Source organism: Cupriavidus sp. GW822-FHT03E04 (genome assembly GCF_058801495.1).
On the sequence record NZ_JBXANI010000027.1, the window covers coordinates 57,672 to 114,863 of the forward strand.

General features: G+C 57.5%; 44 protein-coding genes and 2 pseudogenes (1 of these 46 cut by a window edge). 26 read left to right on the forward strand and 20 right to left on the reverse strand.

Going from position 1 to position 57,192, the window contains the following annotated elements; all coding sequences use genetic code 11:
* The 3 genes in view from AC1RQC_RS31915 to AC1RQC_RS31925 are tightly spaced (at most 15 nt apart) and all read right to left on the reverse strand, a layout consistent with a single transcriptional unit that may run on beyond the window.
* Positions 1 to 631, reverse strand: partial view of a heme-dependent oxidative N-demethylase family protein gene (locus AC1RQC_RS31915; RefSeq protein ID WP_492808765.1) — the 5' portion only. Its footprint begins 392 nt before the window's first position; only the first 631 of its 1,023 coding nucleotides appear in the window; it begins with the start codon at positions 629 to 631; the stop codon falls past the left edge of the window.
* A 15-nt stretch (positions 632 to 646) separates the two neighbouring features.
* Positions 647 to 1,591 carry a PDR/VanB family oxidoreductase gene (locus AC1RQC_RS31920; protein WP_492808767.1) on the reverse strand — a complete coding sequence of 315 codons (945 nt, stop codon included), beginning with the start codon at positions 1,589 to 1,591 and terminating at the stop codon, positions 647 to 649.
* Complete coding sequence (locus AC1RQC_RS31925) at positions 1,588 to 2,070, reverse strand: dimethylamine monooxygenase subunit DmmA family protein (protein WP_492808769.1); 483 nt, start codon at positions 2,068 to 2,070, stop codon at positions 1,588 to 1,590. Before AC1RQC_RS31925 ends, AC1RQC_RS31920 begins: the two co-directional genes overlap by 4 nt.
* Before the next feature lie 200 nt (positions 2,071 to 2,270).
* Between AC1RQC_RS31925 and AC1RQC_RS31930 the strand changes: the two genes are divergently transcribed.
* From AC1RQC_RS31930 to AC1RQC_RS31960, 7 genes are all read left to right on the forward strand, one after another.
* Positions 2,271 to 3,104, forward strand: a complete 834-nt coding sequence (locus tag AC1RQC_RS31930) for a sensor histidine kinase (protein ID WP_492808771.1) — start codon at positions 2,271 to 2,273, stop codon at positions 3,102 to 3,104.
* Between the two features lie 2 nt (positions 3,105 to 3,106).
* On the forward strand, positions 3,107 to 3,799 hold the full coding sequence (locus tag AC1RQC_RS31935; RefSeq protein ID WP_492808773.1) for a response regulator: 693 nt from the start codon (positions 3,107 to 3,109) through the stop codon (positions 3,797 to 3,799).
* Positions 3,765 to 4,577: a PAS domain-containing protein gene (locus AC1RQC_RS31940; protein ID WP_492808775.1), complete on the forward strand. Its 813-nt coding sequence runs from the start codon at positions 3,765 to 3,767 to the stop codon at positions 4,575 to 4,577. Before AC1RQC_RS31935 ends, AC1RQC_RS31940 begins: the two co-directional genes overlap by 35 nt.
* A 531-nt stretch (positions 4,578 to 5,108) precedes the next feature.
* Positions 5,109 to 5,618 (forward strand): flavin reductase family protein, encoded by a 510-nt coding sequence (locus AC1RQC_RS31945; protein ID WP_492808777.1) that lies wholly within the window; start codon positions 5,109 to 5,111, stop codon positions 5,616 to 5,618.
* A 680-nt stretch (positions 5,619 to 6,298) separates the two neighbouring features.
* Complete coding sequence (locus tag AC1RQC_RS31950) at positions 6,299 to 7,297, forward strand: helix-turn-helix domain-containing protein (protein WP_492808779.1); 999 nt, start codon at positions 6,299 to 6,301, stop codon at positions 7,295 to 7,297.
* Positions 7,298 to 8,168: 871 nt separating this feature from the next.
* The gene (gene tynA / locus AC1RQC_RS31955) at positions 8,169 to 10,484 is read left to right on the forward strand and encodes a primary-amine oxidase (protein ID WP_492808781.1); all 2,316 of its coding nucleotides are present in this window, start codon (positions 8,169 to 8,171) and stop codon (positions 10,482 to 10,484) included.
* Positions 10,485 to 10,607: 123 nt separating this feature from the next.
* Positions 10,608 to 12,038 carry an aldehyde dehydrogenase family protein gene (locus AC1RQC_RS31960; protein ID WP_492808783.1) on the forward strand — a complete coding sequence of 477 codons (1,431 nt, stop codon included), beginning with the start codon at positions 10,608 to 10,610 and terminating at the stop codon, positions 12,036 to 12,038.
* Between the two features lie 608 nt (positions 12,039 to 12,646).
* Here the strand turns inward: AC1RQC_RS31960 and AC1RQC_RS31965 are convergent.
* A complete protein-coding gene (locus tag AC1RQC_RS31965) occupies positions 12,647 to 13,582 on the reverse strand; it encodes a SphA family protein (protein ID WP_492808785.1) in 936 nt (311 codons plus the stop codon).
* Positions 13,583 to 13,831: 249 nt separating this feature from the next.
* Between AC1RQC_RS31965 and AC1RQC_RS31970 the strand changes: the two genes are divergently transcribed.
* A complete protein-coding gene (locus AC1RQC_RS31970; protein ID WP_492808787.1) occupies positions 13,832 to 15,565 on the forward strand; it encodes an amidohydrolase in 1,734 nt (577 codons plus the stop codon).
* Positions 15,566 to 15,685: 120 nt separating this feature from the next.
* On the opposite strand, the gene AC1RQC_RS31975 is transcribed toward AC1RQC_RS31970, so the two are convergent.
* The 8 genes from AC1RQC_RS31975 to AC1RQC_RS32010 form a co-directional block, all read right to left on the reverse strand.
* The gene (locus tag AC1RQC_RS31975; protein ID WP_492808788.1) at positions 15,686 to 16,828 is read right to left on the reverse strand and encodes a helix-turn-helix transcriptional regulator; all 1,143 of its coding nucleotides are present in this window, start codon (positions 16,826 to 16,828) and stop codon (positions 15,686 to 15,688) included.
* 643 nt (positions 16,829 to 17,471) lie between these two features.
* Positions 17,472 to 18,521 carry a tripartite tricarboxylate transporter substrate binding protein gene (locus AC1RQC_RS31980; RefSeq protein WP_492808790.1) on the reverse strand — a complete coding sequence of 350 codons (1,050 nt, stop codon included), beginning with the start codon at positions 18,519 to 18,521 and terminating at the stop codon, positions 17,472 to 17,474.
* A gap of 27 nt (positions 18,522 to 18,548) precedes the next feature.
* Entirely contained in the window at positions 18,549 to 19,535 is a 987-nt protein-coding gene (locus AC1RQC_RS31985; protein ID WP_492808791.1) for a Bug family tripartite tricarboxylate transporter substrate binding protein, read from the reverse strand.
* Positions 19,536 to 19,573: 38 nt separating this feature from the next.
* Positions 19,574 to 20,530 (reverse strand): SMP-30/gluconolactonase/LRE family protein, encoded by a 957-nt coding sequence (locus AC1RQC_RS31990; RefSeq protein WP_492808793.1) that lies wholly within the window; start codon positions 20,528 to 20,530, stop codon positions 19,574 to 19,576.
* A 16-nt stretch (positions 20,531 to 20,546) separates the two neighbouring features.
* Positions 20,547 to 21,380: an amidohydrolase family protein gene (locus tag AC1RQC_RS31995; protein WP_492808795.1), complete on the reverse strand. Its 834-nt coding sequence runs from the start codon at positions 21,378 to 21,380 to the stop codon at positions 20,547 to 20,549.
* A 23-nt stretch (positions 21,381 to 21,403) separates the two neighbouring features.
* On the reverse strand, positions 21,404 to 22,414 hold the full coding sequence (locus AC1RQC_RS32000; protein WP_492808797.1) for a Bug family tripartite tricarboxylate transporter substrate binding protein: 1,011 nt from the start codon (positions 22,412 to 22,414) through the stop codon (positions 21,404 to 21,406).
* Between the two features lie 104 nt (positions 22,415 to 22,518).
* A complete protein-coding gene (locus AC1RQC_RS32005) occupies positions 22,519 to 23,319 on the reverse strand; it encodes an SDR family NAD(P)-dependent oxidoreductase (protein ID WP_492808798.1) in 801 nt (266 codons plus the stop codon).
* Between the two features lie 82 nt (positions 23,320 to 23,401).
* Complete coding sequence (locus tag AC1RQC_RS32010) at positions 23,402 to 23,962, reverse strand: carboxymuconolactone decarboxylase family protein (protein WP_492808800.1); 561 nt, start codon at positions 23,960 to 23,962, stop codon at positions 23,402 to 23,404.
* Between the two features lie 250 nt (positions 23,963 to 24,212).
* On the opposite strand from AC1RQC_RS32010, the gene AC1RQC_RS32015 reads away from it, so the two are divergent.
* Positions 24,213 to 25,097, forward strand: coding sequence for a LysR substrate-binding domain-containing protein (locus AC1RQC_RS32015; protein ID WP_492808801.1), 885 nt, complete (start codon positions 24,213 to 24,215; stop codon positions 25,095 to 25,097).
* Positions 25,098 to 25,286: 189 nt separating this feature from the next.
* The gene (locus AC1RQC_RS32020) at positions 25,287 to 26,177 is read left to right on the forward strand and encodes an alpha/beta fold hydrolase (protein WP_492808803.1); all 891 of its coding nucleotides are present in this window, start codon (positions 25,287 to 25,289) and stop codon (positions 26,175 to 26,177) included.
* A gap of 51 nt (positions 26,178 to 26,228) precedes the next feature.
* Here AC1RQC_RS32020 and AC1RQC_RS32025 read toward each other — a convergent pair whose 3' ends face one another.
* Complete coding sequence (locus AC1RQC_RS32025; protein WP_492808805.1) at positions 26,229 to 27,182, reverse strand: LysR family transcriptional regulator; 954 nt, start codon at positions 27,180 to 27,182, stop codon at positions 26,229 to 26,231.
* 293 nt (positions 27,183 to 27,475) lie between these two features.
* On the opposite strand from AC1RQC_RS32025, the gene AC1RQC_RS32030 reads away from it, so the two are divergent.
* The 8 genes from AC1RQC_RS32030 (at position 27,476) to AC1RQC_RS32065 (ending at position 39,040) form a co-directional block, all read left to right on the forward strand.
* The gene (locus AC1RQC_RS32030) at positions 27,476 to 28,477 is read left to right on the forward strand and encodes a Bug family tripartite tricarboxylate transporter substrate binding protein (protein ID WP_492885639.1); all 1,002 of its coding nucleotides are present in this window, start codon (positions 27,476 to 27,478) and stop codon (positions 28,475 to 28,477) included.
* Positions 28,478 to 28,520: 43 nt separating this feature from the next.
* Positions 28,521 to 29,882, forward strand: a complete 1,362-nt coding sequence (locus AC1RQC_RS32035) for an MmgE/PrpD family protein (RefSeq protein ID WP_492808808.1) — start codon at positions 28,521 to 28,523, stop codon at positions 29,880 to 29,882.
* A gap of 374 nt (positions 29,883 to 30,256) precedes the next feature.
* The gene (locus AC1RQC_RS32040; RefSeq protein WP_492885651.1) at positions 30,257 to 31,222 is read left to right on the forward strand and encodes a tripartite tricarboxylate transporter substrate binding protein; all 966 of its coding nucleotides are present in this window, start codon (positions 30,257 to 30,259) and stop codon (positions 31,220 to 31,222) included.
* A 49-nt stretch (positions 31,223 to 31,271) separates the two neighbouring features.
* Complete coding sequence (locus tag AC1RQC_RS32045; RefSeq protein ID WP_492885641.1) at positions 31,272 to 32,066, forward strand: enoyl-CoA hydratase/isomerase family protein; 795 nt, start codon at positions 31,272 to 31,274, stop codon at positions 32,064 to 32,066.
* Positions 32,067 to 32,070: 4 nt separating this feature from the next.
* A complete protein-coding gene (locus AC1RQC_RS32050) occupies positions 32,071 to 34,176 on the forward strand; it encodes an acetate--CoA ligase family protein (RefSeq protein ID WP_492808811.1) in 2,106 nt (701 codons plus the stop codon).
* A 506-nt stretch (positions 34,177 to 34,682) separates the two neighbouring features.
* Positions 34,683 to 36,731 (forward strand): 3-hydroxyacyl-CoA dehydrogenase NAD-binding domain-containing protein, encoded by a 2,049-nt coding sequence (locus AC1RQC_RS32055; protein WP_492885643.1) that lies wholly within the window; start codon positions 34,683 to 34,685, stop codon positions 36,729 to 36,731.
* Position 36,732: 1 nt separating this feature from the next.
* Positions 36,733 to 38,067 (forward strand): MmgE/PrpD family protein, encoded by a 1,335-nt coding sequence (locus tag AC1RQC_RS32060; RefSeq protein ID WP_492808813.1) that lies wholly within the window; start codon positions 36,733 to 36,735, stop codon positions 38,065 to 38,067.
* A gap of 163 nt (positions 38,068 to 38,230) precedes the next feature.
* Positions 38,231 to 39,040, forward strand: coding sequence for an IclR family transcriptional regulator (locus tag AC1RQC_RS32065; protein WP_492808815.1), 810 nt, complete (start codon positions 38,231 to 38,233; stop codon positions 39,038 to 39,040).
* A gap of 234 nt (positions 39,041 to 39,274) precedes the next feature.
* On the opposite strand, the gene AC1RQC_RS32070 is transcribed toward AC1RQC_RS32065, so the two are convergent.
* The 4 genes from AC1RQC_RS32070 to AC1RQC_RS32085 all read right to left on the reverse strand — a co-directional run bounded on the left by AC1RQC_RS32070 (position 39,275) and on the right by AC1RQC_RS32085 (position 44,730).
* Entirely contained in the window at positions 39,275 to 40,306 is a 1,032-nt protein-coding gene (locus tag AC1RQC_RS32070) for a glucokinase (RefSeq protein ID WP_492885645.1), read from the reverse strand.
* Positions 40,287 to 40,982, reverse strand: a complete 696-nt coding sequence (gene pgl, locus AC1RQC_RS32075; protein WP_492885647.1) for a 6-phosphogluconolactonase — start codon at positions 40,980 to 40,982, stop codon at positions 40,287 to 40,289. The genes AC1RQC_RS32070 and pgl overlap by 20 nt, the downstream gene beginning before the upstream one ends.
* A gap of 2 nt (positions 40,983 to 40,984) precedes the next feature.
* Entirely contained in the window at positions 40,985 to 42,439 is a 1,455-nt protein-coding gene (gene zwf, locus AC1RQC_RS32080) for a glucose-6-phosphate dehydrogenase (protein WP_492809079.1), read from the reverse strand.
* Positions 42,440 to 42,900: 461 nt separating this feature from the next.
* On the reverse strand, positions 42,901 to 44,730 hold the full coding sequence (locus AC1RQC_RS32085) for a glucokinase (RefSeq protein WP_492808820.1): 1,830 nt from the start codon (positions 44,728 to 44,730) through the stop codon (positions 42,901 to 42,903).
* A gap of 962 nt (positions 44,731 to 45,692) precedes the next feature.
* Between AC1RQC_RS32085 and AC1RQC_RS32090 the strand changes: the two genes are divergently transcribed.
* The 4 genes from AC1RQC_RS32090 (at position 45,693) to AC1RQC_RS32105 (ending at position 49,896) form a co-directional block, all read left to right on the forward strand.
* Complete coding sequence (locus AC1RQC_RS32090) at positions 45,693 to 46,949, forward strand: ABC transporter substrate-binding protein (RefSeq protein ID WP_492808822.1); 1,257 nt, start codon at positions 45,693 to 45,695, stop codon at positions 46,947 to 46,949.
* 64 nt (positions 46,950 to 47,013) lie between these two features.
* Entirely contained in the window at positions 47,014 to 47,931 is a 918-nt protein-coding gene (locus tag AC1RQC_RS32095) for a carbohydrate ABC transporter permease (protein ID WP_492809081.1), read from the forward strand.
* A 46-nt stretch (positions 47,932 to 47,977) separates the two neighbouring features.
* Complete coding sequence (locus AC1RQC_RS32100; RefSeq protein ID WP_492809083.1) at positions 47,978 to 48,781, forward strand: carbohydrate ABC transporter permease; 804 nt, start codon at positions 47,978 to 47,980, stop codon at positions 48,779 to 48,781.
* 2 nt (positions 48,782 to 48,783) lie between these two features.
* Entirely contained in the window at positions 48,784 to 49,896 is a 1,113-nt protein-coding gene (locus tag AC1RQC_RS32105) for an ABC transporter ATP-binding protein (protein ID WP_416046782.1), read from the forward strand.
* Positions 49,897 to 50,496: 600 nt separating this feature from the next.
* Here the strand turns inward: AC1RQC_RS32105 and AC1RQC_RS32110 are convergent.
* The gene (locus tag AC1RQC_RS32110) at positions 50,497 to 50,700 is read right to left on the reverse strand and encodes a hypothetical protein (RefSeq protein ID WP_492808824.1); all 204 of its coding nucleotides are present in this window, start codon (positions 50,698 to 50,700) and stop codon (positions 50,497 to 50,499) included.
* Positions 50,701 to 50,908: 208 nt separating this feature from the next.
* Here AC1RQC_RS32110 and AC1RQC_RS32115 point away from each other — a divergent pair, with 208 nt between their 5' ends.
* The 4 genes from AC1RQC_RS32115 to AC1RQC_RS32130 all read left to right on the forward strand — a co-directional run bounded on the left by AC1RQC_RS32115 (position 50,909) and on the right by AC1RQC_RS32130 (position 55,756).
* Positions 50,909 to 51,928: a porin gene (locus AC1RQC_RS32115; RefSeq protein ID WP_492885649.1), complete on the forward strand. Its 1,020-nt coding sequence runs from the start codon at positions 50,909 to 50,911 to the stop codon at positions 51,926 to 51,928.
* A gap of 148 nt (positions 51,929 to 52,076) precedes the next feature.
* Complete coding sequence (locus AC1RQC_RS32120) at positions 52,077 to 54,074, forward strand: glycoside hydrolase family 3 protein (RefSeq protein WP_492808826.1); 1,998 nt, start codon at positions 52,077 to 52,079, stop codon at positions 54,072 to 54,074.
* Positions 54,075 to 54,117: 43 nt separating this feature from the next.
* Entirely contained in the window at positions 54,118 to 55,266 is a 1,149-nt protein-coding gene (locus AC1RQC_RS32125; RefSeq protein WP_492808828.1) for an alpha/beta hydrolase, read from the forward strand.
* A gap of 82 nt (positions 55,267 to 55,348) precedes the next feature.
* A complete protein-coding gene (locus AC1RQC_RS32130) occupies positions 55,349 to 55,756 on the forward strand; it encodes a cupin domain-containing protein (protein WP_492808829.1) in 408 nt (135 codons plus the stop codon).
* A 70-nt stretch (positions 55,757 to 55,826) separates the two neighbouring features.
* On the opposite strand, the pseudogene AC1RQC_RS32135 reads toward AC1RQC_RS32130, so the two are convergent.
* Together AC1RQC_RS32135 and AC1RQC_RS32140 are read right to left on the reverse strand one after the other, a co-directional pair.
* Positions 55,827 to 56,674, reverse strand: a pseudogene (locus tag AC1RQC_RS32135) (IS3 family transposase); the annotation flags it as partial.
* Positions 56,675 to 56,820: 146 nt separating this feature from the next.
* Positions 56,821 to 57,192 (reverse strand): annotated as a pseudogene (locus AC1RQC_RS32140) (PLP-dependent aminotransferase family protein); the annotation flags it as partial.

A 57,192-nucleotide genomic window follows, 5' to 3' on the forward strand; every position in this document is an offset into this window, starting at 1 on the left:
GCGCGCGATCGAAGACGCCAAGCTGGTGCGCCAGCGGCACGGGCGAATGCCATTGCTTGAAGCTCATGCCGGCATCGAAGGCGAGAGACCAGTCAGCCGGGGCGGTGATGACGCCGGCATCCATGAAGAGGTCGCCATCGCGTTGGTCGAGCAGAGCGATGTCGCCCTGCGCCTGACGCATGATGTACTCCAGCGGTTCGTAGGGCAACGTGTCTGCCTGCCCAAAGACAAACGATTGATCCAGTCCCAGCGCTTTGTTGGTCCAGTGCCATTGATCGCCCTGGCGCTCGAGCGCGAACCACTCGGGATAGTCCTGGCTCATATGCTCCATGTACAGTTCCAGCGCATCCCAAGCGGCGACTTGCATATGCGGCATGACGATGCTGCGGCGCGGGTCTTTTTCCAGGACCATAGAGCGCTCGGCCATCTCGGAGCGGTAGTGTTCGTCAATGTCGAACTGATGCTCAAAAATCGAACCGGGGTCGCGCGAGGCCGCCGGTTCGATGTTCACCGAATACATGTACTTGTCTTCGGTGAACGGAAATGGAAAGCGAGCGATGGCTTCCGGGCTATTGCGATAAGTGAAGGCTTCACGGAAGCTTTGCGTCGTGGAGGCGAGCTTGAGGGCCATGGACTGGGATCCTTCCTATAAATCGAGTAGCAAGGGAGAGCGACCGCCGCAGCGCGAAACGCAGGGCATCAACATCTGCGCTTGTTCGTCGCTGGAAAGGTAGTGGTCCCGGTGTTCGATGTCGCCGCCGAGATGGCGAGTAGCGCATTGGCCGCAGACGCCACCACGACAGAGGTTGGGGACTTCGATGTCGGCTTGCTCCAGTGCTTCGAGCAGGCTCTGGTTTGCGTCCACCTGGATGCTGCGTTGGCTGCGCACCAGATCGACCGTGAACGATTGCCCGGGTTGGGGGGCCGCGAAGGCTTCGAAATGGACCAAACTCGGATGCCAGCCCAATGCCCTGGCGCATTCGCGGACGCCCGCGATGAGACGCTCCGGCCCGCAGCAATACACATGCGAGCCGAGGGCACGGTGGCCGAGCACCTCGCTGAGCAACAGCGGCTTGCCCTGTTTTGCGTCATAGGCGTGGAAGCGCTCGCCCAGGCGCTGGCTCAGCTCGTCGACATAGGCGTCGGTCAGGCCGGTCCGATAGGCGTAGTGCAGTTCAAAATTCGCATTGCGCCGCTCCAGGTCCTCGATATAGCTCATGAATGGCGTGATGCCGATGCCGCCTGCGATCAGAATGTGGCGCTGGGCAAGTGAGTGCAGTGCAAACAGATTGGACGGCGTTGTGATCTCCAGGCTGTCGCCTTCACGGACTTGCTCATGCAGATAGCGTGATCCGCCGCGAGACGCTTCCTGCAAGCGCACGGCGATACGGTAATGCGAATGGTCATGTGGGTCGCTGACCAATGAGTATGCATTGCGCAGGACGCGGTCCAACGTAGGTAGCCGTACCTGGATGTTGCTGCCAGCAGAGAATCTCGGGAGCTTGCCGACCGTAGGCGCCAGCATGAACTCGCGAATCAGCGGCGTGAGCTGCCTGCTCGCAGCTACCTTGACTTGAATCGTCCTCGTCATGCTTGGCCTCTCGCATAGGGGTTGTCCGCATCCGCGACTACGCCCATGTACGCGCCCAGCCGCCTCGAGAAGTGGTCGCGCACCATCAGCCTCACGCCACACCGGCAACAGTTGAGTTCGCTCTGGGCGGCCTGCTGCAGCGTGGCGCAATGCACGCAGTACACGGGGCGTGTTTCACTCGCGCAGCACGAGACGCTGATCTGCTGCGGTTGCATCCCAAACTGTTGCGCAGCGTTGTACAGACACCAGACTTGGTGCTCGGCGCCTGACAGATAGAGATGCGTGCCGGCGCGGGCGACGCGTAGCGCGGCTTCCAGGGCCTTCGCCAGTGTGGCCTGGTCGTCGGCTCCGGGGCTAGCGGCCGTTAGCAGCGTATGCCGTTCGGCTACCTTGGCACTTAACTCGGCTGCGAACAGCTCGTCTTCACGGGACGGCGCACTTGCCCATACCACGATGTGGTGTCGTGCGGTGCCATGCATGGCGTGCGCCTGGTAGTCAGGCCTGCTGTAAAGGGGCGGGCTATCGTGGGGAAGGCTGGCTTGCATTGAGCTGTGTATATGCGCAACAGATGGCCGCATCGTCGTGCATTGACGGCGCAGTCTCAACCCCGCCAAGGTGATATCTCCATGGAGATAGTTGCCATAGTGGTGGCGAGGCATAGAATTTGCTTGGATGCACCATGACCCAAAGACCAAAGTCAGGACCGATTTTGTTACGAGCAGGCAAGAGCCAGGCGGGATCGTTGGCAAAGGCGCGCCGCGCAGCCCATGTCGCGTTTGGCAGGTTGAGCGCGGCGCGCGGCCCCCGGCCGGGAACGCGCGCGCGCTCGTATCTGAAGACGGGAGAGGGCAAGCCGCCGTCGGCGTTGCACCAAGACGGCGATATCGCACCCATTGCGCAAAGCAGTCTGGCCCGCTACGAACTGCTAGCGCACGAACTGCACGACTCTGTCGCCTCGCAACTCGGCTTCCTCGCTTTCGAGGCGCGCCGGCTTGAGTCGCTAATCTGCGAGACCGGCGAGGCCGTGCCGCTGGTCGCGGAAATGCGGACAGTCATTGGGCGCCTGCAGAAGCAGGTCAGGGAGTTGATTACCGGCGCTCGCATCGGCATGCAGGGTCTCTCCTTGCGCGATACCCTGGTCGATGCGGTGCAAGAGTTTTCCAGGCACAGCGGCATTGTCTTCGAGCTGGACAACCGGCTGGCCCCCGGGGTGCTGCCGCCGGACCATGAACTTCAGGTGCTGCAGGTCGTGCGGGAGGCACTGGCCAATGTCGTTCGGCATTCTCATGCCACGCAAGTGCGCATCGAGCTGCACCAGTTCGTGGCTGCCTGTCAGGTGGTCGTCGAGGACAACGGCATCGGCATGAACATGCACCAGACGCCTTCCCTCAACGGTCACTACGGACTGGACATTATGAAGGAGCGCGCCTTAGCCATAGGCGCCACGCTCGCCATCGGCAGTGTCACGCCGAGTGGCGTTCGCATGACGTTGCGGATTCCTGTGAGGTGTTAGAGATGGCATTCTCGACCTTGCTGCTCATCGACGATCATCCCTTGTTCCGGCGCGGGCTGGCGGGCATGTTCTCGAGCAGCGGAGATTTCGAAGTCGTGGGCGAGGCGTCATCGGGCCGGCAGGGCATCGAATTGGCGCGCAGGCTGCTGCCGAGCGTAATTCTCCTGGATCTGCACATGCCGGGCCTGTCGGGCCTGCAGGTTCTGGACGAGATCAAGCAAATGGAGCTTGGCTGCCGGGTCATTGCACTGACAGCGGCACTGGACCGCGCGGAGCTACTGGAGGCCCTGCATTTGGGCGTTGACGGCTACGCGCTCAAGGAAATGGAACCCGACGAGTTGCTGGCTTATGTGCGTCAGTGCAGTACGGGGTCGGTGGTGCTCAACGAGCAGATGGTGTCGTTGCTGTCCGACCCAGCCCTGCAGGCCAGGGCCCCAATGGCTGCGTCCGAGGTCGAACTCACGGTCAGGGAGGCGCAGACCCTGGCGCTGATCGCACGGGGCATGAGCAACAAACTCATCGCGCGCGAATTTGGCATTAGCGATGGAACCGTCAAGATCTACGTCAAAAGCCTGTTGCGCAAGCTCAAGCTGCGTTCCAGACTCGAACTAGCCGCCTGGGTTTATCTGAGCGCCCTGCCGGTCCCCACTGGAAAACCATATGCTGCAGACGCAGAGAGCCGGCACGCCGGCTGAACGCTCCGATTTCGCTGAGCTCGGGGCATGGTCGGCCGACGAGTTTGCCGTTGGCCTCGCCAGGCTGACTTTGCAAGGCGAGGTGCTTGAACACAATGCCTACTGGGCGCAACTGCTCGGCACGATGGTGCCAGGTACCGAACTTGAGCGCTATGTGCACCCCGAGGATGCGGCAGCATGGCAGCATCTGATCGGAGCGCTGGCTGTCCCGTCGCCCACCGCTCAGATCCAGTCTGGGCGGCGGCTCCGTTTCGTGCCTTTCGGTAAGGAGCTATGCTGGCTGGAGTTGAACGTCAAATTTTCATCCGGCCAAGTTTGGGTCGCGGCGCACGATGTCACACCATCCCAGCGCCAGTTCATCAGCGCGCAAGCGGACGCCCGCAGCTTACGCGGCCTGATCGATGGCCTGCCTGGCTTGGTCTATCGCGGGCGCAACGATCGTGATTGGACGATGGAAGTGATCAGCCAGGGTTGTCTGATGCTGACCGGCTATCCGGCCGAGGACATGCGCAATGGCCGGCACGTGAAGTACAGCAGCCTGATCGTGCCGGAAGACGCTGACTATGTATGGGACAGCGTGCAGGACGCCTTGCGCAAGCATCAGCCTTACACCCTGGCCTACCGCATCCAATCGGCAGATGGGCGTTTGTGCCATGTACTCGAAAAGGGCCAGGGCGTTTACTCCGCCAGCGCAGAGGTGTTGGCAATTGAAGGCACCATGTATGAGTTGACGCCCGAGGTCCTGGCGCGTCTGGCGACACTCATGCAGCCGGCCTGAGTGCGTCGGGCTTGGCGAACCCATCCACTGCAAGCGTCGGCCCCTGGCAGTACGAGCGCGCTCCATTGGGACAGAGACAGGATTGCCCCGGCAATCTGCACGGACGATGATTTCCCGGTCGATATTGGCTGGCCAGGCCACCCGTGGCGATGCGGAGGCATGCACCATGCGCGAGCGTTCGGCAGGCTAGCGCCCCATCGCGGCGCATCTACTTTCGAAGCGCTGAAGAACTTCATTATGGGAATATTTAATTCCCATGAAGAATATTGGCACAGTCTTTGCGAGACGTAGGGGGCTTGGCCTAGGCCTAGGCCTTGTGCGTTACCGGTTCCGATTACGTGCTCGGCTGGGTTGGCCACATCGATGGTGCCATCGAAAGCGGCCGCCGCGCAGCCCGGACCATTATCGATGACCTCAAGCGCTGCACCCGGGTACAGGGGAATGACGAAGCCTGGGAGATTCATCTTTGTCGTTTGATCCTCCGACCCGAATTCCATACATTAACTTGCAAATCAACGGAGCTATGACGCCATGATTTCTGCTGCAATAAGGGATCCCAATGCACTGCGGAAAGCATTTTCCCATTACCCCACGGGGGTTGCTGCACTTGCTGCGACGGTGGACGGAGATGATCAGGTCCTGGTGGCTTCGTCGTTCATGACAGGCATTTCCGTCGATCCGCCGCTGGTTTCCGTCGCAATTCAGAAGAGTTCGACGACGTGGTCCATCTTGCGCAGGGCAAGCCGCATCGGGGTTTCGCTGCTCGGCCAGGATCAAGCCGCGCTGTGCCGCCAACTGGCCTCCAAGGACAAGCAGGCCCGCTGGCAGGGCGTGACGCGCGACTACACCAGCGCCAAGGCGCTGCGCATTCATGGCGCATCGGCCTGGCTTGAATGCGCAGCTTTTGCCGAGCACGAGGCCGGCGATCATGTGATTGCTTTGCTGGAAGTGATGGACTTTGCAGTCGCCCATTCGATCGAACCCTTGATTTTCCACTGCTCCCGATTTCGGGAGTTGGTGCCTGAGTTGGTGTTGGCCTGAAGCCGGGCGGCAGAATCGTTGATGCAGGCCGGTCGCGGCGTAGTTTTTTCTCCCGGCTTGCGAAGGGCTGACGTGCGCCGGGCCACGAAGGACGCTCGGCTGCGCTGCTGCGCGCCGCGGAAGGCTGGAGGAATCAGCAGAGGCGCTGCCACAGATGATCACGCAGGTGCAGGGAGCGCCGCATCTGGGTAGTGCCAGGCAGGAGGCGAGACACTGCTCTCGCTGGCTCCGAGGAGCTGCAGCAATCCGGCCGAAATCGGAAGTCGAATACGACGACGGATCGATGCAGGTGCGCTGCCCATTCGTTCTCTTATCCCATATGGGAGATGATCACCCCTCTTCATTTCCTTACCCTTGCATCTTCAGGCAGATCACCAGTCGCGATGCTCGATCATTTTAGAAGTGCATTATTTGTCACTTTGATGTGTGGCGTTCGGACTGCGTATTTCTGCGTCACTCAATCGTGGCGATGAAAGACTCTCGGCATGCAAATTTCTGTATATGGTCATCGGCCACTGGAGGTGCAGGCAGCGCGCTTGGCCAATCGCGCAGGTGGCACAGATGCCGACAATTGGATTGTAGATGCCGACTTCAGGATCCCCTATCGCTTCCGCCCCAATACCGGAGGCGCTACGGGAAATTCGGAGTAGATATCGGTCGTACGTTGTGAGGGGGGGGCTATGAACATAGACTTCATTAAAGATCGGGGCGACGTCGAAAACATCGCGCCGTTGGCGACATTCAACGCTACCAGCGCTTGTGACGTACAAGAACTAGCTGAAGCCCTTTCTGGTTGGGATCAGCAGTACGAGCAACTCAGTGCGGGAAAGTTCCGTGGCGAGCTAACCGAGGTTTGCTTTCTTGACACCCAAATTTACGGCGAGAGTTCAAATCAGTCAGTACGAATGACCGGGGAGGGTCTGCCTGGCGCAAGAAATTTCACTTTCTGCTATGACCTGGTCGGGGGCGGGTCATTCCACGGGCACTTGCTCGAGGAGGATGTGCTTCTGACATTCAGCTATGGCGATACGCTAGATTGCAGAAGTCCCAACCTCATGAGTTTGGTGAGTGTTTCGTTCGACGTAGGAACGCTAGCAGACCATATCGAAAGCGTTTGTGGTATCGACGCGGGGAACCATTTGGCAGGGAAGTATACGATTCCCGCAGATAAGACTTCGAGAGCGAATACCAGGGAACTTATCCGGTCAATGCTGTCCGTGCTGCGGCAGAATCCCGCGCTTTTGCGAAGCGAAGTTCTTCAGCGAAATCTTCAGAACACGCTGATGGACAGCATCGCGGGGCTACTGCAGCCATGTGAGGCGCTTCCGTCTGTTCCACGGTCCTACAATAGTCGACGTGCAATTGTTGACCTGGCGAGGAACTATGTGATGGAGAACATTGGTGATTCGCTCACCATGGCCGATCTATGCCGAGCGACTTCGATCAGCCGCAGGAATCTGCAGTACTGCTTTGAAGAAGTGCTCGCGATGAGCCCCGCTCACTATTTGCGAACTGTCCGGCTCAACTGTGTGCGCAGGGAGTTGCGACAAAGGAAAAGGGCAAGCATCTATGAGGTAGCGCAGAGATGGGGGTTTTGGCATATGGGGCGATTTGCCCATTTTTATCAAGCCATGTTCGGTGAGTTGCCCTCTGAGACGTTGCTATGCGTACCACGATAGATAACGTCATGCAGTTGTGCAGCCTGACGCCATCGAAGAACACCGACCGCCATTGGAAGATGACTTGCGCGGGTATTCCTCATCTTTGGATTACATTGCTACGCAATCCAGTCTCAGATTTGTCTAGCAGTAATAGCGGATCGCGGCCCCCAAACGAAGACCGGGACGCGAGGAGCGGGTAAGCGAACTCACTTAGCAGGTCAGGTTACTTGGGGGCGGACATCAACTAGCCTATTTGACATCCAGGTCCGTGCATTGCGTCGGACCTGGATCGTTCAACGTGCCGGCGGCGGCGCAGGATGGGGTTGTGCGGCGGCCGCCGTGGAGGAGGGTACCTCCTGTTTGTTTATCTGCTTTACGGCTTTTGCCTCGTTCCTTGCTCGCTGGATCACGTCCCAGTCGGGGCCGGCGAAAGCAGTGCCGGTTACTAGCAGGCATGCAAATGTTGTAGCGATGTATGTAGCCTTCTTCATAGTTAGTCCGGTAGTTTGGTCAAGTGAAACGCTTCTTGCGTGAAGCCCATGCACATAAGTCTAGCTACAACATGGCGAAGCAAGTATCCGATTTCAGCAAAGCGTATTGCTGCGGCAGCGCTCGCGAGATAACGAAAGTCATTTACATGCCATAGTCCTTATTCGCGTGACGATAGTTTGAGGCAGATTCCAAGGTGCAAAATCAAAGTTGCTCTGGTTGCCTCCCGCGTCTGTCGGGTCCAGCGCTCGATGGCTCTTACCGCCGACTCAATCGACGCAATTAATATCCACGTCACACACCTCACCGTTTTGCCAGAAGCGGATACTGCGGCCAGGGGATTCCTTCAATAATGCTTACTTCCGCTCTCATGCTCTCTAGACTAAGCAGTAGGCTACCCATGCATATCGATCCTCACTTTCCGACCTTCCACTCGCGTAAGCGACACGCGCTGAGCTTGGCATTCGCCGTGACACTCTGCGCCACAGGTTTCTCCGCAGCTTTCCTTTTTTCAGCGCCTGCTCACGCGCACGGTTCTGCTGCAACAATGCTCCCGATGAAGAAGACTCTGGAGGACTTTGGCGCCACAGTGCGCTGGGATGACTTCGCGAGCGTGTATACGATCCTGCGCAACAGCACCCTTGTGAAAGTCAAGCCGGGTTCGAAGTCTGCACTGGTAAATGGTCAACCGTTGCAGCTTGATGTGCCCGTTGTGATGCGAGGGGGTCAACCCTTCGTCTCGGAGACCTTTATCAACCAGGTCTTTCAGTCCAATCTGGACAAGACGTTTGTACTCGAGCGCACGCCGCATCCGCTAAATCCGCTAACTGCAGGCGAGATTAAGGCCACGTTGGACATCCTGAAGACGGCCGGTCGTTACCAGTCTCGCTACCGCTTTACCGAAATTACGTTGAAGGAACCACCAAAACAGGACGTGTGGAACTTTGCCCTTACGGGCCAACCTGTGCGGGCTCCCCGCCAGGCCGCCTTCGTTATCCTCGATGGAAAAGAGGTAATCGAGGGCACGGTCGATCTCTCGGCTCGCACGGTCGTGAGGTGGCAACCGATCGAAGGTGCCCACGGCATGGTGTTGGTAGATGACTTCGCCACGGTGCAGGCCGCAATCGAGTCCAGCATTGAGTACGCGCAGGCGCTGGCCAAGCGCGGGATTAGCGACGTGAAGAAGGTAGTCGGCACACCGCTGACGGTCGGCTACTTCGAAGGAAAGGACGCTCTGAGGCAAGAAGACCGTTTGCTCAAGGTCGTCAGCTATCTGGACGTGGGTGACGGAAACTACTGGGCTCACCCGATCGAGAATCTCGTCGCTGTGGTCGACTTGGGCCAAAAGAAGGTCATTAAAGTTGAAGACCAGAGTGTTATCCCAGTGCCACTGAAGGCAACGCCCTATGATGGTCGAGACCGTGCCACCACTGCTGCTCCCAAGCCTCTGGAGATCAGTGAGCCCGAGGGAAAAAACTACTCGATATCCGGCAACACGCTGCATTGGCGAAACTGGGACTTTCATCTTCGGCTTGATTCACGAGTCGGACCAATTCTGTCCACCGTTACGTATAACGATAAGGGAACGAAACGAAAGATCATGTACGAAGGTTCACTGGGTGGCATGATCGTGCCTTACGGCGATCCGGATATCGGATGGTATTTCAAAGCCTATCTGGATTCGGGCGAGTACGGTATGGGAACCTTGACCTCGCCGATTCAGCGCGGCCAGGATGCGCCGGAGAATGCAGTGCTACTCGACGCCACTATTGCTGACTATACCGGTGCGCCCAGCAAGATCCCGAATGCGATCGCCGTGTTCGAGCGCTACGCCGGGCCAGAGTTCAAGCATCAGGAAATGGGAAAACCTAATCTCAGCACTGAGCGACGCGAACTGGTGGTACGCTGGGTGAGCACTGTCGGAAACTACGACTACATCTTCGACTGGGTCTTTGCTGAAAATGGCACGATTGGCATCAACGCGGGAGCCACTGGCATTGAGGCGGTCAAGGGCGTGAAGTCGCGCACCATGCAGGACGCGACGGCGGTCGAGGACACTCGTTACGGAACCTTGCTTGATCACAATATCGTTGGTACTACTCACCAGCACATCTACAACTTCCGACTCGACCTGGATGTCGATGGTGAATGCAATTCGCTCACGGAGATCGACCCCGTGGTGGCGCCGAACACACGGGGCGGTCTGCGGACCAGCACTATGCAGACGGTGCAACGAAGCCCGGCCACAGAGCTGCAAGCGGCACAGAGGTTCGATGCCTCGACTATCCGCTTACTCAGTAACCCGAACAGGACTAACAAGGTCGGCAATCCGGTGTCCTATCAACTGATCCCCTATGCCGGTGGTACCCACCCCATCGCCAAGGGTGCCAACTTCAGCAAGGATGAATGGATAAATCACCGACTGAGCTTCATGGACCGCCAACTCTGGGTAACACGCTACGACCCTGAGGAGAAATTCCCTGAGGGCAAATACCCTAATCGATCGAGCAAAGATACCGGACTTGGGGCGTTTGCAAAGGACGATCAGTCCATCGTCAATACGGACGATGTGGTGTGGTTGACCACCGGTACCACGCATGTTGCCCGCGCGGAGGAGTGGCCAATTATGCCGACCGAGTGGGTACATGTTCTGCTAAAACCATGGAACTTCTTCGATGAGACGCCCACATTGGGTCTCAATAAGCACAGCAGGTAATCCACACAAAAACACTTGGTCCCACAGTAGTCATGCGGTCGAGTGGAAGCTCCATCAGCGTTGGCTGGTCCTGGCTTGGGCACAGGTACTCGCGACCCAGAGAGATCTAAAAGGACACAGAACATGCAAAGTTTCAAGAACATTGTCAATGCTCAGGCAGTTTGCTCTGCGGAGGGCCTCGAATCCTACAATCCGGCCTCTGGTGAGGTGCTGGGCACGGTACCTCAATCCAGCACCGATGAGGTGGCGCGTGCAGTGGCAGCGGCCAAGGCGGCGCAACCTGCATGGGCTGCCCGCTCTGAAGGGGACCGCAAGGCGCTGATGCATCGCATCGCCGACGTCTTAAAGCAGAATGCCGAGTATTTAGCCCAATGGGTCACGCGCGAACAAGGAAAGCCGTTGGGAGGTGTAGGTCCGGACCAGGTGCCAGGCGCACGATTCGAGTTATGGGCATGCGAGCTCTGGACGCGAGTGACCGCTGATCTGGACTTGCCGAACGAGGTAGCTTTCGAAGACGCGAGTCGGCGTGACGAGGTCCATCGCAAACCTCTCGGCGTCGTTGCCGCCATAGCACCGTGGAATTGGCCGCTGATGATCGCTGTCTGGCAACTGATTCCAGCGATCCGTGCCGGCAATACCGTTGTACTCAAGCCATCGGAGTACACCAGCATTGCCAGCTTGGAGATGGTGAGGCTGATCGCCGAAGTGCTGCCACCGGGAGTTATCAACACCGTTAGCGGTACCGGCGTGGTGGGTGCCACGCTGGTGGATAGCCCGGATGTGAACAAAATCATGTTTACCGGCTCCACCGCGACTGGCGTCCGTATTGCTGCGGCAGCTGCCCGGAACCTCACTCCCACGACCATGGAGCTAGGCGGAAACGACGCGGCCATTGTGTTGCCGGATGCCAACCCTAAAGCTATCGCGAAGGATCTGTTCTGGGGGGCCTTCCTTAACATGGGGCAAACCTGTGCTTGCGTAAAGCGCCTGTACGTACATGAGAGCCTGCATGACGCGATGGTGGACGAACTAAAGGAGCTGGCTTCGACTATGCCCATGGGCAATGGCATGGAACCGGGCATCGCGATGGGTCCGATCCAAAATCGCATGCAGTACGAGAAGGTGGCAGCACTGGTGAAGCAGGCGCGCGATGGCGGAGCAACAATCGTTTGTGGCGGCACGCCGCCAGCGGGGCCGGGCTATTTTTATCCGCTGACTCTTGTGACGGACATCGCCGACGGCACCAGCTTGGTGGACGAGGAGCAGTTCGGCCCCGTACTGCCCATTATCCGCTATCGGGAGATCGAAGACGCTATTGCCAGCGCTAATCGTTTGGACTTTGGACTTGGCGCCTCAGTCTGGTCTACTGATCTCGACGGAGCCAAGGCGATAGCAAGTCGCATCCAGGCTGGCACGGTGTGGATCAACCAGCACGGTGCAGTGCACCCCTTAGTCCCGTTCGGCGGCGTGAAGAGGTCGGGTTGGGGCGTCGAGTTCGGCATTGACGGGCTGAAGTCGGTAACCCAATCACGGGTCATTAGCGTAAAGAAGTAGAAGGGCCATCCAAACTCGATGCGGCGGGGATCGCGATTGGTCCCGCGAGGCGAAATGGGTCCAGGGCAATCTCCTTGCACGCCGGTAATTCCTTAGAGGCTGCTTCAAAATGAAGCGAAGCGGTTCTGGCTAGGTGCGCGGCCGCAGACAGTACAAGTGGTACGGCAAGGCCGCGCAATGACACCAGGATCTTTTTGAAACGGCCTCTTAGTCGATGGCCCGCTATGCTGCGCCGCACGCCCAAGAGCCATTCTCCCCTTAGTAGTCCCCCATTTGATCTCGCGCACAACGCCACCGAGATCAATCATATTTAACGCACCGTCGTCACAGATAGCTAGAGTTCAATCGCGCCTAAACCGCAGAGATGAAGTTCGGCAACCCATGTGACGACCGCCTGTTAGCACGACTTCGCGTACGGGCTGCATCCGAGGGGATCGTGGTAGCGCGCGTGCTTACCATAGCAGATCATGAAGAAATATCTGGCGACCTCGTCAACAGCTGGTGCGTTTTCGATGCGCCTTTACTCCGCAATCTGTTCGACTAAACATGCCATGAGCACTTGTATACTGGTGTCGGTTCATCGATAGCTTATTCCTGTCTTGAACCGGTCAGAATGTCCAGGCTGCTCTCAAAGCGATCTGTCTCCCCTGCACACGATTCTTCGAAGCGAGCTCTTTGTATGCGTGCAGCGTCACCATTGGCAAGCCGGACGCCGGCTTGAAGAACTGGATAGCGGGTCCCGCGGCAACTACACTTGTTTTGCTCCCCTCTACCGTTCTTCCGGCCTGAGTGTCATCTGTGAGTTGTTGACTGAAGTACCCGCCTAACCCGATTGTCCAAGGTCCGATATGTTGGCCAATCGCAAAATCTTGCTGGTATTCCATGCCAGATCGATAGTCGGTGGCATTATTTCGACTATGAACATTAATCTGGATATTGGACGAAATCTCGCCCCCGAAGGGAGCAATGTAGGTGAACGCTAAGGTGGGCGATATCGCCCAGTGGTTTAGCCCCGCGTTTACTGCCCTGTTCTTGTCATAGCTTCCGGTCGGTAGCTGAAGCACTAGTGATGCGTTAATGAAGAGGTTTTCAGCAGGCGCCCACCCCAGAATCACGGGGGAAAACTGTATGTCACCCAACGCCGAATTGCTGCCGCTCCGGCTGATCTTGCCGGCCGGAGCCGGTATGCCAAGATCCACATTCATATCGAAATAGGGTGCAACTACAGACCAGCCATATTTGCCGCCCAGTAGCGTTGAATTGGTCATCTTGATGAAGGCGACACCGTAGGTGTTGGCGGTAAGGTCCGCGCTTACAGGTGACTGATTGCCCGATTTGTCATTCAGACGCTTTGCGGAAAAAGAGGCTACTCGGACTCCCACTGTGGCGATGTCGGACGGAGGGGGTAGCATCCCTGCGCCGAAGTCGTAGACACCGAACGGTGTGATTGGCACCCCGCCCTCAAGTGCAAAGGCGTTCAGCGATATCGCACCCATGGCAAGTAGACATAGCCTGAGAGGAAGATGTGAGCGAGTGGATTGCATGATGTTGAACTCCCGTTGAATAAGTAGGACCGTGGCCAGCTCGGCCTTCTACTGGCCGTTTGCGTGCTAGTGGACTCACTTTATCCATGCGATCCTGCATGGGCATCTGCCATATGGGATAAGGGGCATCGTTGATCAGTTCTCGCGACGTCCCTCGTAGCTTGCATATCCCAAACGGGAGATGCCGGCATTTGGGCATCGTCCTAACATGTGCGACATCGGCAATCGCCTAATGAGGAGATTTCAAGCATGCCCATCCCCGGTCGTATCTTCGAGAGTTTCCTGCTTGGGGTAACCCTGGTAGGAATTAGCTTTGTCGCGGGAGCTCAGCCTGCGGATATTGTCCTAAAAAACGGTGATTTTTATACAATGGATGCCAGGCAGCCGTGGACCAAGGCGGTCGCCATTCGCGACGGAAAGTTCGTTGCGATCGGCACGGATGCGCAGGCAAAGAAGATGGTCGGCCCCAATACTGATGTCATTGATTTGGGGGGGCGCATGGTCATTCCAGGAATCAATGATATTCATGCGCATCCCATTGAGGGCGCCTATGAAGAGCTTTACAGTTGTGCGATTCCGCCACAAGGGAATGTTGCAGACGTGCTGGCCGCTGTGTCAGTGTGTGCCGATCACGCGGAGCCAAATGATTGGATCGTGGGAGGGCCCTGGTCGAGCTCCCTGCTATCGGCACTGGAGAAGGCGGATGCGTTGGTCGCACTCGACCGCGCAAGCAAAGGCTTTCCAGTCATCTTGCGCGACGATACGTTCCACAACCGCTGGGTCAACAGCAAGGTGCTTCAGCTTGCTGGCATCGGGCCTGGATCTACGGCCCCAGCAGGGGGAGTCTATGTGATGGCCGACGGAAAGCCGACCGGTTTGCTAAAGGAGCCACCAGCTTGGTTTGGAGCCAACAAGCTAGCGCCCCCGCGCGGTGCGGAGCGCCTGAAGAAGGCGGCCATGACTGCAGCAGCTAAGCTGAATGGCTTTGGTATCACTAGCGTCCAGGATGCGTTGGTAACCCGAGAGATACTCTCAGCGTGGCACGCGGCCGATACGCAAGGTGCGGGTCTGCCGATTCGCGTAATCGCATCACTGGCTAACGACCATGCCGAGCCCGATTCGGACGACCTCCCGAGCAAGGCGGACGGGGATCGCGTTCGGAGTGCTCACCTTCGCCCGAACTACATCAAACTCTTCCTTGATGGTGTTCCGATGGCATACACTTCTGCGATGCTGGAACCGTACGAGCCCAGCGCGGAACATGGACGCGAGTTCCGGGGCGCCGCGTTGTATTCGCTCGATGAGCTTGTCAGGAAGCTGAAAGAAGCGGACAAGCAGGGAATTCCCGCCAAGCTCCACTCGGTTGGGGACGGTGCCGTTCGCTTGGCGCTTGACGCTATCGCGGCAGTACGCAAGGAAAATGGCATGTCCGGTCCTCAGCACCAGATCGCTCACGTCACTTTCGTTTCTCCGTCGGATATTCCCCGGTTCGCCAAGCTCAATGTCGTTGCCGATGTCTCTCCGATGCTATGGTTTCCCCATGCCTACACGCCGTTGTTCGAGCATGTCGTGGGTCACGATCGCACGATGCACAGCTATCCGATCAGGAGTCTAATGAAAGCCGGGGCACTGGTCGCGGGGGGATCGGACTGGCCCGCAGGGCAGCAAACACCGGACCCTTGGATGGGTATCGAGGGACTCGTCACTCGAAGCAATCCGAATGGCGATGTGCCAGGTGTCTTGAATGCCAAGGAGCGGATCCCGCTGGACGAAGCGATCCGTGTCTACACAATCAACAGTGCCAGGGGCATGGGGCTAGGAAGAGAGACGGGCAGTATCGAGATAGGGAAGTCGGCGGATTTCGCGGTCCTGGATCAAAACTTGTTCAAGATTGACGCCGCGCGCATCCACAAAACCAAGGTGCTTGCGACCTACTTCGAGGGAAAGCAGGTCTATCGAGCAGCCGAGAACCTTTCTCAATGATCGCCGGAAGCGGCATAGCCGCTTCCTACGCAATCTCTCAGCTTTGTCAGCCTTGCTGACGAATGCCCTTGGCACGGTCTTTCTTGAGTAGCCTCCTGAAGGACTGCCTCGATGCAATGCTCACACTGTGCCGTAACGGATTTCCGCGGCAGTGCTCATATGCAAACCTTCGTCGCTGTAGTCCGCGATCTGAGCGGCCGCACTGCAAAGCACTCGACGTACGAGTTCCGATTGACGGCCTGCGCCCGTTTTGGCGAGCACTTGCTTTAGCTGATAGCGAGCGGTTCCCACCGTTACTCCGCGTTGCACCGCGTACTGCTCCAGGGATATGCCGGCGACCAGTGCGCTCGCCAGCTTCGCCTCGGCACCGGTTAGTTCGAACAACGCCATCAATGCTTCCGCTGGGATCTGCCCGGCCGGATGATTGTCAGTGAGGGTAACTAGCAACGCCTTCTCGTGACCATCCGCCACAAATGAGTCCAGTGCTTGCAACGCGAGTTGCCAGCTCTGAGTGCCGGACTGGATCGCAAGAAATCCTGGCGTGCTGCAACCGGCTTGGTCAAGCAATGCTTTCGCCAAGCGATGCTGGGGCTGTACGCCTGCAGCTCTGAGTACACCGTCGCGCACAAAGAGTCCGTGTCCCGCGCTCAACTGGGCTCGCGCTTTCTGGTTTAACCATTGCACCTCACCGGAAGTGCCGCAGACAACGAGGCCACATTGCCATCGATCCAGATGGCAGCGGAAGAGAGCCTCCGCAGACCGACTCGCTGCCACGGTCTGAGTGAGGGAGACCGCCTGCTGAAAGTGTGGCATCAGCGAAGCGATACGATGCCGTTGCCGTGGGGAGAAGTCGCTCGAGTCATGGATATCACGATGTAGAGCAATAGCCACGTACCGGTCGAGCCCAACTGGCATCAAACCTCCCAGAAATCGCCCCAGGCCGATCTCGACGAGCTGTTTCTGTAGCCGGAGCGCAATGGGTTGCTCCGCGCTACAAAACAAGTCTTCGTCATCCGTCAAACCGCTGGCTACCCTGCGCAGGCGTTCCCCTTCCAATCGCGGATTTGCGGAGTCCGAAATGAGGGCCTCGTAAGCAAACATGTCAAGCGATGTATCGTGCGCGGTCCAGTAGACCCTGGCCTGGGAGCCTTGCAAACTGATTGCCTGCACGACGGCGGAACGTGCGCCGGTTTCGGTGCATAGCAGGTCTAGCACCTCCTGCCACCGCTTTGATTCGGTGCAGGAGCCGTAGAGGCTCAGCAATAGAGGGTCAGCTACAGTCGCAATTTCCACGGCCCGGCAGGATTTTCGTTTAGACGAAAGCACTGTGAGGCAATTTTGATGCCAGGGGAATCGGGATTTACACGACTGATCGATTTTGGAATGGGGCCGACAGTGTCGAATAGAGCTCATCGGGCTGTCGCTCAAGAGCCGCACTGTAAATTGTGTCAATGCGGGGTGCGGCCGTATGGTGGCAGTCAAGGGAGTGGCAAAAAATTGGGGGCGGAATCCGTCGGACGGGGAAAGTGCTGTCTACGGATACTGGGAGAGCCCATATGCGCATCTCCTAGGAACCGTACGTGCGCCTTTCACTGCATACAGCACAGCATAAGTATCGTCACCCGATACCGGTCTTGCCATCCGGCGCAAGTTTCTCGCATTCGTCCCATCGTTGGTTCCCCATCATAAATGAGATGAGGGTGTTCAACTACCGAACGACGATACGCTCTTCCAAGCTCCCCTACGTCGAATCTCAAATATTGGTTTGTGACAGCCGCACCTCGCGCCAGTCTGCACCCTTCAGGTCGGGGAAAACCTTGAACGTCTATGCGGGCAGTTACAGCCCGCCATTCGCCATTTGCGCATTCTCATACCAACTCCTACAGCAGTTCGTCTTACGGCTCTCTCATTCCGGTTTGATGCCGAGATCGGTGACGATTTTTCGCCAGCCATCGATCTCCCGTTTGATCTGTCCCCGAAATTCCCCGGGGCTTCCGCCGGCGGGCTGGGCACCGTCAGCCTGGAATTTTTCCGGCGTCTCTGGATTGGAGAGAATCCTGTTAACCTCTGCGTTTAGACGTTTCACGAGGGTCTCAGGCATGCCTTTGGGTCCAATCAAGCCGTACCAGAGAGTGACGTCGTAGCCCTTGAATCCAGCCTCCGCGAGCGTCGGCACATCGGGCAAGGTGGGAATACGCGTCGGCATCGTGATTCCATAGGCTCGTAGCTTCCCAGTCTTGATCAGTGGAAGTGCACTCGCGGTCGCCGCGAAGTAGATGTCGACCTGGTTTGCCAAGACATCGTTTAGCGCAGCGCCGCCGCCCTTGTAGGGCACATGGTTCAGCTTCAGACCCGCCATACTGCCAAACCGCTCGGCGGCGAGGTGGATAATGCTCCCCTGTCCAGACGAAGCAAAATTAAGTCCACCCGATCTTGACTTTGCTAACGATACCAACTCCGCAGTACTCTTTGCCGGCAATGCAGGATTTGACACAAGGATTAGCGGCCCTTTTGATACCTGCGCAATGGGCGTGATATCTTTGACAGGATCGAACTTTAGCTTGTACAAACTGGGATTCACCGTGTAGCTAGACGAGATAAGCGTCAAGGTGTAACCGTCGGGGGGGGCGGCTAGGCCGGCGTTGATTCCGATCAAGCCACCGGCGCCGGCTCGATTCTCCACGACGAAGGACTGTCCGAATGCCTTGCTCAATCCATTGGCGAGATAGCGGCCCACGATATCGGCCCCGCCCCCGGGAACAAAGGTAACAATGATCTTTACTGGGCGCGTGGGATAGGTGTCGACCCAGGCATGTGCTGAGTTCATCAAAAGGCCCGCGAGTAGCAACAACACACCTCGCATGAATTTTGGGAATGTCAATGCAATCTCCTGAATGCTGTTAAGCGTGGCGTGTCCCCGTGCGGCGCTGCCGACAGTGAAAACGGTGTTGGCCAAGGGCATCGATGGCCGGACGACGTCAACTTACTCGCCGTGAATGTTCCGATCCTTTATGAGGCGGGCCCATTTCGCAGCGTCCGAGCGAATAATGCTCGCAAACTCGGAGGCGCTGCTTGGCGCCGGAACCAAGCCGAGTTGCTCCAGATTCCTGCGAACATCCGACGACGCCAGGCTGCGCCGCAGCGCCTCGTTGATTCGGTTGACGACAGCTGGCGGCGTTGTGGCCGGAGCCATCATGCCGTACCAGTTGCTTGCCTCGACATTGGCGATGCCCTGCTCCGCCAGCGTTGGGATGTCGGGTAGAAATGGCATGCGTTTGGCTGATGCGACTCCGATGGGCTTAAGACGCTTGCTTGTGATGAATGGCATTAGGCCGGAAGCATCGCCAAAGAAGGCATCAACTTGTCCACCGAGGGTGTCCGTGATCGCCGGCGCAGCGCCTTTGTAGGCTACGTGCAAAAAATCTATGTGTGTTGCCGCCTTGAACAACTCGATCGTCATATGTGGCATGCTGCCGACGCCGGTCGAGGCTAGGCTTGGTGGCTTGGCGGAGTGCCTAGCTTGTTTGACAAAAGCAGCGGCAGTCGAGGTGGCGGCATCGGGCTTGACAACCAGCACCTCTGGCGTGTTTACGACCATCGAGATAGGTGCAAGGTCTTTCTGTGGGTTATAGGGCAGGGCCGAATAGAGCGCCGGATTAATTACGATGGCTCCAGCGCTGGTGAGGAACAGAACAGAGCCATCGGCAGGAGACTTAGCCACGAAGCTTGCGGCGATAGCACCGTTTGCACCCGGCCGGTTGTCAATGACGACAGTCTGCTTAAGTTCTATTTCGAGCTGCCGTGAGATGGCGCGCGCCAGAGAGTCGGCCGGACCGCCGGCAGGAAACGCCACTACCAGGCGCGTAATGGGATTCGCATTAGCGGCGCCCGATACCGTGAAAAGTGGTGCGAGCGCGCAAGCAAGCAGCGCCGCGGCGAGACCGCCGCGGCGCAAGGTGCAAAATGCCATGAGTTGTCTCCAGTTATCTAATATCTGCGTGAGGAAGCCTAGCCTCCTACCGCACCTTGAGTATTGACATACAGCGAGTAGATTGACGTGCAGGACGCCATGAAGAGTCGATTGCGATGATGGCCACCGAAACAGAGATTGGCGCAGCGCTCCGGCAGCGCGATGTGGCCGATGGCTTCTCCCTGAGGTGAGAACACTCGTACGCCATCGAGCTCCGGTGTGCCCATACCCCAACCGCACCACAGGTTGCCGTCGACGTCGACGCGGAAGCCATCGGGCGTGCCGGGACCCGCATCCACCAGGACGCGGCTAGCACCTAGGCGGCTGCCGACAGAATCCACGTCAAAAGCACGAATGCGACGTGGCCGTGCCCGTGACTCGATTACGTATAGCGTAAGCTCGTCGGGAGAGAAGGCTAGCCCGTTCGGTCCGCTGATGTCGTCTGCGACGATGGTGGCAGTGCCAGTGTCCGGGTCCAGTCGGTACAGGCGCTCCGGCAGTTCGGAATCGGCTCGTTCACCTTGGTAGTAGCCAGAAATCCCGAAGGGTGGGTCGGTGAACCAGATCGAGCCATCCGACTTCACGACCACATCGTTGGGAGAATTGAGGTGCTTTCCTTCAAACTTGTCTATTAGCACAGTGATGCTGCCGTCATACTCTGTGCGTGTCAGACGCCGGCCGGCGTGCTCGCATGTAACCAGTCGGCCCTGGCGGTCGCGCGTATTGCCGTTGGCATGATTTGATGGCGAGCGGAATTCGCTGACTACCCCCGTAGACTCTTCCCACTTAAGGATCCGGTTGTTGGGAATGTCACTCCACAATAGGTAGCGACCATCGCCAATCCATACCGGGCCTTCGGCCCAGCGGCTGCCGGTCGCGATGCGCTCTACGGCAGCAAGTGCCAGCCGATATTTTTCAAAGGAGGGGTTGAGCACCTGGACTGCAGGGTCGGGGTACCGGCACAGCGGCATCTGCGAATTAATGTTGTTTGTCATCGTTCTTTCGCTCCTCTCAAGCGTATAACCGTGCCGCATTGCCAGCCAATACTGCGTTAGTCGTCGACTCATCGCCGCAGACAGCGCGGATCCAGGCTAGAAGGTCTTGCTCGCTTGGGCACGGGTACGCAATGTTGGGATGAGGCCAGTCGCTGCCCCAGATCGCGCGATCAGGGGCGATGTCCAACAGCCTGCAAGCGATGGGCACCGCTGCGCCGAACGGCGCCGACCCACCGGTAATTCGGTCGGCTCCAGATAGCTTTATCCAGATATGCGGCAAGGCAAGGAGGGTCTCCAGGGTCGAGAATGCGGAATAGTCAATTCCGTCGGCAGCCTTTGCCCGCGCCATATGATCGATCACGAGCGGCACGCCATGCGCGGCGAGGTGTTCGAGCGCCTCCAGCACGTCCGGCAACTCCCCATGCACCAATGCATGCCAGCCATAGGGACGGATGCGGTCGAGCATGGCTAGCATGCGGGCCGGGTCGCTGCGCCCGGCCAGGTGCGACATCAGTCCCAGGCGGATACCGCGAACGCCTCGTGAATGCATGTCAACCAGACGCGCTTCGTCGATCTCAGGGTCAATCAGGGCTACGCCTCGGTAGGCGTTGGCGCTAGCGTCGAGAGCCGCAAGCAACGCGTTGTGATCATCGCCATAGCATGCTCCCTGAACAAGTACGCCGTGCGAGATACCGAGCCGGCTGTGCAAGGCGTGGAGCTCTGCGAAAGGCGCCGCCTGTGGGCTGTAAATGGCGTCCGATGGCAGAGGGTGTACCGCATAAGGGCCATAAATGTGGGTATGGCAGTCCCAAATGCCGGCTTGCCTTGCATCTGCACGCATCTCAGTCATGGTGTGTCTAGTGGAGAGGTTTATCAATCCGAGGTCGCGCCGGTCTCCTTGACCACGCGCGTCCATTTTGTGAACTCGGTCCTGATTAGCTCGCCGTACTGTGCTGGAGTCCCACCAGTGGGTTCTGCGCCCTGTGCGTGCAGTGCCGAAATGGTCTCTGGGTCTTTCAGGACGGCGGAGATCTCGCGATTAAGGCGGGTGACGATATCGGTGGGTAGACCGCGCGGGCCCACGATACCTTGCCAGGTGCCCGAGTCGAAGTGGGGCACAATGGTCTCGGCCAGTGTCGGCGTATCAGGGAGAAGAGATACGCGACGGCTGGTGGTCGCCGCGATAGCGCGCAGCTTGCCGTCTTTGATGAAGGGCATTACAGCATTCAGGCTGCCCGACATCATGAAATCGAGACGGCCGGAAAGCAGGTCCGGCAGGGCAGCGGCATTGCCCTTGTAGGGGACGTGATTGAACTGCGTCCCGGTCTGGGCAGCAAACAGAACGCTGGTCAAGTGATCAATGGTGCCGTTGCCAGAGGAACCAAAGTTCAGCTTGCCAGGTTTTGCCTTAAGCAGCTTGAGAAAATCCTGCGGCGTTTTTACGGGTAGTGCTGAGTTGACGATGAGCACCAGCGGGACGGTAACCACATAAGCCACGGGAGTGAAGATCCCACCTGGATTCAGCATCGGCTTCTGGAACAGGGCGGGCGAGATGGCAATAGACGAACTGTTGTAGAGCAGTGTGTAGCCATCCGCGGGCGCCTTCGCGACCTGCTCAGAAGCGATGTTGCCACCAGCACCCGGTCGGTTTTCCACCACAACCTGTTGACCCAGACGATCACCCAGCTTACGGGCGATCACGCGCGCAATGATGTCGGTGGGCCCGCCCGGGGAGAATGCAACCACCATGCGCACGGGTTTGTCGGGATATGTACTTGCGTGAGCAGTGCCACCCAGCACGGCGGTGCCAGCAGCAGCCGTGGCCAGTAGGGTGTGCAGGACTATACGCCGGCGCGTATCGGCGCACGCCTTATTTGAAATCATGATTGGGTTGTCTCCAACGGTTTTCTGATTGACTTGTTGTTGCCGGGCCAAGGCCTGCGGCTAAATTGTCTTGTTCGATGCTGCGTGAGGCGTTGTAGCGAGCGTCAGTCGCAACGCACGCTCATCCCGCCATCGACCACGAGTTCCGCTCCGGTGACAAAGCGTGCCTCGTCCGATGCAAGGAACAGTGCTGCATTTGCGGTGTCCCGGCCATCGCCCATAAAGCCTAGCGGGATGCGTGCCACGCGCTGCGCGAGCAATGCTTCGACATCACCGCCGGCACGTTGTCCGGCAAGACGTGCCTCGACCATCGGCGTGTGCATTTGGCCGGGGATGACGGTATTGACGCGGACATTTTGCTTTGCGTACTCCACAGCCACGACGCGCGAGAACTGGATGATCGCGGCTTTGGCTGAGGCGTAACCAACCTGTGCTGCACCCGTCCATCGGATCCCCGAGGTGGAGGCCGTATTCACGATGGCACCGCCGCCCTGGCTTACCATCAGCGGCAGAACGTGCTTGCAGGCCAGGAATACGCTTTTGAGGTTAAAGCTCAGCTGCGCATCCCAGCTTTCTTCACTCAAGTCCACCGGCCCGCCGCGCGCCGAACCTCCAACGTTGTTGACAAGGATATCGACGCGGCCGAAGCGAGCTATACAGGCCTTGACCATTGCCTCTACCTCGGCGGAGTTCGTCATGTCGCACGTATGGGGTTCAACGTCGCCCTGAACCGCATGCACTCGCGCCAGCGTTTCTTCCATGGCGGCAGCGCTCTTATCCACGGCGAAGATCTTGGCACCCTCCTCGGCGAAGCGCACCGCGACGGCGCGCCCATTCCCCCAGCCAGGCCCAACGCAGCCCGCACCGGTCACGATAACGACTTTCCCTTGCAATCTTCTCGACATAATCTCTTGGTCCTTCCTACCGGTTGTCCGTGATTGGTGTGCTGTCAATAATTCGTATGGGCTTTGCAAGCAGCAATACCGCTCAACCTGGCGGCAGGCCAAGCTCCGAGGGGGTGCCATCGGGTGGCATAACTTCGAAGGCGTTGATGGTCATGGAGATCAAGGTGTAGTACCCGGCTAGGCCCACCAGATCAATTATGCTGTCCTGACCCAACACCTCCAGTGCCTGGTTGTATAGCGGTGTGGGGATTCGGTGTGCTTCATTGAGACTTCGCATCACTGCGTAAACGACGGCCTCGTCGTCGCGCTCAAACAGCGGTGTCGAGCCCGTACGGATGGCCTCCACGATCTCCGCGCTTACCCCGGCTTTCAAGGCCAGCGGCTTATGAGCCCACCATTCAAACTCCGCAGCCCAGAATTGACCCATCATCAAGATGGCCAACTCAGATAGCCGTTGTGGTAGAGACGAGTCGTAGCGGCAGAACTGGCCCAGTGCCTGGGCGCTGGCCGCCAATTTGGGACGATGCAGCCAAACGGCGAGTGGCCCGCGAACCTGTCCGCGCGGGCCAGCGACGATAGTATCGTGCACGGCACGCTGCTCAGGGGTCATGTCGGCAGGTGCGAGGGGAGGGATTCGTGTCATAGGGGCTCTCGTCAGGCAATGCGATTGGCCATCGCGGCTGCGCGAACGGAGAGTGCAGGTCTGCTTGCGGTTGACATGGAGTACGGTACCCGCGTACTTAGATGTCTTGTCTCCGTATCGTTCTAGTGCGATGTACTGCGAAGTTGGCTGCATTGTGCGTAGCATCCGGATGGTCCGTCCAATACATTTTTCTTGGCAGACTAATTCCAGTTTAGAATCAGTCGCTCTATTCCCGAATTGAGATAGCTCCATGGAAATGCGAGACCTGAGAATGTTCCTCGTTCTGGCTGAGGAGTTGCATTTCGGCCGGGCGGCAGAACGGCTGCGTATATCACAGCCGCCCTTGAGCAAGCACATCCAACAACTTGAGGCACAGCTAGGGGTGATGCTGTTCGACCGGAACAAGCGACATGTACGGCTGACGTCCGCTGGACGTGTATTGGTTCAAGAGGCACGCCGTATGTTGAATCAGGCGGATCTGGCGATGGAGGTAGTCCGGCGCGCGGAGCATGGGGAGACGGGTACTCTGCGTATCGGCTTCGTTGCGGCGGTGATTTACATTGGTATCGAGAAACATATCGAGCGGCTTGAACGCGAGCTGGCCGGCGTGGAGACGGTGTGGGAGGAGATGGGGTCATCCGAGCAGGTGGAGGCCCTGCGGCGTGATCGTATCGATCTTGGTTTAGCCCAAGTACCCATGGGCGTCGGGGAGATGAGTGCACACCTATTGGCTCGCACACCCCTGGCAGCAGCGCTGCCAGCATCGCACCGACTTGCCCAGCGGCAGCGAATTGACCCCGCTGACCTTGCGGAAGAGGCCTTTGTTGTTATTCCGCGAGAGAGCGCGCCGGGGTACTTCGACTTGATCGTCTCGACCTGCTTGCAGGCGGGGTTCAGTCCCAATATTCGTCACTATGCCAAACATTTGTTGTCGGTGGTCAGTTTGGTGGCATTGGGCCGGGGAGTATCGCTTGTGCCACGCACTTTGGGGCGGGCGGCTCTGCCAGGGGTGGTACTTAAACCCCTTGTTGGTGTGACGGCACAGGCGGAGTACTCAGTAATCTGGCACCCGGAGAATCGGTCCCCGGTTCTTTCGCGGGCCTTGAACTTGCTCGGCGTTTCGGAGGCCGGATAGCCGGATATGAACGAAAAGTGGCTGGCACGCCAATCGATTCGCAAGTGAATGTGGGCGTCATTGGATATCTGTCGGCACTATCACTGTCAGTTGGAAAGGGTATTGGATTAGAGGGCAAGGGGTCGCTAGAGTGTAGAGGACTTGAATCACGGTAGCTCGCTCTACAAATGCCAGCATGAAGAGGACAATATGGGTAACGATGCACTCGTCAGCAGCCAAACCAACGCGTACGCACAGCTTCTGGCGGGAGAGGAACAGGACGCGTCCCGATTCCTTGTAGAACGGAATAATGAGATATCCATTGAGGTTTATGCTCTCGGAACCGGACCGTCAATTGTGCTTCTGCCGTCACTTGGGCGGGGCGCCGTCGATATGCTCGAGTTAGCAAAGCCCCTCGAGAGAGCTGGGTTCCGCGTACTCTGCCCCGAGCCGCGTGGAAACGGCGGGAGTACTGGACCGCTGGAGAACAAGACGCTGCATGACTGGGCCGAGGATATCGCTGCGGTCATAGAGTACGATCAGTCGGGGCCCGTGGTGGTGGTAGGTCATGCACACGGGAACTGGATTGCGCGTACGCTTGCTAGTGACCGTCCCGATCTCGTGAAAGCACTCGTATTACTGGCTGGATCTGCGGGCAAGGTGCCAGCAGGCGTGGACGCGCTGCCTATCCCGCCTGAGATTCGCGCCACCATCGAAAAATGCGGTGATACGACTCTTTCAAACGAAGAGCGCCTAGAGAGCTTGCGGCAGGTCTTTTTTGCTCCCGGCAATGATGCTAGCTTGTGGCTGGGTGGCTGGAATACACGTCTCCTTACAATGCAGACGTTGGCGCAAAAGCGCACACCAGTCGATGAGTTCTTCGCTGGCGGTGTTGCCCCGATTCTGAACGTCCAGGCGGAACACGATGTCATTGCGCCGCAGCGCTACGCTAATGTCCTACAGGACTTCCTTGGCGAGCGTGTCACCACCCTCACAATCAGCAATGCTGCTCACGCATTGATACCTGAGCAGCCTGAGGCTGTGGTTTCGGCGATTCTTTCGTACTTGCAAGGCAATGAGTCTGGATCGCCACGGCATTGAACGCCATCGTGGCCCGCCATGGCGGGCCACCGCAAGCGCTGCTCGCACCAGCTACACTTGATTGGCTATCACGGCACTCATTACCTCTCCAACGACCTTTTGCACCAAGTCTGATGGACTCTTCTGCCGCCAGATTGCATAGATCTGGATTCGGCCAGCGGTATGCTCCAATTCGCGGAAGCAGAGACCGTTGAAGTCAGTGTTGGCATAGGAGCGTGGCACCAGAGCGACGCCCAACCCCATTTTTACCATCTGAAATATCGTAAGAGGATTGCGGGCGAAGTGCGCGATCGAAGGGCTGAATCCAGCATCCACGCAAGACGCCACGAGACCGTCGAACAACGCCGGAGCATGCTCGCGAGAGAAGGCAACCATCGGCAGGCCATCAAGGTCGCCGAGCCGGAGGCTCGGCTTGGCCGCAAGTGCATGATTTGCCGGAAGAACGATCGAAAACTGCTCGGAAAAAATGGGACTCTTATTGAGTCCTTTTCGGCTTGGAACCGAATGGACAATGCCGATATCCAGCTTATCTTGCATCACGGCCTGTGCTTGGTCTTGTGAACCCATATCCGTAATAGCTACCTCGATGCCCGGGAAGCGTGTGGCCATTCGTGTGAGGATAGTTGGGAGGACGTGAAAGATACCAGAGGTCACCATGCCGATGCGTATGGTGCCAACTTCGCCAGCCGCTGTACGCACTGTCGTGCTAACCGCGACACGCAATTGGTCAAGCACATTCCGACTTTCGATGAGGAATGTCTTCCCTGCATCTGTAAGTCTGACCTCCCGCCGGGTCCTCTGAAGCAGTTCAACGCCCAGTTCCTCCTCCAGCGCTTTGATCTGGTGGGAAAGCGGCGGCTGAGACATGTGCAGCCGAACAGCCGCGCGTCTGAAGTTCAATTCCTCCGCGACCATCACAAAATAGCGAAGCTGCCTTAGCTCCATATACGATCTCAAAATAAGTGATGCACATAATTGCGCGTCGCCGGTATCAAAGTACTTCACGAACGGTGACTTTGTAAAGGCCACAATCCCTTCCTCCGCGCTAGTGAAACACAAAATGGAAGTCAATTTCGAGATCAGGTGTTCGTATCGAACCGCAGCTCGATCGAGGGATAGCGCTGCGAGAGGCCGCCGCCGGTTGTGATACCGAATCGCTATTACTCAGTGAGCCATTCAATATTGGACGCTCTCGCGGCAGGAACCTAGAGTGGGCTACGCGGGCGGCTCCTAAGTAGCAGGCGGTCATAGACCTGAATGTCAGTGGGGCGCCAGGGCATAACGAGAAAGGAGACGCTTTGAAGACAATTGCCACCACACCAAGACGGCGGCGGCTAGTGCTCGCCGTGACTATGGGCGCAGCGTTGCCGCTCATGCTCGGAACCGTTGCAAAGGCGCAAGGGGAGTATCCGGTTCGGCCCATCAAGATGGTGATCCCCTATACGCCGGGTGGATCAATCGATACCGTTGGCCGGCTGATTGCCGATCAGTTGCAGAGGCAACTGGGACAGACGATCGTGATTGAGAATCGACCAGGAGCATCCGGCATGATCGGCTCGGAGATGGTGGCGCGCTCCGCGGCTGATGGATACACCTTGCTTTTCAATGCATCAAGCCAAGTGTACCTTCCATTAGTTGTTAGCAAGTCCCCGTACGACGCAGAGCGCGACTTCACGCCTATTGGACAAGTGGGTTACGTGCCATTGCTGGTAGTCTCTAATAACGAGATACCGGTAAAGACATTGGCGGAGTTCTCCAAGCTTGCGCAAGCGAATCCGAAGAAGTACACATGGGCAACCTCTGGCCTGGGCACCACCAGCCATCTGGCCGAGGAGATGATTCGGCACGCATTAAAGCTTGATATGGAGATCGTCTCCTACAAGGGAGCAGTGCCGCAATTGGCCGATGTTATCGGGGGTCATGTCTCTGCTGCGGTGTCTCCCATGCCGGGAGCGTACCCCTTCGTCAGAGGTGGGAAACTAAGGGCCATTGCGGTGACCAGCAAGAGCCGCCTGCCGCAACTGCCTGCTGTGCCAACAGTGGCGGAGAGCGGAATGCCAGGCTTCGAATTGCTCTCATGGTACGGCATCTGGGGGCCGGCCAATATGCCTGCAGGAGTGATTCGTAAGCTTGGAGTTGAAATCGCGAAAGCCGTGCAAGCACCAGTGATGAAGGCACGCTTCCAAGATCTGGCATTCAAAACGGTCAATTCGACTCCGGAGCAGTTCAAGAAAGTCATCCAAGAAGACATGGAGAAAATTCGTAAGGTGGTAAAGGACGCCAATATTCGCATCGATTGAGGTGGAGACGATTTCTATTTTTGCCTTTCATTAAGGGGTTTTGATGATTACCAGACAATTAGCCGAGTGGATCTCTAGCGTACGTCATCAAGATATTCCCAATAGCGTGACCGAGACCGTACGGCTGCTCGCGCTCGACACGTTCGGTGCTGGCCTCACAGGGCACGATGAACCTTGGTCAAAGGCGATCCGTGATTGGGCGAAGAATGGTTATCAGTCCTCCATTGAAAGCGGTGCGCAACTGTGGGGGAGACCCGGTGCCACCTTCCGTGCGAGCGATGCTGCACTCGTCAACGGTGCGTCGTCGCACGCATTTGAACTGGATGACTTTCACAACGCAAAGGTCCATCTGGGTGCTGTCATCGTTCCGACGGTTTTTGCGTTGGCGGAGACACTCAAAGCCGCACCGGAGCGTGTTGAAACAGCGATCGCCGTTGGCTATGAAACGATCATTAGAAGTTCTCTTTCGTTACAGCCAGGCCAAGCCCGCATGAGAGGTTGGCATTTGACTGCGGTGTGTGGCCCTTTAGGAGCCGCCGCCTCCGCGGCCGTTCTGTTAGGGCTGGACGCCACGCGTACGAGCTGGGCGCTTGGTCTAGCAGGAACACAATCGGGAGGCTTGTTTGCGTTTGCATGTGATGGTACCGATTCAAAGCGACTGCACCCCGGACGTGCCGCCCACGCTGGAGTCATGGCGGTAGAGATGGCGGCGCTTGGGCTGAGTGGACCGACGTCGATATACGAAGCGGAAGACGGTGGCTGGCTTCGTGCCTTCGCCGATAATCCGCTACCCGATCGGCTAGTTGCGGGCCTTGGCAGTACTTGGCATATGCCGGCTACCAACTTCAAGCCGTATGCGTGTTGTGGGAGCGTGCATGCGCATGTGGACGCTGCACTAGCCCTGCGGCCCCTTTGGGAGTCGGGTCGGCACGTCCGGGCAGGCATGGCAAAAGTGGTGAGGGTGCAGTGTGGCTACGAGTATATACCGAGCAGCGCACTCAACGCCCAGATGAGCGCGCGCTACGCAATCGCGGTGGCCTTGTTGGAGGGAGCCGTTTTGCCCGGCCAGTTCGCATCTGGAAAGTTGCATGATGCGGTGATTACCAAACTCGCAAACGACATAGAATTGGTGCACGATCCGCTTCTCGATGGGCAGTACCCAGCTAACTTCTGCGGGTGGGTGGAGGTAGAGACCAGCCCAGGGCGTTTCGAACGCGTTGAGTTACTAAACCCGTCCGGTTCCGCCACAAATGCGGAGCGTCCCAATGCGATTCGATCAAAATTCGCATCGCTGGTTGGACCAATCCTACCTCCCGATCGAATCGGACTGCTGATTGAAGCTTTCGAAAAAATGGCCACTACTCCGGTGAAGCAAATTTTGGCATTGGCGGCCATTCCGGCATAGTATCTCGAGGCGCCGTGGCGGCGGCATCCGGAGTCCGAGGAAGCACACGCAACACATCTAGATCGTGTCGGATATGACGTAGTCGGTGCATCCACATTTGGGGGCATCGAAGCGGTGGCTCGCCGTCCGTTAGTTCGTTTCAGGACGGCACAGTGACCCGTTTTCCAGCACGGCGCACTGGTCATGCCGGCGAATCATCGAGCCCCCAATTCCATCTGATGGAAATGTAGGGGTGCGAATTCGACAAAAAACATCTACTCTCACCTCCATCAATAGGCCCACGGGGCATGTGCAACCAAGCACTATCCGCTCTCGTGCCAATAATCATATCGGAGACAGAATTGGTAATCCATTCTTCCATCCTTATTCGAAAGATCACAACGCTGTCTTTTGCTTTCGCCACCGCTGGCGCGTTGCTTCCATCGACCAGCGCGGCTGCCTTTCCCGAAAAGCCGATTCGAATTGTTGTTCCATTTGCCCCTGGAGGTGGTACAGACCTTATTGCGAGAACAATGGGAATCACGATGTCGCAGGAGCTTGGTCAGCCGGTAGTGATTGACAACAAGCCAGGTGGCGGGACCATCATTGGCACAGATGCTGTTGCGAAGAGTGCGCCGGATGGCTATACGATGGTGATGGCAACGCTGGCGCACGCTGTCAATCCAAGCATCCATCCGAAATTGCCATATTCGACCGATAAGGCATTCGCGCCCGTCATGCTGGTGGGCCGGTCGCCCAACGTGCTGGTAGTGCGACCGGATAGTCCTTATAAGACTGTAAACGACATCATCACGGCAGCTAAAGCGAGGCCCGGAAAGTTGTCGTATGCCTCGCAAGGACCTGGGACATCCGCACATCTTGCCGGGGAATTGTTTAAGTCACTCGCGAAAGTCGACCTGAACCATATTCCATACCGCGGAGCAGGTCCTGCTATTACCGACTTGCTCGGCGGGCAGGTCGATGTGATGTTTGCGACGGCAGCAGCCGTCGGCGCGCACATCGAGAGTGGCAAGCTGCGAGCGATCGCAGTGACGACAGCGGAGCGTTCGCCAAGCCCGGGGTTGGCGAAGATTCCTACTATTGCGGAAAGCGCCGTGCCCGGGTATGTGGCGGAGAGCTGGTACGGTTTGTTTGTGCCAGCAGGCACACCGGCACCGGTGATCAACCGCCTGAATGCGGCGGCAAAGAAGGCGGTGCAGACCGAAGCATTTCGCAAACGAGCCGAGTCTGAAGGCCTCATGATTAGCGGCGGCACCCCCGATGAATTTGGACGTTACGTCCGTAGCGAAGAGGTCCGTTGGGCCAAAGTCGTGAAGGACGCGAAAATTAGCGCTGACTGATGAACTCGGGCGAACAAGAGTTGCATTTCCATAGGTTACGAGACTGAGCATGACCAATACTTCCTTGATTACCCTCGGCGTCGAAGCAGGGATCGCTACGCTGACGCTCAATCGCCCGGACAAGCGTAACGCAATTAGTGACGACATGCGGACGGAATTGATTGCCGCCCTTGAGCAAGTGACGCAGGACAGGTCGATTCGCGCGTTGGTCTTGACCGGAAACGGAAAAGGCTTCTGCGCGGGTGGCGATGTGGCAGGCATGCAGCGGCGGATGGATGCTCCGACTGGTGAAGTGGCATTCAACGGATGGTCGCGCCAACAGCGCGTTCACCACACTGTTGCCCTGCTACATAACATGCCCAAGCCCACCATCGCCGCAGTGAACGGAGCGGCGGCCGGGCTTGGAGCAGACATGGCAATGAGCTGTGATTTCGTGGTGGCATCCGAGAGTGCCAGCTTTGCCTGGTCTTACATCAATCGCGGGCTGATTCCAGATGGCGGTGGCATGTATTTCCTGCCGCGTCGTACCGGCCTCTCTAAGGCAAAGGAATTGATCTTCAGCGGACGGAGGGTCGATGCCGGGGAGGCGCTTCAATTGGGTATCGCAGATCGCGTAAGTCAGCCGGAGTCGCTGCTGGCAGATGCTAGTGCCTGGGCCGCAGAACTGAGCAAGGGATCGGCTACGGCACTTGCCTTAGGCAAATCGATCCTGAATCAGACCTTCGAGTTGCCGGCCAATCAGGTATTCGGACAGGGCAGTCTCGCACAGGGCATTTGCTACACAAGCAGCGAACACCGTGAGGCAGTCCTGGCATTCCTCAGCAAATCTGCTGTAAAGGGTTGATGCGATGAACGCAGATCTCTCACCTTCCGCCATCGCGCGATTGATCAAGCCGCGCAGTGTGGCAGTCATCGGCGCGTCTGCCGATCCCGCCAAGACCGCCGGCCGGCCAGTCTCCTATCTCAAGAAACACGGTTTTAGCGGCGCGATTTATCCGGTCAATCCGAAGGTCGATTCAATCGACGGTATTCGCTGCTATCCGGATATTCAATCGTTGCCGGAAACTCCGGATGTCGGGATCATCTTGCTTGGGGCCGAGCGCGCTCATTTGGCTGTACGCGAACTGGCCGCGCGCGGGACTGCCGCCGCAATTGTCCTGGCGAGCGGCTATACGGAAACTGGTGCCGAGGGAGCGCGCCGGCAGGCCGAACTTCTTGACGCTGCTGGCAGTATGCGCCTGCTCGGGCCAAATACTATCGGCCTGGTGAACCTCACGGATAGCATCCCCTTGTCGGCGAGCGGCGCGCTGGAGATGGATCATTTCCCTGCCGGGAATATCGGCGTGGTATCGCAAAGCGGCGGTATCCTTGGTGCGCTGTTATCTCGCGCGGCAGCTCGTGGGATTGGCCTTTCCAAGTTGATATCCACCAGCAATGAAGTGGACCTCGATTTGGCGGACTTTGTCGACTACCTAGCCGATGACGATGCAACCTCGGTGATCGCCCTGTATGTCGAGAGTGTGCGCAACCCTGAAAAATTCCGGGCAGCGGCGCTGAAGGCCGCTCGCGCTGGGAAGCCAGTAGTCGCTTTCAAGATTGGACGTTCGGAGGCGGGGGCGCGAGCAGCTGTTTCCCACACCGGCGCGCTTGCGGGGGCGGACCGCATGTACGACGCGCTGTTCAAGCAGGTCGGAGTAATCCGAGCGGAATCCTTCGCGGATTTGCTCGATATGCCTGCTGCACTGGCTACTGGCAGGGTGCTGCGGGGGAACCGGGTTGCGATCCTGACATCCACGGGTGGGGCGGGCACGTTGGTGTCCGACAGTCTCGGTGTCTCTGGTTTCGAGACACCGCCTCCGGACGAACAGACCGCGCAGCGTTTGCGAGCGCTGCAAAAAGGCGACCACGCGGCCCTGGACCGTAATCCCATCGATGTCACCCTGGCAGGCTTGCAGCCAGATCTGCTGCGCGAAGCAATCAAGACCCTTCTCGATAGCCCGACCTACGATGCGGTGGCGATCATCGTCGGTTCCTCCAGCCTCGCAATGCCAGACCTCATGGCCGGCGCCATCCAGGACTGCCTGCCTCTGAGCGACAAGCCAATTCTCGCCTATGTCAGCCCACACGCACCTCAAGTCGCTTGCTTGCTGAATCAGCGCGGCGTTCCGGCATTCAGTGCGCCAGAGAGTTGCACCATCGCGCTTGGAGCTATGCTGCGCGCTGGCCGATACCAGGAGTTGTCGAACGAATCCACTTCCGCAGTTCCGGTGATGACCGCTGACTTCCATGAGGGGGCGCTCGATGAGGCGGCCGCAAAGCAATTGTTCGTGCGGTTCGGTATCCCCGCCGTGCGGGAGACCATCGTGTCCGGTGGCGACGAGGCAGAAGTTGCCGCCCGCGAACTTGGTGACCGCGTGGTACTGAAGATTCTCTCGTCGGAGATTACGCACAAGAGCGATATTGGTGGAGTTGCTGTCAATTTGATGCCAGAGAACGTGAAGGCGCGACTGGCAATGATGGCTGATGACGTGCTTGCGAAGACCGGGACGTTACCCGATAGATTTCTAGTTCAGGAGATGGTGAGTGGAGGCGTAGAACTGATCCTAGGTATGCACCGCGACACACTTGGCACGGCAATTCTGTTAGGAATGGGGGGTGTCACTGCGGAGTTGTTCAAAGATACCACTATGCGCATGCTTCCAGCCTCGGGTGGCTTGTCTCGTGCCGAGGCATTGGCTATGATCCGCGAGCTTAAGACATGGCCTCTATTGGATGGATTCCGCGGGCGGGCTAAGACAGATGTGGACGCGCTGGCCGATGCGATCGTGGCATTTTCAGTCATGACTGCATCCATGGGGGAACGCCTGGTGGAAGCGGAGATCAATCCAATCTTCGTGCTACCGGAGTCCCACGGAGTGCGTGCAGCGGATGGTGTTGTGGTGTTGGGAGCTTGAGTGACAGCGTTGTCTTTTGGATGAATCCCATTTGATTTATAAGGTAAGGATTCGAGAAAGTGGATGGGTGATTGTTATAAATTGAATAATGGTGGGAGCTGCTCGATGATGGCAGGTCCCACCTTTGTTATGTAAAAAATAGATTGGTTTTTTCTCAGGTCAGCCAGGATCTAATAATGATTTTACCTGCCATCCGTTGATAAGGGTGGATCATTATGGAAATCGCGAATCCATAAAATTGGCATTCCTCAGGTGGCGTCGCGATATCTTCGGCAACACCGGATAATATTAATGTTAACGGTTGCTTGCGTCACTCAGGTGATACATTTCCGGGGATTTTAAATAATATCCATTGTTTCCTGCTACGAGAAAAATCAGCGGCGCAAGGGAACCAGATGGCACAGAATAGCATGAGCCTAAATTATTAGTAACACATTGTTTTCAATTTTACAATAAGACACTATTTGGCCAATGGTTTTGGGAATATGGATAGAGGGGTATAGAGAATGAGCGGAAAGGTGAGTGTTCAGTATCATGGAAAAATTGCCGTCATTATTATCGATAACCCACCAATCAACGCCGGATCCTTGGACGTGAGGAAGGGCCTGCTAGCCGCAATCGAAGTTGTTGAGAGTGATGCTAGCATCGAAGCGGCGGTCCTCATTGGTAGTGGGAGTACTTTTGTTGCAGGATCAGATCTGCGCGAGTTTGGGATGCCACTCGAATTCCCACAACTTCCTGGCGTAATCTCTGCTATTGAGCGGTGTACGAAGCCATTCGTTGCGGCATTGCATGGAGCAGCTCTAGGTGGAGGATTCGAGCTTGCGCTGGGATGTGACGCGCGTATCGCAAGTCCAGGTACCAAGGTTGGTCTTCCGGAGGTAACCCTCGGTATCGTGCCGGGTGCTGGAGGGACACAACGTTTGCCGCGGGCTGTTGGAATCGCGAAGGCAATTCAGATGATCTGCAGCGGTGAGCGTGTGGTAGCGGAGGATGCCATCGCGCTCGGCCTGATCGATGAAGTGACCAGTTTGGACCTGAAAGTTGAGGCTATTCGCCTTGCAGGCAAGATGACTGGGAAGAGGCGCCTACGGGATGTTGAGGTACCGCGCGGCGAAGTGAACGAGGTCGAGCGTGCAGTCGCAGCGGCGCTGCGTGTCGGGCGGAGTCGACCGGCAGTTTGTGCAGCCATTGAGCTTGTGAAGTTTGCGGAGAGCTTGCCTTTAGATGAAGCTCTCGCTCGCGAGCGTGAGAAGTTTCAACACCTGCGGCTGTCATACGACGCTTTTGCTTTGCGGCATCAGTTTTTTTCAGAGCGCCAAGCTGTCAAGCCTATTCGCGCCGATAAATTGCAAGTGAGAACCATCGATAGTGTCGCGGTGATCGGCGCCGGTACCATGGGTTCAGGCATTGCGATCTGTGCGTTGAAAGCCGGATTCAGTGTGACGCTTTTGGAGCAGGACGTGGTCGCTCTAGAACGAGGTCGCGCTCGTATTGATGACCACTTTGCAGAACGCGTAAAGACAGGGAAGCTAGCAAAATCAGATGCCAATCTCTTACAGGATCGGCTCCTTGCCACCCAGGACTGGAATCGCCTGGGTACTGTGGATATCGTTATAGAGGCCGTATTCGAAGATCTTGACGTGAAGCGAGCTGTTTTCAGTAAGATCGATCAGTTTGCGCGTAATGGCGCCATCTTAGCGACCAACACATCTTATCTGGATATAGATGATATTGCCGAGGTTACTGAGCGGCCGCAGGATGTGATCGGTCTGCATTTCTTCAGCCCTGCCCATTTGATGCGTCTTACCGAGGTTGTAAATGGGCGCCATAGTGCGGCCGACGCAATTGAAACTGGAGTGCAAATTGCACGGAAGCTCGGAAAGCTCCCAGTCGTTGCTGGAAATGCATTCGGCTTCATCGGGAATAGAATATACGCCGCCTATCGTCGTCAGTGTGAGTTTATGATTGAAGAGGGGGCGTATCCGGAACAGGTCGATAGCGCATTGACTTCCTTCGGCTTCGCAATGGGGCCATTTGCAGTGGCGGATCTCTCTGGCCTGGATATCGCGTGGAACATGAGGAAGAAGTTGGCGCCAACTCGCGATCCGTCGGCTCGCTACGTCGACATTCCGGATCGCCTGTGTGAGTTGGGGCGCTTTGGGTACAAGAGCGGAAGGGGATACTACCTATATCGGGAGGGTGATAAGAACCCCACGCCGGACACAGAAGTGCGTGGGCTGATTGATCTGGCTCGTGTCGAGAAGCAGGTGAAAGTACGTAAACTGAGCGACGGGGAGATTCAACGCCGTGCACTCCTGTCCATGGTGAACGAAGCAGCATTACTACTCGCTGAGCGGGTTGCACGTCACGCAACGGATGTGGATGTTGTCCTTGTCAATGGCTACGGCTTTCCGCGTTGGGAAGGGGGGCCGATATTCTGGGCTCGGGAGAGGGGTGAAGAGATGTTGAAGACCGACCTTGACTGGCTCGAACGCGTCAGCGGCCCAGGTTTTGTACGGGGTGACGCACGCCATTTGTTTGGAGAGCACTGATATGCGTGCAACCGAAGCCTTTAGCTCGTTTTTTGATGCAATGCGCAATGAGCCGCTGAAAGATAGCGTTGCTCATCACGCCAAGCGAGCCCTGATTGACTGGTATGCATCGCTGTTCCCAGGAGCTTTGGCGGATTCCGTGCAGAAACTCGAGGAGGTGCTCATCGAGGATCTTGACAGGGGGCGCGCTCGTCTCGCTCTGGGCCGGCGCGCGACTGCACGTGCGGCAGCGCTGATTAATGGTGCGGCAGCGCACGCGGCAGAAGTCGACGATAGCTTTCGTGAGGCAATGTACCACCCGGGGGCTCCCACGATTGCAGCAGCCCTAGCCTCTGCACAGGATGTGGGAGCAAATGGAGCGGATCTTCTCCGAGCTATTGTGGTTGGTTATGAAGTGTCGACGCGGATCGGCATGGTGATGGGTCGTGCCCATTACAAGTACTGGCACAGTACGGGGACCGTCGGGACCTTCGGCGCTGCAGCAGCTGCCAGCGTTTTGTACGGACTGGATGGTAGAGGTTTTGCTCATGCTCTCGCCACTGCCGCCACATTTGCGGCTGGCCTCCAGCAGGCATTTCGGATGGACTCGATGTCGAAGCCGCTCCATGCCGGTCGTGCGGCAGAGGCCGGTGTCTTGGCTGCGAAGGCTGCTCTGCATGGCATGACAGGTTCGCCGGATATATTAGACGGTGAGATGGGAATGGGCCGTGCGATGAGTGATGGCCCCGATTGGTCTTCCATTGCATCGACCATCGGCCAGGACTTCCATATTTGCCGCATGACTTTCAAGAACCATATCGGCTGCGGACACACTTTCGCCGCGATTGACGGCGGACTTGCTCTTCAACGTGCCCTTGGCGTTGCGGCCGACGATATTGCGCGAATACGTGTAGCCACGTATCGACCCGCGCTTGATATAGCGTGCTATGAAAGGCCAACCACTGAAAACGAGGCAAAGTTTAGTCTGAAGTATGTGGTTGCTTCAGCGTTGGCCCATGGCAGTGTACGATTGGCGGCATATAGCAAGGACCGGCTGGAGGATCCTGTCACCCGTGGCCTCATGGAACGAATGACCATAGCGGTGGATCCCGAGATTGACGCGATGTTCCCTCGGCAGCGTGCTGCGCGTATTGAGATAGAGACAAGATCCGGGGAGCGAGGATATTTCTTTCAGGCGAATCGGAAAGGAGATCCTGAGGAACCACTTACCGATGCGGATCTCGGAGATAAGCTGTTGGAGTTGGCATCGCCGATAATCGGTAGTGAGCGTTCGATAACGCTTCTCGAGAGAATTTGGGCTGCAGAAAACGCCGTTGATACTAGTTGGGTGGGTTGAGTGTTGCGATAAATTTTCGGAGATATATATTTGATAATTTAATAATGTTAAATACGTATTTATGCAAAAAAGTATCTTATTTTAATTTTGTTTTTTGTCGATTGTTTAATTCGACGATAATTAGCGATATGATGGTTGATTGCTGGTCCCGGTGGGGGTGAGATTGGATGCACATGAAGCGACGATGAGAGCGCGTGGTAGGGCTGCAAATACGCTCGCCAACAGATCACTGGAGCGCGGAATGGAAATACTTCGCGCATTTAGACCTGGATCGGAGGTGTTGGGGAATGGAGAGTTGGCTGAGCGTACAGGACTTGCTCGCTCCACCGTAAGCCGTCTCACACAGACGTTGGTAGAGACAGGATTTTTGCAATATGATCCGGTGCTCCGTGCCTATCGTCTGGGAGCGCCCGTCCTAAGCCTTGCGAACTCGATGCGGTCTGGCTCCGCTGTACTGCAGGTGGCCACGCCGTTAATGCGCGATCTGGCTGAGCGGCAGCATGTGAACGTTGGAATCGCGGTAGCAGATCGCGATGAGATGGTCTACCTCGAGTCTTTGCGCTATGGTCGAAAGGCATCGCTACGTAATGTGGTAGTGGGGCAGAGAGTACCAATGGAGCTAACGTCACTTGGCCGTGCTTATCTAGCCGCCACCCCTGAAATTGATCGAGACGTATTGTTGGGGGGATTCAGTAAGCGGCTGCGTGCAAATTGGCCAATGCTTTGTAAAGAAATAAATGAAGCCATTAAGAGGGTGAGAAATCAAGGATGGTGCATTGCCAGTTGGCAACCAGAGGTGGTTGCGCTGTCAACTCCGTTAATCGCAAAGGGATACCCAATACACGTGCTTAACGTTAGTGTATCTACGAAAGAAACGTCAGAAATTGTAGCCGAATCTCTTGGTCCATTTCTCTTAGAGTTAAGGGATAGAGTATTGCTTAGATTCGAAGAGGAATTATTGGTTCGTTATTGAGGTATATTGATTTTTTGAAATGTAAAAAAGTAGGACTATAAAGATAGTAGTATGGTTTATGTTGATCGACCGCCTGTGTATGGTTAAATCAATGCGGGTATGGTGTTCCGATTCCGTTAAGTGAGGCTGTTGCTCGATAAGATATGTCGTGTCGCATCGGCTTCGATTTTATTGGTTGGAGTGTGGTTAGGGTGTTAATCTTTGGCGGTAGTCATTATCGAGAACGTTGGGCCCTTATCGGAAGGATTTGCCGGCAGCATTGCAATTTTCGTACTGTGCGGCCAATGCGTTAGCCAGATATGCTGATAGCCCGATTAATGCAGGGTATTGGGCATGTATCACAAAGACCGGAACGCGTTCCAGATAGGGCCTGAAGCGGCCCTTGTCTTCAAAGCGCTGACGGAACGGCGAAGATGCGAACGCTTTTCCGAGTTTTGGGACGATGCCGCCGCCAACATAGACACCGCCGCGCGCGCCGAGCACGAGTGTGACATCGGCCGCGACCGTACCAAGCATGGCACAGAACAGGTCGACTGCCTTGCGGCTGCGCCGATCTCCGGCTCGCGCAAGCGAGGTCACCATGGCGGCGTGACGCGGTGCGGCTTGAGCATCGCCCTCGAATGTCGCAAGCGCTTCGTCGATCAATTCTAGTCCGGGCCCAGATAAGAAACGTTCAGCCGACACGTGGCCAAAGCGCCGGCGCGCGAACTGCCACAGCCGGATTTCCTCGTCGTCGACCGGGGAGAAGCTGATATGTCCTCCTTCTCCCGCTAGCGCCACGGCATTGTGCCCGAAAGGAATCTGGCCGGAAACGCCGAGGCCCGTGCCCGCACCGACCAGCACGCGTGGTGCATGAGGGTCTGCCTCGCCGCCGCCGATCTGCTCCAGCGCCGACGGAGGCAGATATGGCAGTGCATGCGCGAGGGCGGTGAAGTCATTGATCACATGAAGACTGTCCAGTCCGAGCGTGTGCTGAGTGGCGCTGATCGAGAATGCCCAGGAGTGGTTGGTCATTTGCAGAAAGTCGCCAACCACCGGATTGGCGATGCCAATCGCAGCATGCCGTACCGATTGTCCTGCCTCACCTAGCGTAGCGAGGTAGGCGCGGGCCGCGGCTTCGAGAGACTGATAGTCGCGGCAGGCCTTCACGTCGATGTGGGCGAGCCGCATCGGGGCGACTTCGAGCGCGAAACGCGCGTTGGTGCCGCCCACGTCTGCGATCAGCCGGGGAAAATGCTCAGCCGGTTCAATTGCAGCGATAGACATCGAAGGGAACCTCATTCTGATGGATCAGAAAACTGACGGGTAGAGCCGCTGTGCGTGTTTGTGCGGCCCGCGCGAAGGCTTGCTGCTTGGCGTTGCCGGTGATTGCCAGCAGCAGGAACTGCGACCTCAGCAACGCCGTCAGATTCAGAGTAATGCGGCGGTGAGGCGCTACTCGTGGCGAGGTGACGACATAGGACGGGGGTTGGTCGAGCGATGTCGCTTGCGGCAATTCCGGCGGGTCCGGAAACAACGATGCCGTGTGGCCGTCATCGCCCATGCCGAGGAGGACGATGTCGGCTTGCACACGCTGCCGGCTGGCTTGCGCAAGGGCAGCGTGCAGGTCGGAGTCACTGGCCATGGGGCTGATCTGAGGCACCAGCGGCAGTAGGTGGGCCTGTGCCGCTTGGTCTTGCAGGAGGTGGCCAGCTACCAGCCGCGCGTTGCAGTCTGGATGTGCTGCTGGCACTGCGCGCTCATCGACTAGTGTAATTGTGACCTTGCTCCAGTCGAGCTTTTGGTGGCGGAGCGCGGTGAACAGGGGCAGGGGTGATCTACCGCCGGATACAGCCAGGCATGCTTGGCCCTGACGAGCGATCAGGTTGCGTAGCAGCTCAGATACTCGTGACGCCAGCGCAAGCGCTTGGGCTTGCGGATCATCAAAATTGAATACTTGCATACTCAGACTTCCTCGTGCCACGCGGCTCCGTTGCGCGATAGCAGCGCGCTTGATGCTGCCGGGCCCCATGTTCCTGCGGTATAGGGCTTTGGCGGCTGGGGCAAGGTCGCCCAGGTATCCAGGATGGGAGCGACCCAGCGCCATGCCTGAGCCTGCTCGTCGCGCCGCATGAACAGGCCGAGCTTTCCGCGGATCACGTCCAACAGCAACCGTTCATATGCGCCGGCCCGGCGGCCCTTGAATGATTCAGAGAAGTCGAGATCCAGCGATGTTTGCCTCAGTTCGACAGTGTCGCCCGGCTGCTTGACGAGCAGTTCAAGGCGAATGCTCTCTTCTGGCTGTAGGCGAATCACCAGCCGGTTTTGCGGCGATTGCGCAAGCGGGCGAGGGAATAGCGCGTGTGGCACATCATGAAAACGGATGACGATTTCTGCCACCCGCGATGCCATACGCTTGCCGGTACGCAGGAAGAAGGGCACGCCAGCCCAGCGCCAGTTGGCAATCTCGGCTTTGATGGCCACGAAGGTCTCGGTGCGGCTGTCGAGCGCTATGCCGTCCTCTTCAAGATATCCGGCTACAGGCTGACCAGCGACGGCGCCGGCGCGGTATTGGCCACGCACTGTGTTTGCGGCCACGTCTGCCGCGTGCATTGGCTTCAGGGCTTTGAGGATCTTCAGCTTCTCATCGCGGATCGCATCTTCCTCTAGGCTCGCTGGCGGCTCCATGGCCACCATGCACAGCAGCTGCAACAAGTGGTTCTGCACCATGTCGCGCAGCGCACCTGTACGATCATAGAAATCGCCACGCTGTTCGACACCAAGTTCCTCGGCAATGGTGATTTGCACGTCGCGGATCCACTCACGGCGCCAAAGTGGCTCGAGCAGCGCGTTGCCGAATCGGATCGCCATCAGATTCTGTACGGACTCCTTGCCCAAGTAGTGGTCGATTCGGTAAATCTGCGTCTCGTCGAAGAAGCGGCCGACCGAGGTGTTGATCGTTTCGGAGGAGGTGAGGTCGTGGCCGAGGGGCTTTTCCAGAACCACACGCACGTTTGGCGTGTTGAGCCCGACGCGGGCCAATTGCTCGCAAATTGTGGTGAACAGATGCGGGGCGGTCGCCAGATAGCACACCGCGACGGGCGCGGCGCTCTCTGCCAAGCGGGCAGCGAGCGCATCGAAGCCACATGTCTCCCGTACGTCAATCTGAATGTAATCGATGCGGGCGATGAACTCGAGCCAATTTGATTCGGTGGCGCCATCCAGTTTCGGCCGCACCTGCCGCTCCAGTGCACCGAGGTAATCGGCGCGAGTTAACGCTTGGCTCCCGGTCGCCACGATGCGTCCTCGTGCGCTTAGATGCCCGTCGCGATGCGCATCGAATAGCGCCGGTAGCAGCTTGCGCTTGGCAAGGTCTCCCGTGCCGCCGAAGAGCACCATATCGAAGTCTGGCGTGGACACAATCATTTCCCTCTTGTGGGCGCAAATCGCCTCTCATGTTTCTGGATTGTAGTAATACTACAATACTTAGGGGGGAATCACTAGCTGACGCCATCGGGTTGTTTGATGCTACGTGAATTTTCTGCTGTACAGGTAAGCCACCGAGCGCGGTGAGCGGGGGGAGGAGGTTGAGTGTAGTAATATTACTAATTCAGATTGGGTCCAAAGACACACCGCCGCCTATTCGTTGTACGCGAGGCTTGCACAACGCTCGGACGATGTGCGATCTACCTACATGCCCTGAACGGCTGCATTGTTGCCGCTGGGGATGGCTGCCCAGAAGTTGGGCGGGGCGGTCGAGATTCAACTTGGCGCAGGCAGGAAGCGTAGGGCAATAGGGGCAGCGTCGGGCGCGCCCCGGTCCATTCGCGAATTTCTACAGGTCTCGCCGGTGGGATCGAGGGGATTGGTGTAGTCCTCCCTTACTTCGACAGAACCCTGCCCCGGCGCACCGCCACACCAACGGCGATGATGTCGACAATGGCTAGGTGACGCATGCGTGTGATCATGGACATATCACAGTGCTCTGCCTCGAGTGGGTCGGTATCTAGCGTCACGGTGGCCAGCGATGCCAGAGGCGAGCCGTGCACGGTGATCGCGACAACGCTGGCCCCGGTCTGCAGCACAGCTTCGGCCATCTCTAGTACGGGGGGGGTACAGCCCGAGCGCGAAATGATGACCACCACATCTTCTGCGCGCAGCAAGTTGATCGATAGCGATTGCAGGTGGGGATCGTTGTAGGCGTTCGATGGTATTCCTAGGCTCAATAACTTGACATAGGCGTCCTGCGCCACACTTGCGGAGGTGCCAAAACCGTAGACCGCCACACTTCGTGCGCGGTCGATTAGTTCGATGGCCCGCTCAATTCCAGGGAAGTCGAGCCGTTCGCGCAATTGGATGAATGCGGATACGGCATTGTTTAAGACCTTCGCGCCGAAGTCGTTCGTGGTGTCACCTGCATGCACCTCGCTATGGCGGATGGGAATCGTACCGGTCAGCCCTGCCGAGAGCTTAAGCTTGAAGTCAGAAAGACCTTGATAGCCGAGGGAGCGGCAGAAGCGAATGACCGTCGGTTGGCTGACATTGGCCTTGCGTGCGAGATCGGCAACAGGATCGTTAAGTGCCGCGCGCGGGTGATCCAGGACCAGATCCGCTACCTGCCGTTCTGCGGGCGATAGAGTGTGGCGCGCTTGGCGGATGCGATCGAGTAGGCCGTTGTTGGCGTGCTCGCGCAACTGCTCCGCTAGGATCGCAGCAGCGCCGTAAAGTGCAGGTGTCTCGGCGGTGATGACGAAGGTTGGCACCTGCTGCAGGTAGGCGTTGAACCGGCCCTTGTGCTCAAAACGTTGGCGGAAGCTCGATCGCGCGAACAGATTGCCGAGGCGGGGGACCACCCCGCCCCCGATATAGATGCCACCGAGTGCACCGAACGTGACGGCGACGTTGCCGGCAAAGGTGCCGAGCATGGCGCAGTAACGGTCGACGGCTTCAGCGCAGCCTGGGTGGTCGCCACGGATCGCATGTGCAACGATCTCGGCGGTATCCCAGGCTTCGGCGGCCTTGCCTGCTTGCTCGCATACCACTTCGTATACCAGGCGCAGCCCAGGCCCTGCGGCGAGTCGCTCGACAGAGACATGCGGATAGGTTTTCCAGGCATGCTGCAGTAGTGCAATCTCGAATTCATCGGACGGCGAAAAGGAGGCGTGACCGCCTTCGCTGCCGAGTGCTATCCACCGATCCTCTGCTGGAATTAGCCCAGATACGCCGAGGCCTGTGCCCGCGCCGATCAGGCCAATCACACCGTTCTGGCGTGGGCTTCCCCCTCCAATCTGGACGCGGTGCGCCTCCGAAAGGTGCGGCAGCCCCATGGCAAGTGCTGTGAAGTCATTTACAACCAGCAACGTCTCGAGCCCAAGTTTGCGACGGGTAGTCTCGATGGAGAATGACCAATCACGGTTGGTCATGCGCACGCGGTCCCCGTCGATGGGATTGGCTATCGCCACTGCGGCATGTCGGATCACCTTGCACGCGGGTGGCTCGCCCGCCGCGCGCTCGGCATCGCAATCCGCGTAGTAGGCAAGCACTGCCTCCTCCAATGAGCGATAGAGGTTCGACGGATAGTGACGGATTTGCTCGAAATGGGCTGGCTGCGTTTGTCGCGCAAAGCGGACGTTGGTACTGCCGATGTCCGCCAGGAGGCGATCGCCTCCGGAAAACTTGTTGAACATGGTGTTCGTGGCGACTGCGGCCATGCGCCGTGCTCCAGGTTGCAAATTTCGAACGTTACTGGTTGGCGTCATTTGGTGCAAGAGTTCTATCGTGGTAGCGGAATCGAGTCCCGGCCGTACGCCAGAACGCGCCAGGCAGGCATTGCAACGTCCATTCTCGCGGAGGCGTTCAGACGGTCGTTGAACGCTGCGGACGTTCTTTGTGGCGGTCATAGTCGAGGCCGGGTAGATCTATACAACCGTCCCGCCGAATGGTGGGGTGTTTGCGCCTGCGTCCAGTTGCAAGCTTGACGTGCGCTGCGCCAGGCTGCACCGGATCATCCGCGGATGCCAACGACTGACCAGAGGGTCCCCATCGGCCCGGTCGCGCCTCGATCAGTGCTCACATGTGCCTCTTGCGGCACTAGAAGGGGGTGCATTGCTGGTCAACGCAGAGATCCTTACTCCCCACTATTGTAGTATTGCTACTATCTATTGGGAAGCGGTCGCTGAGCGGATGAATAGCATCCACGCGGTGGGAATTTCACCTGTGAGTGGCAGTAGGCTGTCATTGATACCAACGTGAACACGGATTACGCCGTGCCGCGAGTTCTTGGGATTTACCCTGATTTCCATTTGTATGTAATAAAACTACTATCCAACCAAGGGCAGACACAAAAGTGTTGCTTGGAGGCAGCATGTCGTTGCCCCCGCCACATACCAAGCCCGCACTTGGCTTCATGGCGATGACGGCGGCTTAGAGGAGAGTGCGCTCGCGATGAGCGTCTGACGCCAGACACGATTCGCTAGCATGCCGTTGTATGAAGTCACGATGGCGAGGCTGGCACTGATGTGGGTGCACCCACAGCCTTTGTTTCGTTGGGCTGCACTACGACCCAGCACAGTTGCCGTGTCGAGCATGGCAATGCTGTTGGACAGATGTTCTGCACCCTAGTACACGCATGCCCCCGCGAGGCGCAAGTAACACAATTCAACAGGAATTCCGTATGACCCCGATGTTTTTGCGTGCCAGCGGCATAACCGTAGCGGGCCTCGCCTTGAGCGCTGCGTTTCCTTCCTTCGCAGGCGAAGTGGAAGTGCTGCACTGGTGGACCTCCGGCGGTGAGGCTCGCTCGGTCTCCGAGTTGAAAAAGACAATGTTGCAGAAGGGAGATACCTGGAAGGACTATGCCATCGCGGGCGGCGGCGGAGATAACGCCATGACGGCCCTCAAGACCCGCGTGGTCTCTGGCAAGGCGCCGACCGCCGCGCAAATCAAAGGGCCGCAGATCCAGGAATGGGGCAAAGAGGGCACCCTTGCAAATATCAATGCCGTAGCCGAGGCCGGCAACTGGGACAAAGTGTTGCCGCCAGTTGTGGCCGACATCATGAAGTACAAGGGCAACTATGTAGCCGTGCCGGTGAATATCCATCGTGTTAACTGGTTGTGGATCAACCCGGAAGCGTTGAAGAGGGCCGGCGCCACCGTGCCGGTGACGATGGATGATTTCTTCGCCGCCGCCGATAAACTGAAAGCAGCCGGCATCCAGCCACTTGCGCACGGTGGACAGCCGTGGCAGGACGCCACGCTCTTCGAATCGATTGCTCTAGGTGTCGGTGGCGCGGATTTCTACCGAAAGGCCTTTGCGCAATTGGATCCGGTTGCCCTGGCTGGCCCGACCATGGTCAGAGTGTTTGAGGCTATGCAGCGGGTAAAGGGCTATATCGATAAGGGCGCCGCTGGCCGAGATTGGAATCTCGCCACTGCGATGGTCATCAACGGCAAGGCCGGCATGCAATTTACCGGCGACTGGGCAAAGGGTGAATTCACTGCTGCCAACAAGCAGCCCGGCAAGGACTATCTATGCGTGGCCGCGCCCGGTACGGGCGGGTCATTCACATACAACATTGACAGTCTGGCGATGTTTGTCCAAAAGGACAAGGCCGCGCAGATCTCACAAGCCCACTTGGCTGAAGCGGTGATGAACCCGGCTTTCCAGGAGGCCTTCAGTCTTAGCAAGGGCTCGATCCCGGCTCGCGTCGATGTGCCAATGACAAAATTCGACGATTGTGCCAGAAAATCGGCCGCTGACTTGCAGACTTCCTTGAAGGCTAATGCGCTGTTGCCCAGCTTTGCGCACAAGATGGCAATGTCTTCAGCTGCCGAAGGTGCGGTGATGGACGTGATCTCGCAATTCATGAATTCGAACATGACCCCGCAGAAGGCAGCCGAACGGATTGCCAAAGCGGCACGGACGAAGTAATGGGTACGTGAAGCAGATGATGAAAACCCGCAATTCCGGCCTACCGCTCTCGCATCCCGAACCGATGGAGAATGTGTCGATACCAACTTCCAAAGGCCATTCTGGCATTCGCCGCTTTGCAGATACCTGGCTGCCCAGGCTGGTGTTGTCGCCAACCCTAATCGTCTTCCTGATCTTTGTCTATGGTTTCATCGCGTGGACAGCGTGGATCTCGCTGACCGACTCGCGCATGCTGCCGAACTACGAGTTCGTTGGACTGACGCAGTATGTCTCCCTGTTTGACAACGAGCGGTGGTGGAGTGCAGTAAGGAATCTCGGGATGATTGGTGGACTGTTTATCAGTGTCTCGATCGCCCTCGGGCTACTGATGGCCGTGATGCTCGATCAGCGAATCCGCGCCGAAGGTGCCCTGCGCACGATCTACCTGTACCCGATGGCGCTTTCCTTCATCGTCACTGGTACCGTATGGAAGTGGATACTGAACCCCGATCTCGGACTGCAGAAACTTGTTAACGACTGGGGATTCCCGAACTTCATATTCGACTGGCTCGTTGATCCGGACAAGGCTATCTACACCGTGGTGATCGCTGGCGTCTGGCAGTCATCCGGATTCGTGATGGCACTTTTCCTCGCGGGACTTCGCAGTGTTGACGACTCGATCATTAAGGCGGCGCAGATCGATGGTGCGCGGATGCCGACCATCTATCTGCGTATCGTTATCCCCAGCCTACGGCCGGTCTTTTTCAGCGTGATGTTGATTCTCTCGCACATCGCGATTAAGAGTTTTGATCTTGTGATGGCACTAACCAATGGTGGTCCGGGTACATCCACCGACGTACCAGCTATCTTCGTATATCAGTTTGCGTTCACACGCAGTCAACTTGGTCTCGGCGCCGCGTCGGCGATGATGATGCTGATGACCATTGTCGCCGTGCTTGTACCGTTGATGTATCTCGAAACCCGGAGTGCCCGTCGTGTCTAAGCACCTTTCTCCTGGCCGCATCCTCCTCTATCTGGCGCTCGTGGGGATGGCGGCATACTACCTCATGCCGTTGTACGTGATGCTAATCACGTCATTTAAGTCGCTTGATGACATCCGTACCGGCAATTTACTGTCGCTGCCCAACGAGTGGACTAGCTCTGCATGGTCTGCAGCATGGGCGAGCGCATGTACGGGTATCGAATGCGACGGCATGCGCGGTTACTTCTGGAATTCGGTGAGGATGACCGTGCCCGCAGTGTTGATCTCTACAGTTGTTGGTTCTCTGAATGGCTACGTGCTGTCGATGTGGCGCTTCCGCGGATCCGATCTCTTGTTCACGCTATTGCTGGTGGGCTGCTTCATCCCATTCCAGGTTGTGATTCTGCCAATGGCACGGCTGCTGGGCTTGGCGGAACTGTCGGGCACGGTCAGTGGGCTGATCCTTGTTCATATCATCTATGGACTGGCCTTCACCACGCTATTTTTCCGCAACTACTATGTGACCTTGCCGGATGAACTAGTGAAGGCCGCGCGCATTGACGGTGCCGGCTTCTGGCTGATTTACAGCCGCATCGTGCTGCCACTCTCGATGCCAATCTTCATGGTCTGCATCATCTGGCAGTTCACGCAGGTGTGGAACGACTTCCTGTTCGGCGTTGTGTTCGCGGGAGGCGAAGCGCAGCCGATTACGGTAGCTCTGAATAATCTGGTCAATATCTCGACAGGGGTCAAGGAATACAACGTCGACATGGCTGCGGCGATCATAGCCGCGCTTCCGACACTGTTTGTGTACTTTGTGGCGGGTCGATATTTCGTGCGCGGCCTTACCGCAGGCGCTGTCAAAGGATAAACATGGCTGCACTTTCAATTCGCAACATCCGCAAGATCTACAGCAACGGCGCTGACGTACTGAAAGGTATCAACATCGATATTGAAGACGGCCAGTTTCTGATCCTGGTTGGCCCTTCCGGTTGTGGAAAGTCGACACTGCTGAACATGATCGCCGGTCTCGACGATATTTCTAGCGGCGACATACATATCGGTGAGCGACGCGTCAATGACCTACAACCGAAGGACCGTGACATCGCAATGGTTTTTCAATCATATGCGCTGTATCCATCGATGAGTGTGCGCAGCAACATCTCCTTCGGCCTGCAGATCCGCAAGATGCCGAAAGCCGAAATCGACAAAACCGTCGACCGTGTCGCCGACATGCTTCAGATGCGCCATCTGCTCGATCGCAAGCCTTCGCAGCTATCTGGGGGCCAGCGTCAGCGCGTGGCGATGGGCCGGGCGCTCGCGCGCAACCCGGCGGTGTTTCTATTCGATGAACCGCTGTCGAACCTCGACGCCAAACTCCGGGTTGAGATGCGTCTCGAGATTAAGATGATGCACCAACGGCTCAAGTCGACCATCGTATATGTCACGCACGACCAGATCGAGGCGATGACGCTCGGCGACCGCATCGCGGTCATGAAGGACGGTTTCGTGCAGCAATTCGGTACTCCGCAGGAAATCTATGACAACCCCGTCAACCGCTTCGTCGCTAGCTTCATCGGGTCCCCGCCAATGAATTTTATTCCTACTACATTGGTGGAGGCAGGCGGCGGTATCGGCATCGCGTTGAAGCATGGAGATTCGGTCACAAAGGTGATGCCGCTATATGCAGACGATGCCGCGTTGCGGCCCCACCTCGGCAGGCAAGTGCTACTCGGAATTCGCCCGGAACAGATTACCGACACGCAGACTGCTCATCGCACCGATCTGCCGGTGCTCGACTGTGTGGTCGATATGATTGAGCCAACTGGGCCGGATACCCTTGTATTCGTGACGCTAAACAACTCAAAAGTCTGCTGTCGCACCCACCCCCGCGAAGCAGCGGTGCCAGGGAATCGGATGTCGCTGGTGATTGACCTCGGAAAGGCCGTGCTGTTCGACCCGGAAAGTGAGGAAAGGATTGTATAGGGGACACAAAGAGGAAATCAATTTTCCTTTATGTTTCGTTGTAGTCATTTTTCATTAAAAAATTTCGAGTGATTTTTATATTGGAATTTTTAAAAACAAAAGAGATTGTATTTTGTGAGCGTTGATAAATTAACCTGGCTATTAATGCACATATAAAATTGTTGTTTTTGTAATCGCCAGGCTGGCTGAGAATGGTGATGTCGATAAAAGATATCGCAGGAGAGAGTGTATCTCTTTAATTTTCACTTTGAATGAGTCCGTATATTTCTCCGTTCGATGAGCGCAAGATGGAAGATGCGCAGCGAACGCGGAATTTGAAAATCACGGCGAAATTAACTGCAAAGTTGAAATTGCCACATGGGTATCCAACAGTACCCTTGGGTAAATACGTCCCGTGAATCACTAGGTTTTATGTGTAGATATATATAGGTGAAGTTGCAAATATTTATTTATCAATTGATAAATATTGCGAGGTTACTAATTTCCATGTGACGGAATTTATGGTGTTCGCGTGGGAAAATTAGGTATAGCCCCCTCATTTCCATTGGGTGGAAATGAGGGGGCTATTTGAAGGGAGGAAGAAACCGAAGAAATCAGTTTTCATGTGTTTGCCTTGAAGGCGATCCCCCAGATCGCGCCCCACCCCGGTGCAGCATTGGCAAGTGTCTCGATGCATTGAGTGCGTTCCGCAGCCCCAAGGCAGTGAATGGATCGACCGAACAGCCGAGCTTCTTGCAGATAGTTCTGCTCGGTCGAAGTACCAATCAAGCTTGTGTCATCCCATTGATTGTGAATTGATTGCATGAGTCGCACTGCCCGATGGCACGATCGATGCAGATAGGTTTCTTGTGTGCTGCGTTTGCGCCCTCACCATGCGGCGGGACGAAATTTCCGCGCGGTCCCTAAGACTCCCTTCGGCACGTCGTGCTTCCAGGGAGTCGAAGACGCAGCGTATATGCAGTGACCTGCTTGCAAAGATCAATACAACTAGACTTCCCCTCTGGAGCATGTAGTGAAGAAATCAGCATTCCTTCTGCCGGCGCTTGCCGTGTTCACAGGCGTTGCCTCGGCGCAATCGAGTGTGAACTTGTTCGGCGTTGCCGACGTAGCGGTGCGCCGCGTCAGCAATGGCGTCGATCCTACCTATAGCATGGGCAGTGGTGGGCTGGCTGCCAGCCGATGGGGTATCCGCGCGCAGGAAGATCTAGGTGGCGGTATGGCCGCGGGGGCGTGGCTAGAAGGCACGGTGAACGTCGACGACGGTAGCGGAAACAGCGCGCGATTCTGGAACCGTCGCTCCACCGTAAGCTTGATGGGCCCTTTGGGTGAGGTCCGGTTGGGTCATGACCTGACGCCAGGCTACACGTCCTTTGCTGAGTTCGATACCTTCGGCGTCAGCGGCTTGGCCGACCAGGGCAAGTTCTACTCCACCGCCTTTGGCAGTGGCATCGAAGCTACCGGCCTGTGGGCGCGTGCAGACAATATGGTGAGCTACTTCACGCCCAACAGCCTCGGCGGCTTCTACGCCAACTTGGCAGTGGCGCTCGGCGAAAGAAAGCCGGCCCAAAAGTACACGGGTGGTCGGGTTGGTTATGCTACGGGCCCGGTCAACGTCACAGTTGCCTACAGCGTATTCGATGGGTTGGGCGGCAACCTCACGCGCGCTGCGGTTGCTGGATCCTATGACCTGCAGGTGGCCAAGTTCTTAGGCTCGATCGTACGCAGCAATTACATTGACGCATCACGCCTTGTGGCCCAGGTGGGCGTAGTGGTGCCAGTTGGACAGGCTGGGAATGTGCGGGCCAACTACACACGTGTCAATGAATCGGGCACATTGAACGGGGCATCGATCAACCAGAACCACGCCACCCAGATCGCCGTAGGGTACACCTACGAATTCTCAAAACGCACCACCTTGTATGCCACGCTTGTGAGCCTTAGCAACGCTGGCAATGCGGCTTTCGGGCTGGGCACGCCACCTGCGGGGCGCTTGTTGCGTGGGGCTGAGTTTGGCATGAGTCACCGTTTCTGACTTGCTCAGCGAAGCCGCACAACGCGTGCTACATCGGAGGCAAGCCGCACGGTGGCGCACTCCCGCCTGCATTGTCCAGAACGACCAAGACCTCTCACTGCTTTGCCTCCTTCTGGAAACCCGTTTTTACATTGGACTCCGTCAAGTCATGATTACATTCTCCCTGAAGCATGGGGCCATCTGGGTTGGCCTGTCTGTTCTGGCCACCGCAACCCTTTACGGCTGCAGCACCTTGTCCTCGGCTGTGCCAAGTCAGCCTGTGCTCAAGAGCCAGTCCATCCAATTCCTGCAGGTAGACGGCCTGAAATTCAAGGATTTGAACAAGAACGGCATGCTCGACGCTTACGAGGACTGGCGCCGACCATCGGCTGAACGCGCGCGAGATCTGGTTGGCGAGATGACCCTCGAGGAGAAGGCCGGCACAATGATGCATGCCAATCCGCCGTCGACGGCGTCGTCCACGATCCCGGGTGCCGGAACGGCCTGGGAGGTCCCGGGAATCACCAGCTTGCTGCTCGACAAGCACATTACGTCCTTTCTCAACCGGTTGAGTACCGACGTAGCGGACATGGCCACGCAGTACAACGGCCTGCAAGCGATTGCCGAGAAGGGCAGGCTGGGCATTCCGGTCTCCCTGAGTACCGACCCTCGGAGCCAGTTCCGCTATGCGCAGGGCGTGAGCGTCAAGTCCGGTGCATTCACGCAGTGGCCAGACCCTGTAGGGTTTGCGGCTATTGGTGATGCCAACCTGGTGAGCCAATTTGCCGATAGCGTGCGGCAGGAGTATCTGGCCGTAGGCATTCGCATCTCTTTGGGGCCACAGGCGGATCTGACGCTAAACCCGCGCTGGCATCGAACCAACGGAACGTTTGGCAGTGATCCGCAACTGGCCACGCGCCTGGTGCAAGCCTATGTCAGTGGCATGCAAGACGGCAGCCAGGGCATAGGCCGGGATAGCGTGGTCTCGGTGGTCAAGCACTGGGTAGGATATGGCGCGACGATGCCAGACGGTTTCGATGCGCACAACTACTACGGCCGGCACCTGGCCGTGACGTCGGCTGACATCGAGAATCACATCCTGCCTTTTACCGGTGCCTTTGCCGCCCGGGTGGGCGGCGTGATGCCATCCTACGGCCAGCCGCTGGAGAATCTCAGGATCCAGGGCAGTACGGAGCCGATCGAGCGTGTGGGCGTGGGCTTCAACAAACAGATGCTGACCGAGGTACTGCGTGGCCGCTTCAAGTTCGATGGTGTGATCGTGTCCGACTGGCAGATCATGGATGACTGCACTGCGGTGTGCCAGTATGGAGCCAAGCCGGGGCAGAAGCCCGCCCCCATCGACATGGCCATGCCCTGGGGAGTGGAGCATCTCAGCAAGCCAGAGCGCTTCGCCAAGGCGGCACAAGCGGGGGTGGACCAGTTCGGTGGTTCCAAGGAGCCCGAGATCATTGTTGGACTGGTGAAATCGGGCCGGCTGAGCATGGCTGTAGTCGATGCGTCGGTGCAGCGCATTTTGGCGCAGAAATTCCAGCAAGGCCTTTTCGAGAATCCGTATGTGGATGTGGCTGATGCCACCCGCATCGTGGGTAACCCGGCCTTTAAAGCCATGGCACTGAGCGCGCAGCGTCGCTCAGTGGTGCTGATCAAGAATGGCCAGCAAACGCTACCGCTGCGCGCCGCCAAGGCTCGCAAGGTCTATCTGTATCAGGTTGATGCCGACGTGGCCCGCCAGCGTGGCTTTACGGTGGTACAGCGTCCTGAGGATGCCGACGTGGCCATTATGGCCCTATCCACGCCTTTCGAAGTCCTACACCCGAACTACTTCTTCGGTGCGCGTTACCGGGAAGGCGACACCGGCTTCAAGTCCGGAGATCCGGCCTTCGAGGAATTCAAGCGCATCAGCGCCAAGGTGCCGACCGTGGTCTCGCTGTACCTGGAGCGACCGGCAGACCTGAGCGGCATCGCAGGCTCCGCCGCCGCGATTGTCGGCAATTTTGGCATAGGCTTCGATGCCTTGTTCGATGTGCTGACTGGCGAGCAGACACCCGGCGCCAAGTTGCCCTATGACCTGCCGTGGACCAATCGGGACACGTTGCCCGTTGCAAGTCCGGTCGCCTACCGCCGAGGCCAAGGTTTGAACTATTGAGGTTTGAGACGTGCTTGCACGCCTTTCATTCAAGGAGTTTCCTATGCACACTAAGTACTCAACACGCCTGGTTGCCGCGCTTCTTGCCCTCGCGGGCACCGCGTCGCTCGCGGATGCTGCACCCTTTGGCCCAGAGCAATTCACGCCCACCAAGGTTACCCGCCATGCTTCGTTCTATGTTGGCGGAGATTACGTGGGCGAGGCCGGAAAGGAGTTGATGGCCGGACAGATGTATGTGCAGGCCTGGGCGCCGTCCAAGGTCAAGCACAAGTACCCTCTGGTACTGTTCCATGGCCTGGGCCAAACCGCCACCAATTGGATGGGCACGCCCGATGGACGCAAGGGATGGGCTGACTACTTTGTAGACCAGGGCTATGTGGTCTACATGGTTGACCAGCCTAGCCGAGGCCGTTCACCCTGGCTGCCTGAGACTGGCGGCAAGCTGCGCACTAGCGATTTGTCATTGGTGCAAAAGCTGTTTACGGCTTCGGAACAATACAAGGCGTGGCCGCAGGCTGAGAGGCACACCCAGTGGCCAAGCGAAAGCGCTACCCCTGGCAAGCGCGGCGACCCGCTATTTGATGCCTTCTACGCTGGCATCGTGCCGTCGCTGGCGGACAACAAACAGAGCGAGCAATTGGTGCAGAAGGCGGCCTCCGCGCTGCTTGACAAGATCGGTCCGGCCGTGTTGCTGGTGCATTCACAGGCAGGCTTGTTTGGCTGGTCGATCGCCGATGCGCGACCTCAGTTGGTGAAAGGCATCGTTGCGGTCGAACCTTCCGGTCCACCGTTCCAGAACGCTACTCAGGCCACCCGCGAACTGGCCTGGGGACTGACCAATATCCCGGTCCGCTACGCGCCGGCAGTCAACGACCCCGCCGAGATCGAGATCGAGCAACAGGCGGAAGCCGATGGCAATGGCTTGGTTAAATGTTGGCGGCAGCGTGAGCCGGCTCGCCAACTGGCCAATTTGCGGCACACACCGGTGCTGGTGGTCACTGGCGAGGCCTCATACCACGCCCCTTATGACCACTGCACCGCGGCCTTCCTCACCCAGGCGGGGGTACCGACTACCTTCTGGCGCCTCGAACAGCAGGGGGTTCGGGGCAACGGCCACCTGATGATGCAGGAGAAGAACAGCCTTGACATCGCCGAACGCCTCAACGGCTGGATCACGCGCAGCGTGAAGTGATGCCGCGCTGCGGCGACGGATGTCTGGCGATGGGCAAGAGGTCCGCGCCGGCTCCCTTCAACCCTTGGAGAACATCGATATCATGAGACGTACCCTTGCTTCACTTAGCCTGTGCATGCTGGGTGGATGGATGGCAGCCGGCCCCGCGGCCGCGCAGTCCCAATCCTTGCCCACCGAGCGTGTCGGAGTCAATGGTAAGGAACTCGCAGCGGTCAAGCTGCCCACTGACTTCAGCGTCAGCAAGGGCCGTACCCTGCGGATGCGCGAGGTGACAATCGCACCTGGCGGCATTCTGCCGATGCACAGCCACGCCGACCGGCCCTCGGTGTCCTATGTGCTCAAAGGCACGCTGACGGAATACCTTGACGGCGAAACGGAGGGCAAGCAGATCGGTGCCGGGCAGTCATACGCCACTCAGGGCGCTAGGATGCATGCTCTGCAGAACAAGGGGGACGTGCCTGCGGTGTTCTTGGAGGTGGACTTGCCCTGAGGTTATATCGCGGACTTATTGGAAAAGCCGGTGTCCTGTACTGACCCCAAAAAGTTGAACCGTTGGTTGGCTAGACCGGATTGGGATGGGTCCTGTACTGCACAGGGCTCAGCCCTTCTAGTTTGAGCTTGATGCGGTCGTGATTGCAATCGGATGTATCGGTCCGGCCCGGCCTACAGTTGGTCGAGGTCACCGAACGTGTTCAAGTGGCAGAACTCGGAATTCAGGGCTGCCGAAGAAGCTCGCCATGGCCGAGTTGTTCAAGTAATTCCCCTTGCGCAACATGCTTTGCATCAGGGCGCGTTGTTGCAGTAAGTGACGATACATCGGCATCTGCTACTGATAGCCTTGATTTGAGTACAGCACCGCCTGTCCTGAGGTCTGAGCTTTGCGAATGCTTACTTGAGCATGGTTCTAAGCATCTCGAATGCCTGCCGCCTTGCCGTCTCATAGGCGATGATCTCGCCGTGGTACAGATCCAGCATCGGCGGGAGACATTCTGGCCGCCTACATCAAACTGGGTCACATCTGTCACCCACTCTCGTTTTGACGCTGGGCTTCCATGCGGCGCTGCAGAATACTGGCGCAACCTGGCGAACCTCTCCCCGATAAGGGCAGTATTTCTTCGCGCGTACCCGCGCTTTCAGTCCCAGGACGCCCATCAAGCATTGCACGATCTTGTGATTGACGATCCGGCCTTGGTTGCAAATTGCGGCGGTAATGCGCGACCTTCAGCAAAGTCGCTAGCGGATACTGCAGCCTTAGCTCAAACACTAGCCGTGCTTTTTCTGCCGCACGGCCAGCCTCTTCGCTTGAACCAAGGCGTCGATCTTTTTTGTACGCCACCTCCGCGAGCAGATAGGTCGGCTTTTCGAGTCATTCTTCTCGGGTGCGAGTCTCATCATTGGCCGGCAGCGGCTGGAGCAAGTCGACGACTGACAGCTTGAACTGCTCGGAGTGTTTAATTATGCCCCCCAAAAGTTGGGGTCCAACTTTTGGGGGGAAGTTCATCCAGAGGGGTGTTGACTTCTTTTCCTAGGCACCTGAGGCAAACGATGAGCCGGCTACAGCATCGCCGAATGTAGATGATGCGGATCGTCCAGCGTATCCGCCACGATTTGCAGCGACTCCTCTATTTCATCGCACCCATCCGGCCCGCCCAGGCAGATCCGGATCGCATCCGGGGGATTGCCGTCGGTGGCGAACGCTGCGCTCGACACCGCGCCAATGCTTCGCGAGCGCAGGTGCAGCGCCAGCTCGGAAGGACGCCAGCCGCTGTCCGCCGGTATCGGCAGCCAGAGATGGAAGCCTTCCGGGTCGGCATCATATGGCCGCCCCGCCAGCACGTCGCGGGCCAGTAGCTGGCGGGCCACGCACTCGGCGCGGATGGCCTTGAGCATGTCTTCGGCCGTGCCGTCCTTGATCCACGACGTGGC

Excerpts from the sequence above, each read along its gene's own strand:
- AC1RQC_RS32085 (WP_492808820.1), bottom strand. The coding sequence starts at position 44,730 with ATGGCCGCAGTCGCCACGAACACCATGTTCAACAAGTTTTCCGGAGGC.
- AC1RQC_RS32090 (WP_492808822.1), top strand. The coding sequence starts at position 45,693 with ATGACCCCGATGTTTTTGCGTGCCAGCGGCATAACCGTAGCGGGCCTC.
- AC1RQC_RS32060 (WP_492808813.1), top strand. The coding sequence starts at position 36,733 with ATGCGTGCAACCGAAGCCTTTAGCTCGTTTTTTGATGCAATGCGCAAT.
- AC1RQC_RS32045 (WP_492885641.1), top strand. The coding sequence starts at position 31,272 with ATGACCAATACTTCCTTGATTACCCTCGGCGTCGAAGCAGGGATCGCT.
- AC1RQC_RS31970 (WP_492808787.1), top strand. The coding sequence starts at position 13,832 with ATGCCCATCCCCGGTCGTATCTTCGAGAGTTTCCTGCTTGGGGTAACC.
- AC1RQC_RS32120 (WP_492808826.1), top strand. The coding sequence starts at position 52,077 with ATGATTACATTCTCCCTGAAGCATGGGGCCATCTGGGTTGGCCTGTCT.
- AC1RQC_RS32055 (WP_492885643.1), top strand. The coding sequence starts at position 34,683 with ATGAGCGGAAAGGTGAGTGTTCAGTATCATGGAAAAATTGCCGTCATT.
- AC1RQC_RS31940 (WP_492808775.1), top strand. The coding sequence starts at position 3,765 with ATGCTGCAGACGCAGAGAGCCGGCACGCCGGCTGAACGCTCCGATTTC.
- AC1RQC_RS31985 (WP_492808791.1), bottom strand. The coding sequence starts at position 19,535 with ATGGCATTTTGCACCTTGCGCCGCGGCGGTCTCGCCGCGGCGCTGCTT.
- AC1RQC_RS32100 (WP_492809083.1), top strand. The coding sequence starts at position 47,978 with ATGGCGGCATACTACCTCATGCCGTTGTACGTGATGCTAATCACGTCA.
- AC1RQC_RS32125 (WP_492808828.1), top strand. The coding sequence starts at position 54,118 with ATGCACACTAAGTACTCAACACGCCTGGTTGCCGCGCTTCTTGCCCTC.
- AC1RQC_RS32000 (WP_492808797.1), bottom strand. The coding sequence starts at position 22,414 with ATGATTTCAAATAAGGCGTGCGCCGATACGCGCCGGCGTATAGTCCTG.
- AC1RQC_RS31990 (WP_492808793.1), bottom strand. The coding sequence starts at position 20,530 with ATGACAAACAACATTAATTCGCAGATGCCGCTGTGCCGGTACCCCGAC.
- AC1RQC_RS32050 (WP_492808811.1), top strand. The coding sequence starts at position 32,071 with ATGAACGCAGATCTCTCACCTTCCGCCATCGCGCGATTGATCAAGCCG.
- AC1RQC_RS32005 (WP_492808798.1), bottom strand. The coding sequence starts at position 23,319 with ATGTCGAGAAGATTGCAAGGGAAAGTCGTTATCGTGACCGGTGCGGGC.
- AC1RQC_RS32015 (WP_492808801.1), top strand. The coding sequence starts at position 24,213 with ATGGAAATGCGAGACCTGAGAATGTTCCTCGTTCTGGCTGAGGAGTTG.
- AC1RQC_RS32110 (WP_492808824.1), bottom strand. The coding sequence starts at position 50,700 with ATGCAATCAATTCACAATCAATGGGATGACACAAGCTTGATTGGTACT.
- AC1RQC_RS31945 (WP_492808777.1), top strand. The coding sequence starts at position 5,109 with ATGATTTCTGCTGCAATAAGGGATCCCAATGCACTGCGGAAAGCATTT.
- AC1RQC_RS32010 (WP_492808800.1), bottom strand. The coding sequence starts at position 23,962 with ATGACACGAATCCCTCCCCTCGCACCTGCCGACATGACCCCTGAGCAG.
- AC1RQC_RS32130 (WP_492808829.1), top strand. The coding sequence starts at position 55,349 with ATGAGACGTACCCTTGCTTCACTTAGCCTGTGCATGCTGGGTGGATGG.
- AC1RQC_RS32020 (WP_492808803.1), top strand. The coding sequence starts at position 25,287 with ATGGGTAACGATGCACTCGTCAGCAGCCAAACCAACGCGTACGCACAG.
- AC1RQC_RS31950 (WP_492808779.1), top strand. The coding sequence starts at position 6,299 with ATGAACATAGACTTCATTAAAGATCGGGGCGACGTCGAAAACATCGCG.
- AC1RQC_RS31995 (WP_492808795.1), bottom strand. The coding sequence starts at position 21,380 with ATGACTGAGATGCGTGCAGATGCAAGGCAAGCCGGCATTTGGGACTGC.
- AC1RQC_RS31925 (WP_492808769.1), bottom strand. The coding sequence starts at position 2,070 with ATGCATGGCACCGCACGACACCACATCGTGGTATGGGCAAGTGCGCCG.
- AC1RQC_RS32070 (WP_492885645.1), bottom strand. The coding sequence starts at position 40,306 with ATGTCTATCGCTGCAATTGAACCGGCTGAGCATTTTCCCCGGCTGATC.
- AC1RQC_RS31965 (WP_492808785.1), bottom strand. The coding sequence starts at position 13,582 with ATGCAATCCACTCGCTCACATCTTCCTCTCAGGCTATGTCTACTTGCC.
- pgl (WP_492885647.1), bottom strand. The coding sequence starts at position 40,982 with ATGCAAGTATTCAATTTTGATGATCCGCAAGCCCAAGCGCTTGCGCTG.
- AC1RQC_RS32035 (WP_492808808.1), top strand. The coding sequence starts at position 28,521 with ATGATTACCAGACAATTAGCCGAGTGGATCTCTAGCGTACGTCATCAA.
- AC1RQC_RS31960 (WP_492808783.1), top strand. The coding sequence starts at position 10,608 with ATGCAAAGTTTCAAGAACATTGTCAATGCTCAGGCAGTTTGCTCTGCG.
- AC1RQC_RS31920 (WP_492808767.1), bottom strand. The coding sequence starts at position 1,591 with ATGACGAGGACGATTCAAGTCAAGGTAGCTGCGAGCAGGCAGCTCACG.
- AC1RQC_RS32095 (WP_492809081.1), top strand. The coding sequence starts at position 47,014 with ATGGAGAATGTGTCGATACCAACTTCCAAAGGCCATTCTGGCATTCGC.
- AC1RQC_RS31930 (WP_492808771.1), top strand. The coding sequence starts at position 2,271 with ATGACCCAAAGACCAAAGTCAGGACCGATTTTGTTACGAGCAGGCAAG.
- AC1RQC_RS31935 (WP_492808773.1), top strand. The coding sequence starts at position 3,107 with ATGGCATTCTCGACCTTGCTGCTCATCGACGATCATCCCTTGTTCCGG.
- AC1RQC_RS32105 (WP_416046782.1), top strand. The coding sequence starts at position 48,784 with ATGGCTGCACTTTCAATTCGCAACATCCGCAAGATCTACAGCAACGGC.
- tynA (WP_492808781.1), top strand. The coding sequence starts at position 8,169 with ATGCATATCGATCCTCACTTTCCGACCTTCCACTCGCGTAAGCGACAC.